This window comes from Reyranella sp. (assembly GCF_017305915.1).
Taxonomy (GTDB): Bacteria; Pseudomonadota; Alphaproteobacteria; order Reyranellales; family Reyranellaceae; genus Reyranella.
In genome coordinates this window covers 109,300-166,046 of record NZ_JAFKJN010000012.1, presented here as the reverse complement: position 1 = coordinate 166,046, position 56,747 = coordinate 109,300, and the positions used below count along the sequence as shown (strand labels likewise).

At 68.4% G+C, this 56,747-nt stretch carries 53 protein-coding genes (2 of these 53 only partly in view); 24 read left to right on the top strand and 29 right to left on the bottom strand.

From position 1 onward, the window contains the following. Nucleotides 1-274, bottom strand: partial view of a hypothetical protein gene (locus J0J01_RS11075; RefSeq protein ID WP_296380471.1) — the 5' portion only. The gene continues 242 nt to the left of window position 1, outside the view; only the first 274 of its 516 coding nucleotides appear in the window; the start codon lies at nt 272-274; the stop codon falls past the left edge of the window. A 300-nt stretch (nt 275-574) separates the two neighbouring features. Here J0J01_RS11075 and J0J01_RS11070 point away from each other — a divergent pair, with 300 nt between their 5' ends. Continuing rightward, nucleotides 575-1,930: an MATE family efflux transporter gene (locus J0J01_RS11070; RefSeq protein ID WP_296380469.1), complete on the top strand. Its 1,356-nt coding sequence runs from the start codon at nt 575-577 to the stop codon at nt 1,928-1,930. Here the strand turns inward: J0J01_RS11070 and J0J01_RS11065 are convergent. After that, on the bottom strand, nt 1,917-5,654 hold the full coding sequence (locus J0J01_RS11065) for a PAS-domain containing protein (protein ID WP_296380467.1): 3,738 nt from the start codon (nt 5,652-5,654) through the stop codon (nt 1,917-1,919). The genes J0J01_RS11070 and J0J01_RS11065 overlap by 14 nt on opposite strands. Before the next feature lie 312 nt (nt 5,655-5,966). On the opposite strand from J0J01_RS11065, the gene J0J01_RS11060 reads away from it, so the two are divergent. Beyond that, nucleotides 5,967-6,692 (top strand): response regulator, encoded by a 726-nt coding sequence (locus tag J0J01_RS11060; RefSeq protein WP_296380465.1) that lies wholly within the window; start codon nt 5,967-5,969, stop codon nt 6,690-6,692. 39 nt (nt 6,693-6,731) lie between these two features. On the opposite strand, the gene holA is transcribed toward J0J01_RS11060, so the two are convergent. Then, entirely contained in the window at nt 6,732-7,757 is a 1,026-nt protein-coding gene (holA, locus tag J0J01_RS11055) for a DNA polymerase III subunit delta (protein WP_296380463.1), read from the bottom strand. Nucleotides 7,758-7,803: 46 nt separating this feature from the next. On the opposite strand from holA, the gene J0J01_RS11050 reads away from it, so the two are divergent. Further along, on the top strand, nt 7,804-9,045 hold the full coding sequence (locus tag J0J01_RS11050; protein WP_296380462.1) for a hypothetical protein: 1,242 nt from the start codon (nt 7,804-7,806) through the stop codon (nt 9,043-9,045). Next, nucleotides 9,030-10,832, top strand: a complete 1,803-nt coding sequence (locus tag J0J01_RS11045) for a tetratricopeptide repeat protein (RefSeq protein WP_296380461.1) — start codon at nt 9,030-9,032, stop codon at nt 10,830-10,832. The genes J0J01_RS11050 and J0J01_RS11045 overlap by 16 nt, the downstream gene beginning before the upstream one ends. A gap of 287 nt (nt 10,833-11,119) precedes the next feature. On the opposite strand, the gene leuS is transcribed toward J0J01_RS11045, so the two are convergent. Together leuS and J0J01_RS11035 are read right to left on the bottom strand one after the other, a co-directional pair. Further along, nucleotides 11,120-13,723, bottom strand: a complete 2,604-nt coding sequence (leuS, locus tag J0J01_RS11040; RefSeq protein WP_296380460.1) for a leucine--tRNA ligase — start codon at nt 13,721-13,723, stop codon at nt 11,120-11,122. Nucleotides 13,724-13,798: 75 nt separating this feature from the next. Next, complete coding sequence (locus tag J0J01_RS11035) at nt 13,799-14,329, bottom strand: DUF3576 domain-containing protein (protein ID WP_296380459.1); 531 nt, start codon at nt 14,327-14,329, stop codon at nt 13,799-13,801. Between the two features lie 451 nt (nt 14,330-14,780). Between J0J01_RS11035 and J0J01_RS11030 the strand changes: the two genes are divergently transcribed. Continuing rightward, on the top strand, nt 14,781-16,181 hold the full coding sequence (locus J0J01_RS11030) for a porin (RefSeq protein WP_296380457.1): 1,401 nt from the start codon (nt 14,781-14,783) through the stop codon (nt 16,179-16,181). 49 nt (nt 16,182-16,230) lie between these two features. Here the strand turns inward: J0J01_RS11030 and J0J01_RS11025 are convergent, their stop codons facing one another. The 8 genes from J0J01_RS11025 to J0J01_RS10990 all read right to left on the bottom strand — a co-directional run bounded on the left by J0J01_RS11025 (nt 16,231) and on the right by J0J01_RS10990 (nt 23,579). After that, nucleotides 16,231-16,998: a class I SAM-dependent methyltransferase gene (locus J0J01_RS11025; RefSeq protein WP_296380456.1), complete on the bottom strand. Its 768-nt coding sequence runs from the start codon at nt 16,996-16,998 to the stop codon at nt 16,231-16,233. Beyond that, nucleotides 16,995-17,669 (bottom strand): lactate utilization protein, encoded by a 675-nt coding sequence (locus tag J0J01_RS11020; RefSeq protein WP_296380455.1) that lies wholly within the window; start codon nt 17,667-17,669, stop codon nt 16,995-16,997. The genes J0J01_RS11025 and J0J01_RS11020 overlap by 4 nt, the downstream gene beginning before the upstream one ends. After that, nucleotides 17,666-19,096, bottom strand: coding sequence for a LutB/LldF family L-lactate oxidation iron-sulfur protein (locus J0J01_RS11015; RefSeq protein ID WP_296380454.1), 1,431 nt, complete (start codon nt 19,094-19,096; stop codon nt 17,666-17,668). The genes J0J01_RS11020 and J0J01_RS11015 overlap by 4 nt, the downstream gene beginning before the upstream one ends. Continuing rightward, nucleotides 19,096-19,875 carry a (Fe-S)-binding protein gene (locus J0J01_RS11010; RefSeq protein ID WP_296380453.1) on the bottom strand — a complete coding sequence of 260 codons (780 nt, stop codon included), beginning with the start codon at nt 19,873-19,875 and terminating at the stop codon, nt 19,096-19,098. Before J0J01_RS11010 ends, J0J01_RS11015 begins: the two co-directional genes overlap by 1 nt. Nucleotides 19,876-19,882: 7 nt before the next feature. Beyond that, on the bottom strand, nt 19,883-20,983 hold the full coding sequence (locus J0J01_RS11005) for an MltA domain-containing protein (protein WP_296380452.1): 1,101 nt from the start codon (nt 20,981-20,983) through the stop codon (nt 19,883-19,885). A 17-nt stretch (nt 20,984-21,000) separates the two neighbouring features. Beyond that, nucleotides 21,001-21,726 (bottom strand): Tim44/TimA family putative adaptor protein, encoded by a 726-nt coding sequence (locus J0J01_RS11000; RefSeq protein WP_296380451.1) that lies wholly within the window; start codon nt 21,724-21,726, stop codon nt 21,001-21,003. Nucleotides 21,727-21,868: 142 nt separating this feature from the next. Beyond that, a complete protein-coding gene (locus J0J01_RS10995) occupies nt 21,869-22,705 on the bottom strand; it encodes a class I SAM-dependent methyltransferase (protein WP_296380450.1) in 837 nt (278 codons plus the stop codon). A 25-nt stretch (nt 22,706-22,730) separates the two neighbouring features. Then, entirely contained in the window at nt 22,731-23,579 is an 849-nt protein-coding gene (locus tag J0J01_RS10990; RefSeq protein WP_296380449.1) for an MBL fold metallo-hydrolase, read from the bottom strand. A gap of 244 nt (nt 23,580-23,823) precedes the next feature. Here J0J01_RS10990 and hspQ point away from each other — a divergent pair, with 244 nt between their 5' ends. Further along, nucleotides 23,824-24,195 (top strand): heat shock protein HspQ, encoded by a 372-nt coding sequence (hspQ, locus tag J0J01_RS10985; RefSeq protein WP_296380447.1) that lies wholly within the window; start codon nt 23,824-23,826, stop codon nt 24,193-24,195. Here the strand turns inward: hspQ and J0J01_RS10980 are convergent. The 6 genes from J0J01_RS10980 to J0J01_RS10955 all read right to left on the bottom strand — a co-directional run bounded on the left by J0J01_RS10980 (nt 24,192) and on the right by J0J01_RS10955 (nt 30,328). Further along, nucleotides 24,192-24,887 (bottom strand): isochorismatase family cysteine hydrolase, encoded by a 696-nt coding sequence (locus J0J01_RS10980; protein WP_296380446.1) that lies wholly within the window; start codon nt 24,885-24,887, stop codon nt 24,192-24,194. The two genes, hspQ and J0J01_RS10980, sit on opposite strands and share 4 nt — an antisense overlap. Beyond that, the gene (locus J0J01_RS10975) at nt 24,887-26,395 is read right to left on the bottom strand and encodes an ABC transporter ATP-binding protein (RefSeq protein ID WP_296380445.1); all 1,509 of its coding nucleotides are present in this window, start codon (nt 26,393-26,395) and stop codon (nt 24,887-24,889) included. The genes J0J01_RS10980 and J0J01_RS10975 overlap by 1 nt, the downstream gene beginning before the upstream one ends. Before the next feature lie 10 nt (nt 26,396-26,405). Beyond that, nucleotides 26,406-27,080, bottom strand: coding sequence for an isochorismatase family cysteine hydrolase (locus J0J01_RS10970; RefSeq protein ID WP_296380443.1), 675 nt, complete (start codon nt 27,078-27,080; stop codon nt 26,406-26,408). 15 nt (nt 27,081-27,095) lie between these two features. After that, complete coding sequence (locus J0J01_RS10965) at nt 27,096-28,022, bottom strand: ABC transporter permease (protein ID WP_296380441.1); 927 nt, start codon at nt 28,020-28,022, stop codon at nt 27,096-27,098. Continuing rightward, complete coding sequence (locus tag J0J01_RS10960; RefSeq protein ID WP_296380440.1) at nt 28,022-29,059, bottom strand: ABC transporter permease; 1,038 nt, start codon at nt 29,057-29,059, stop codon at nt 28,022-28,024. Before J0J01_RS10960 ends, J0J01_RS10965 begins: the two co-directional genes overlap by 1 nt. Nucleotides 29,060-29,218: 159 nt before the next feature. Beyond that, nucleotides 29,219-30,328 (bottom strand): BMP family ABC transporter substrate-binding protein, encoded by a 1,110-nt coding sequence (locus J0J01_RS10955; protein WP_296380558.1) that lies wholly within the window; start codon nt 30,326-30,328, stop codon nt 29,219-29,221. A gap of 178 nt (nt 30,329-30,506) precedes the next feature. On the opposite strand from J0J01_RS10955, the gene J0J01_RS10950 reads away from it, so the two are divergent. Beyond that, on the top strand, nt 30,507-31,163 hold the full coding sequence (locus J0J01_RS10950; protein WP_296380439.1) for a GntR family transcriptional regulator: 657 nt from the start codon (nt 30,507-30,509) through the stop codon (nt 31,161-31,163). A 57-nt stretch (nt 31,164-31,220) separates the two neighbouring features. Here the strand turns inward: J0J01_RS10950 and J0J01_RS10945 are convergent, their stop codons facing one another. From J0J01_RS10945 to J0J01_RS10925, 5 genes are all read right to left on the bottom strand, one after another. Next, nucleotides 31,221-32,063: a transporter substrate-binding domain-containing protein gene (locus J0J01_RS10945; RefSeq protein WP_296380438.1), complete on the bottom strand. Its 843-nt coding sequence runs from the start codon at nt 32,061-32,063 to the stop codon at nt 31,221-31,223. After that, nucleotides 32,060-33,223 (bottom strand): radical SAM family heme chaperone HemW, encoded by a 1,164-nt coding sequence (hemW, locus tag J0J01_RS10940; RefSeq protein WP_296380436.1) that lies wholly within the window; start codon nt 33,221-33,223, stop codon nt 32,060-32,062. Before hemW ends, J0J01_RS10945 begins: the two co-directional genes overlap by 4 nt. After that, entirely contained in the window at nt 33,220-33,834 is a 615-nt protein-coding gene (rdgB, locus tag J0J01_RS10935; RefSeq protein WP_296380434.1) for an RdgB/HAM1 family non-canonical purine NTP pyrophosphatase, read from the bottom strand. Before rdgB ends, hemW begins: the two co-directional genes overlap by 4 nt. After that, nucleotides 33,834-34,553, bottom strand: a complete 720-nt coding sequence (gene rph / locus J0J01_RS10930; RefSeq protein WP_296380432.1) for a ribonuclease PH — start codon at nt 34,551-34,553, stop codon at nt 33,834-33,836. Before rph ends, rdgB begins: the two co-directional genes overlap by 1 nt. A 63-nt stretch (nt 34,554-34,616) precedes the next feature. After that, nucleotides 34,617-34,958, bottom strand: coding sequence for a hypothetical protein (locus J0J01_RS10925; RefSeq protein ID WP_296380431.1), 342 nt, complete (start codon nt 34,956-34,958; stop codon nt 34,617-34,619). 79 nt (nt 34,959-35,037) lie between these two features. Between J0J01_RS10925 and hrcA the strand changes: the two genes are divergently transcribed. Further along, nucleotides 35,038-36,138, top strand: coding sequence for a heat-inducible transcriptional repressor HrcA (gene hrcA / locus J0J01_RS10920; RefSeq protein ID WP_296380430.1), 1,101 nt, complete (start codon nt 35,038-35,040; stop codon nt 36,136-36,138). 81 nt (nt 36,139-36,219) lie between these two features. Here hrcA and J0J01_RS10915 read toward each other — a convergent pair whose 3' ends face one another. After that, nucleotides 36,220-36,837, bottom strand: coding sequence for a L,D-transpeptidase family protein (locus J0J01_RS10915; RefSeq protein WP_296380429.1), 618 nt, complete (start codon nt 36,835-36,837; stop codon nt 36,220-36,222). Nucleotides 36,838-36,889: 52 nt separating this feature from the next. Between J0J01_RS10915 and J0J01_RS10910 the strand changes: the two genes are divergently transcribed. Beyond that, complete coding sequence (locus J0J01_RS10910) at nt 36,890-37,591, top strand: fumarylacetoacetate hydrolase family protein (RefSeq protein ID WP_296380428.1); 702 nt, start codon at nt 36,890-36,892, stop codon at nt 37,589-37,591. Between the two features lie 82 nt (nt 37,592-37,673). Here J0J01_RS10910 and J0J01_RS10905 read toward each other — a convergent pair whose 3' ends face one another. Next, the gene (locus tag J0J01_RS10905; RefSeq protein WP_296380427.1) at nt 37,674-38,642 is read right to left on the bottom strand and encodes a neutral zinc metallopeptidase; all 969 of its coding nucleotides are present in this window, start codon (nt 38,640-38,642) and stop codon (nt 37,674-37,676) included. Nucleotides 38,643-38,678: 36 nt separating this feature from the next. On the opposite strand from J0J01_RS10905, the gene J0J01_RS10900 reads away from it, so the two are divergent. Beyond that, the gene (locus J0J01_RS10900) at nt 38,679-39,500 is read left to right on the top strand and encodes an exodeoxyribonuclease III (protein ID WP_296380426.1); all 822 of its coding nucleotides are present in this window, start codon (nt 38,679-38,681) and stop codon (nt 39,498-39,500) included. Nucleotides 39,501-39,529: 29 nt separating this feature from the next. Further along, nucleotides 39,530-39,778 (top strand): GlsB/YeaQ/YmgE family stress response membrane protein, encoded by a 249-nt coding sequence (locus J0J01_RS10895; protein WP_296380424.1) that lies wholly within the window; start codon nt 39,530-39,532, stop codon nt 39,776-39,778. A 157-nt stretch (nt 39,779-39,935) separates the two neighbouring features. Here J0J01_RS10895 and J0J01_RS10890 read toward each other — a convergent pair whose 3' ends face one another. Genes J0J01_RS10890 through J0J01_RS10880 form a run of 3 tightly spaced genes read right to left on the bottom strand, consistent with a single transcriptional unit; the run spans nt 39,936 to nt 43,617 of the window. Next, nucleotides 39,936-40,424 carry a class I SAM-dependent methyltransferase gene (locus J0J01_RS10890; RefSeq protein WP_296380423.1) on the bottom strand — a complete coding sequence of 163 codons (489 nt, stop codon included), beginning with the start codon at nt 40,422-40,424 and terminating at the stop codon, nt 39,936-39,938. A gap of 6 nt (nt 40,425-40,430) precedes the next feature. Further along, a complete protein-coding gene (locus J0J01_RS10885) occupies nt 40,431-40,886 on the bottom strand; it encodes a cyclic nucleotide-binding domain-containing protein (protein ID WP_296380421.1) in 456 nt (151 codons plus the stop codon). Between the two features lie 19 nt (nt 40,887-40,905). After that, the gene (locus J0J01_RS10880) at nt 40,906-43,617 is read right to left on the bottom strand and encodes an ABC transporter ATP-binding protein (RefSeq protein WP_296380420.1); all 2,712 of its coding nucleotides are present in this window, start codon (nt 43,615-43,617) and stop codon (nt 40,906-40,908) included. Nucleotides 43,618-43,781: 164 nt separating this feature from the next. Between J0J01_RS10880 and J0J01_RS10875 the strand changes: the two genes are divergently transcribed. From J0J01_RS10875 to ccmC, 13 genes are all read left to right on the top strand, one after another. Beyond that, on the top strand, nt 43,782-45,059 hold the full coding sequence (locus J0J01_RS10875; protein ID WP_296380418.1) for a glycosyltransferase: 1,278 nt from the start codon (nt 43,782-43,784) through the stop codon (nt 45,057-45,059). 21 nt (nt 45,060-45,080) lie between these two features. After that, a complete protein-coding gene (locus J0J01_RS10870) occupies nt 45,081-46,337 on the top strand; it encodes a glycosyltransferase (protein ID WP_296380417.1) in 1,257 nt (418 codons plus the stop codon). Between the two features lie 117 nt (nt 46,338-46,454). Continuing rightward, on the top strand, nt 46,455-47,564 hold the full coding sequence (locus tag J0J01_RS10865; protein ID WP_296380415.1) for a glycosyltransferase family 4 protein: 1,110 nt from the start codon (nt 46,455-46,457) through the stop codon (nt 47,562-47,564). Beyond that, complete coding sequence (locus J0J01_RS10860) at nt 47,561-48,166, top strand: histidine phosphatase family protein (RefSeq protein WP_296380414.1); 606 nt, start codon at nt 47,561-47,563, stop codon at nt 48,164-48,166. Before J0J01_RS10865 ends, J0J01_RS10860 begins: the two co-directional genes overlap by 4 nt. Continuing rightward, complete coding sequence (locus tag J0J01_RS10855) at nt 48,163-49,281, top strand: glycosyltransferase (RefSeq protein ID WP_296380413.1); 1,119 nt, start codon at nt 48,163-48,165, stop codon at nt 49,279-49,281. The genes J0J01_RS10860 and J0J01_RS10855 overlap by 4 nt, the downstream gene beginning before the upstream one ends. After that, nucleotides 49,278-50,039, top strand: a complete 762-nt coding sequence (locus tag J0J01_RS10850; protein ID WP_296380412.1) for a polysaccharide deacetylase family protein — start codon at nt 49,278-49,280, stop codon at nt 50,037-50,039. Before J0J01_RS10855 ends, J0J01_RS10850 begins: the two co-directional genes overlap by 4 nt. After that, entirely contained in the window at nt 50,036-50,542 is a 507-nt protein-coding gene (locus J0J01_RS10845) for a hypothetical protein (protein ID WP_296380411.1), read from the top strand. Before J0J01_RS10850 ends, J0J01_RS10845 begins: the two co-directional genes overlap by 4 nt. Then, on the top strand, nt 50,539-52,515 hold the full coding sequence (locus J0J01_RS10840; protein WP_296380410.1) for an ABC transporter ATP-binding protein: 1,977 nt from the start codon (nt 50,539-50,541) through the stop codon (nt 52,513-52,515). The genes J0J01_RS10845 and J0J01_RS10840 overlap by 4 nt, the downstream gene beginning before the upstream one ends. Nucleotide 52,516: 1 nt before the next feature. Continuing rightward, nucleotides 52,517-53,515: an ABC transporter permease gene (locus J0J01_RS10835; RefSeq protein ID WP_296380409.1), complete on the top strand. Its 999-nt coding sequence runs from the start codon at nt 52,517-52,519 to the stop codon at nt 53,513-53,515. A 16-nt stretch (nt 53,516-53,531) separates the two neighbouring features. Further along, the gene (locus J0J01_RS10830; RefSeq protein ID WP_296380408.1) at nt 53,532-54,704 is read left to right on the top strand and encodes an ABC transporter permease; all 1,173 of its coding nucleotides are present in this window, start codon (nt 53,532-53,534) and stop codon (nt 54,702-54,704) included. Between the two features lie 454 nt (nt 54,705-55,158). Then, a complete protein-coding gene (gene ccmA, locus J0J01_RS10825; RefSeq protein WP_296380407.1) occupies nt 55,159-55,803 on the top strand; it encodes a heme ABC exporter ATP-binding protein CcmA in 645 nt (214 codons plus the stop codon). Next, nucleotides 55,800-56,465, top strand: a complete 666-nt coding sequence (gene ccmB, locus J0J01_RS10820; protein ID WP_296380406.1) for a heme exporter protein CcmB — start codon at nt 55,800-55,802, stop codon at nt 56,463-56,465. The genes ccmA and ccmB overlap by 4 nt, the downstream gene beginning before the upstream one ends. Before the next feature lie 33 nt (nt 56,466-56,498). After that, on the top strand, nt 56,499-56,747 hold the 5' portion of the coding sequence (ccmC, locus tag J0J01_RS10815; RefSeq protein WP_296380405.1) for a heme ABC transporter permease CcmC. Its footprint extends 471 nt past the window's final position; only the first 249 of its 720 coding nucleotides appear in the window; it begins with the start codon at nt 56,499-56,501; its stop codon lies beyond the right edge, outside the window.

The following is a 56,747-nucleotide window of genomic DNA, read 5'->3' as shown; positions in this document are numbered from 1 at the left end:
ACGAATCCAAAGTTGTGCTGGCGATAAGCGGATGGTCGACAAGAATCTGCATAATGATGTCGCCGAGGGATTGACCACTACGGCTTGCTTCCTGACATCGCGCGAACAGGTCGTCCCAAGTGTCATACCTGCGTAGACCACCCTCGATCAGCAGCTTGAGCGAGTCGCTTTTCGACATGTGGCCCACGCGCGCGCGAAAGGCCTCGATGCGCTTGGCCAATTCCGCTGGAAGCGTGACTAATTCCCGTGTGCTTTTCGTTGGCGAGTCGCCCATGTATCTCTCTGTGACGCCACCGAATCGTAGCGTAGTCTCGGCTGATCGTCGAGTGCATATGATGCCTTCTTGCTCTGCCCACAACGAGTCATCGACGTTACTCATCGACTCCCGGTCGCTGCAAACCACGAAAGAATTTGCAGTCTTCTTGACCGGCCTCTTGGCGCCCGCGGCCGGGAGTTTTTTGGAATGACATTGAAGGGCGCCACACGCTCTGGCGATTTCATTGATTACCGACCGCGTAATCGCCTCGGCGCGTCCGCCGGCGCAACTCTCTCCGCATCAGTCGGGGAGAGTGCCATGTCCGTCCTGTCCGCGCGTACCCAACGCCTCCTCGAAGCGCCGGTCCTGCCGCTGCTGCTGACGCTCGCCGCGCCCAACATCGGCGAGGCGGCGGCGCGCATCACCTTCCTGACCGCCGATGCGCTCTTCGTGTCGTGGCTGGGCAGCGACGCGCTGGCCGGCGTCGCGGTCGTCTTCCCGCTGTTCCTGGTGCTGCAGACCGCGACTGCTTCGGGCATCGGCTCGGGCGTGTCGTCGGCGATCGGCCGCGCGCTCGGCGCCGGCGACCCTGCCCGGGCGCAGTCGCTGGCCGGCGTCGGCCTCGCGATCGCGCTGGTCGGCGCGGTGCTGACGACGGCGCTGCTGCTGGCGTTCGGGCCGGCGCTCTACGCGGCGATGGGCCTGAAAGAACGCGCGCTCGAGATGGCGATCGCCTACGGCGCGGTGCTGTTCGGCGGCTCGGCCTTCGTGTGGTTGCAGAACGTCCTGGCCAACGTCTCGCGCGGCGCCGGCAACATGGTTGTGCCGGCTTTCTCTATTGCAATCGGCGAAGCGTTCCACCTCGCGCTGTCGCCGGCGCTGATCACCGGCTGGGGTCCCTTCCCGCAGCTCGGCATCCTCGGCGCCGCGCTGGCCGCGTTGTCGGCCTATGCCGTCGGCACGATCGTGCTGGTGCTGCATCTGGTGTCGCGCCAGGCGCTGGTGCGTCTGCGGGCCGCGGCGCTGCGGCTGCGCCGCGACGAAGCGGTCGCGATCCTACGCGTCGGCGGGCTGTCGGCGATGAGCGCGCTGATGTTCCAGATCACGACGTTCTTCGTCGCGGGCCTGGTCGCGAGCCTCGGCAGCGCGGCGGTCGCGGGCTATGGCGCCGCGGTACGGCTGGAGCTGCTGCAGTACCCGATCACCTTCGCCTTCGGCTCGGCGGTGATCACCATGGTGGCGACCGCGGTCGGCGCGCGCGAGTTCGAGCGCGCCCGGCGCGCCGCCTGGATCGGCGCGGCCGTGGCGGCGGCGATCGGCCTGATCTTCACCTCGATCGCCCTGGCCGCGGGGCGCTGGATGGGCCTGTTCACCACCGATCCGGCGGTGCGCGAGCTGGGTGTGCTCTATCTCCATTGCCAGGCGGTGGTGTTCCCGTTCACCGGCGCCGCGCTCGCCTGCTACTTCGCGACGGTCGGTCTCGGCACCGTCGTGGGCCCGTTCCTGCTCGCGCTGCTGCGCCTCGTCGTCGCCGTCGCCGGCGGCTGGCTGGCACTGTCGATCGGCGACGGCCCGCTCGGCCTGTTCGCCGCCAGCGCCGTGGCCTTCGTGGCCTTCGCGATCGGCCTGCTGGTGATCACCCGCCGCCGCTTCGATGCCCTCACCCGGCGCTGAGGGCGGCGGCCACCCGGCGCCATTCGGCCTGCAGGGCCTCGATGTCGTCGCCGCGGCCGGACTTCTCGACGGTCGCCGCGAGATCGCCCAGGGTCGTGGCGCCGGCCGAGCGGGCGGCGCCCTTGAGCTTGTGAGCGAGCTCGGTGAGCTGCTCGCGGTCCTGGCGGGCGGCCGCGATCTCGGCGACCAGCCGGGCGCCGGCGTCGCGGAAGCGGCCGAGCACGCGGGCGACCGTCACGGCATTGCCGCCGAACATGCCCTCGACCACCGAGCGGTCGATCGCAGGCGTCGCGTCGCCGATCGCCCAGCGCGCCACCGCCTCGCGCAGGCGATCCAGGGTCAGCGGCTTGGTCAGGTAGTCGTCCATGCCCGCGTCGAGGCAGCGCTCGGCCTCGCCCTTCAGGGCATTGGCGGTGAGCGCCACGATCGGCGTGCGCGGCCGGTTGAGCGCGCTTTCGTCGGCCCGCATCTGGCGGGTCAGCTCGAAGCCGTCCATGTCGGGCATGTGGATGTCGGTCAGCACCAGCGCGTGGCTGCGCTCGCGCCACAGGGTCAGCGCCTCGATGCCGTTGGTCGCCGTGTCGAGCGCCAGCCCCAGCACCTCGAACTGGCCGACCAGCACCTCGAGATTGATCTCCGAATCGTCGACCGCCAGCACGCGGATGCCGTCGGCGGTCAGGCTGAGCGTCTCCGCCTTGTCGGCCGCGATGGCGCCGGCGCTGCCGCGCCGCACGGTGACCGTGACGGTGAAGGTCGAGCCCTCGCCCGGCGCGCTCTCGAGCGTGGCATCGCCGTCCATCAGCTCGGCCAGCCGCCGCACGATCGACAGGCCGAGGCCGGTGCCGCCGTAGCGCCGCGTCGTCGAGCTGTCGGCCTGCGAGAACGGCTTGAACAGCCGCGACTGCTGCTCGGGCGTCATGCCGATGCCGGTGTCGCGCACGCTCAGCGCCAGGGTGACGGTGTCGTCGTCCTGCGCCACCGCGCGGGCGCGCACGGCGATGCTGCCGACCTCGGTGAACTTCACCGCATTGCCGATCAGGTTGAACAGGACCTGATGCAGCCGCGTCGCATCGGCCAACAGGGAGTCGGGCGTGCCGGCCTCGACCTCGGTGGTGAGCCTCAGCCCCTTCTTCTCGACCTGCGCCGTCAGCATCTCGGCGGCGCCCTGGATCAGCGCGCGCAGCGAGCACGGCGCCTCCTCGAGCTCCATGCGGCCGGCCTCGATCTTGGAGAAGTCGAGGACGTCGTCGATGATGCGCATCAGCGCCGCCGCCGAGCTCCGGATGGTGCCGACCATGCGCTTCTGCCGCTCGATCAGCGGCTCGCGCTCGAGCAGCTCGGCGGTGCCGATCACGCCGTTCATCGGCGTCCTGATCTCGTGGCTCATGGTGGCGAGGAAGGTCGATTTGGCCTGGTTGGCGGCCTCGGCCTCGTCCTGCGCCGCCTTGGCGAGGTCGCGCTCGCGCCTGAGGTCGCGCTGGCGATGGCGCAACTCGCTGATGTCTGAGAATAGGGTCACGAAGCCGCCCGAGCGGGTGCGCCGCGAGGTCATGCGGGTCCACGACTGCTCCATGTAGGGCAGCTCGAGCGCGCCCTCGCCGCGGCGATGGATCTCCAGGATCTGCTGGGTCAGCCGATCGGCCTCCTGCTCCTCGACCGGCTTGCCGAGCAGCTCGAACTGCGCCCGCATCGCCGCGCGCGCCGCGACCTCGAGCGTGGTGCCGGGCTCGACGATCTCGGGGATGTCGCGGCAGACGAAGCGGTAGGCCGCGTTGCACTGGATCAGCCGCTCGTCGGCGTCCCAGATGCCGACGCCGCCGTCGAGGCTCGACATCGCGTCGTCGAGCAGGGTCTGCGCCGCCTCGGTACGGGCGCGCGCCGCTTCGATCGCCTCCTGCTGCTCCTTGAGCTGGGTGATGTCGCGGTAGATCGCCAGCATGCCGCCGTCGGGGATCGGCCGGAAGTTGAACTCGACGATCTGGCCCGAGATCGTGCGCCGCTCGTAGCGCGCGCCGCCGGGATTGCGCATGATCGCCATCCGTTCGGCGACCTTGGCCTCGATCTCGAGCTCGTTGGTGACCGGGCCGAAGTCGCCGCGCCGGGCCTGGAAGCGGATGACGTCGACCCCCGACTTGCCGGCGCCCGAGACCTCGGGCGGCAGGCGCAGGAACTCGTCGACCTGGCGGTTGACGAAGACCGAGCGGAGGTCCTTGTCGAGCAGCAGCACGCCGTCGATCATGTTGTCGAGCACCCGCTGCAGGGTCTGGCGCGTCTGCTCCGATTCGGCGCGGGCGGCCTCGAGCCGCGCCTCCTGCTCGACGATTTCGGTGATGTCGCGGTGGATGGTGAGCACGCGGCCGTCGCTGAGCCGCCGGTAGGTCACCTCGACGGTGCGGCCGGTGGTGGTGCGCCGCCGCTCCGGCGGCTGGTCGATCGCCTCGGAGAAGCGCCGGACCCGGCTCTGGATCCAGCCGTTCAGCCCGCCCGGCAGCTGGTCGGCCGGCCCGTAATCGCCGCGCATGGCGCGGTAATGGACGATGTCGGCGAAGGTCGGCAGCGTCGCCAGCAGGTCGTTCGACATGTTGTGCAGCTTGGCCATCGCCGGGTTCTGGTAGACCCATCGGCCGTCGGCCTCGTAGAGCAGCACGCCGTCGCTGAGATTGTCGAACACCGACTGCAGCACCGCGCGGGTGTCGGTCGCCTCCTTCTCGCGGCGCTTGACCTCGGAGATGTCGACCAGGCTGACCACGATGCTGCCCGCCTTGGTGCGTCGCGCCTGGCCGCGCATCCAGCGGTCGGGGCCGAGCTTGTATTCCGCCACCTCGCCGTTGCTCTGGTGCAGCTCGATGGCGCGGGCGATGAACTCCTCCTCGCGGCCGCGCGGCGCGATCGGATGGGGCAGCTTGTAGGCCGCGGCATGGGCGGCGGTGCGGAAGGTGACGCCGGGCGTGATCGCCTCCGGCACGTGCTGCATGTAGCCGGCATAGGCCTCGTTGCACAGGATCAGCCGATCGTCGGTCCACAGCGAGATCGCGATCGGCAGGCTCTCGATCGCGTCGTTCAGGGCATCGTGCGCCAGCCGCGCCTTGGCCTCGGCCAGGGCGTTGAGGCGGGCGAGATTCTCGTTGGCCATGACCAGCGCCACCTGGGCGCGCTGGTTGCGGACGTGGAAGGCGTTCTGCATCAGGAGCGCCGTCAGGTAGATCAGCGCTCCGGCGCCGATCGCCAGCGACAGCGGGTCGTCCGACAGGAACGCCGCCACCGCCAGCAGGCTCAAGTCGAAGCCGGCGAAGGCGAGATAGCTGCGCGGCTCGTAGACGCGGCCCGGCGCCAGCGCCGCGGTCAGCGCCAGGCAGGCAGCGATCAGCACCCGCGGATCGGGATAGGGCAGAAGGAACAAGAGCGCGCCGCCGCCGCCGTAGGCGATGCCGGTCATCGCCGCGCACGAGATGTACAGCCAGCGCCAGGCCTCGTTCGAACGAGCGTCCGGATTGCGCGGATAGGCCCAGCTCAGCCAGACGAAGCCCACGATCGCCAGGATATGCAGCGCGGCGGGGCCGGCGATCATCCACCACGGGGCGAGGCCCCAATAGGCGATGCTGAACACCACCCAGACGGTGAGGGAAAACAGCCGTAGCGGCGTGTGGCCGCCGAGCAGCCGCGCCGTCAGCACCCGGTCGACTCGCGCCGGATCGGGCGGCGAAATCTGGAGACTGGCGTCCATCGCCTATCGTCCCACAACCCGGATTCCCAGAGGTAACGTGGGGCACCTGAATTGTTTCGTTGGTAACGTCGGCGGTATCAACATTACCGACGAAACCAATTTGCTCGATCGGCGCAATTGGCGAGAAACCGGCCGGCGCTAAAACGCTTCCCGTCATTCCTCCCCAAGCGTTGGCCTCACACCACCAACGCTCACGGCCCGGACCTCCCAACACCTCCGGCCGTACAGACGGCGCCTTCGGGCGCCGTCTTTTTTGTGCAGGGGCTTAGAGCGTATTCTTGAGGTTGTCGCTCGGCCCCGGCAGGATGAGCCATGGCCGCCAAGCCGAAAGATCCCCGCCCGCACGTCATCGTGGTCGAGGACGAACAGTTTCAACGGGAAACCCTGGTGGATTTCCTGGACGACAAGGGTTATCGCGCGTCCGGAGTCGAATCAGGCGCGGCGTTGCGCAAGCTGGTTGAGAAGGATCCGCCCGCTCTGGTGCTGCTCGACCTGCGACTGCCCGGCGGCGAGGACGGATTCTCCCTGGCGCGTTACCTGCGCGAGCGCAGCAAGCGCATGGGCATCATCATGGTGACGGCGAGCGACGACACCGTCGACCAGGTGGTCGGCCTCGAGACCGGCGCCGACGACTACATCGCCAAGCCCTACGAGGCGCGCGCGCTGCTCGCCCGCATCAAGGCGGTGCTGCGTCGCGCCGGCGGCGCGCAGGCGGCGACGCCGGGCGAGCGCATCCGCATGGGCAGGTGCCTGCTCGACCTGGTCGGCCGGCGCATGACATCGCTCGGCGGCGAGGAAGTTCCGCTGCGTGCCGGCGAGTTCGAATTGCTGAAGCTGTTCGCCGAGAATCCCAACCGGCCGCTCAGCCGCGATTGGCTGCTCGAGACCACCAGCCATCGCGAGATGGAGGCGTTCGACCGCGCGATCGACATCCGCATCCTGCGAATCCGTCGCAAGATCGAGGTCGATCCGGCGCGGCCGACATCGATCCGCACCGTCCGCGGCGCGGGCTACATGTTCGTGCCGCCCGACGATTAGAGAAGGCATCCTCCCCCTATGAATGGGGAGGGATAGTCTTTACCGCCCGGCCGCGCGAGCCAACGACAGGCAGAGCCGGCGCGCGATCGCCTGGTCGGGGAGGCCGGTCGTCTTGCACTCGAGCTCGGCGTCGAGGATGCGCGTCAGCGCCAGGCCGAGCCGCGTCAGCGGCCAGCGGCGCAGATGGCCTTCGAAGCGCCGGCGCACCGGGCCGCCGCGCGGCAGGCCGCGGGCCTTGAACATCGCCGCTTCCATGTTGCCGCCCCTGGCGTGGCCGGAGACGAGGTGCAACTGGTCGGCATGGCGCTGCAGGGCGCGCACCAGCTGCACCGCGTTGCCGCCTTCGGCGAACACCCGGTCGAGCGCGCGGTCGAGCGTCACGAGATCGCCGTCGAAGGTCGCGCCGACCACGTCGTCGATATCCATCGCCGAGGTGTCGCCCAGCACCGCAGCGGCGTCGCCGAGGCTGATGGTCTTGCTCGCGTCGTCGGCCTTGTAGAGCAGCAGCTTGTCGATCTCGCTGCGGCTCTGGCCGCGGTCGCCGCCCAGCCGATCGATCATCCAGGCGAGGGCATCCTCCTCCACGACGAAGCCCTCGGCGCGCGCGGCACCCTCGACCAGCCGTTCGAGATCCTCCGTCGTGTCGGCGTAGCACGGCAGCGCCGCCAGATTGGGCTCGGTCTCGGCCAGGCTGCGCAGGCCCGAGCGCGGCGTCAGGTTGCCGCCTTCGAGGATGATCAGCGCATCGCCGGCACCCGCCTGCGCCAGGTTCTCCAGCGCCGCCGCCGATTCCTCGCCGGCCGGCCGCACCCGGATCACCCGCCGCCCGCCGATCAGCGACATCGCGCCGAATTCGTCGGCCAGCCTGGCCGGGTCGCCCTTCAGCGCGTCGCCGGCGATGTCGACCACGCGGAACGGGTCCTTGAGGTCCTCGCACACGGTCTTCGCCAGCTGGGCCGCCCGCTCGGCGATCAGGCCGTCGTCATTGCCATGGATCACCACGCCGCGGATCTTCGGATCCGGCTTCTTCAGGAAGGCGTCGACCTGGCGGGGCTCGATTTTCACCGCCGCTCTATACCATCCTCGGCGAAATCGCTCTAAGACGAACCAGATGCGGCGCTTGCTTCTGGATCATTTCGGCCTGGCACGGCCCTACCGTTTCGAGCGCACGCTATTGGCCGTGCTGGCCTTCGCCGTGCTGCTGGCGATGGCGATCGCCGCCTGGATGCTGTGGAAGATCGGCGGGCTCTTCCCCGGCACCCAGCGCGCGACCTACTTCTGGTATCTGCTCGGGCTGGTGCTGGTCGCGCTGGCGCTGCTGCGCTGGCCGAAGGTGGCGATGGTGCTGCTGGCATGGGCCACGATCGATCTCGGCCTCGGCATCGCCACGCCCTTGTTGCCGCAGAACGTCAGCGATCCGGTGCGCTTTGCCTGGCATCCGCTGCTGCAGGTCGTCCCGATCCCCTCGCTCGACCTGACGACCGCCGGCGGCGTGAAGCTGCACCACACCTCGCAGGGCACGCGCGGGCGCGAGCCGACCGAGCGCGAGCTGGCCGAGCGCACGATCGTCGCGGCAGTCGGCGGCTCCAGCACCTACGACGTGGCGGTGAACGACGGCCAGACCTGGGCCGACCGACTGCAGCAGGCGCTGGGCGACCGCTTCCTGGTGATCAATCACGGCGTGCCCGGGTACTCGACCGTGGAGCACGTGGTGCAGACCGCGTTCTACCAGGACAAGTTCGGCAAGCAGCCGCGCTGCGCGATCTACTACGTCGGCTGGAACGACATCCGCAACGCCCACATCGACCATCTCGATCCCGGCTACGCCGACTTCCATCTGCCGTCGCAGATCGACACGCTGCAGGTGCGCCGCTTCGGCGGCGCGAAGGTCACCTTCTCGCCGCTGCTCACGGTGCTGGCGCGCCTGGTCAGTGCGCTGGTCGATACGGTGCAATACGCGCCGACCTTCAGCGGGACCATCAAGCCCGGCTCCGATCCCGCCGTCGAAGCCGACTTCGAGCGCAACGTGCGGACGATCTCGGCGATCAACCGCGAGCGCGGCGTGCGCACCCTGTGGGTCGGCCAGCTGCTCAACCGCGCCCGGCTGCGCGGCGCCGGGCAGTATGGCTGGCTGCCCTACGTGCTCGACCGGGACGTGTGGCCATTGCAGGCGCGCTTCAACGAGATCCTGGGGCGCACCGCCCAATCGCTCGGCGATCCGCTGATCGCGGCGCCGATCGAGGCCTTCGGCACCGCCGACTTCTCCGACGAAGGCCACTTCTCCGTCACCGGCGCCGCCAGGTTCGCGGGCTACGTCGCGCCGGTCGTGGCGCGCGAGTGCGGGTCGCCCTGACCATGGCTGCTCCGAGCAAATCGACGGCGACCTTCCAACAGGCGGTCGCGGTCTACCGTCAGGGACGGTTGGGCGAGGCCGAGGCCCTCTGCCGCAAGACGCTGAGGACGGACCCCAAACATGTCCCGGCCCTGCACCTGTTGGGCGTGATCTGCCTGCGCAAGCGCGATCCGGCGGCGGCGGTCGAGGCTTTCGGCCGCCTCCTAAAGCTGCAACCGGACAGTCCCGACGTCCTCAACAACCAGGCGATGGCGCTCTACGACATCGGCCGGCGGGACGAGGCGCTGGCCAGCCTGGACAGGGCGCTCGCGCTCAGGCCGGACTATCGCGAGGCGTTGAACAACCGCGCCGGCCTGCTCGATGCGCTGCGGCGCTTCAGCGCGGCGGCCGAGACCTATGCCCGGCTGTGGGCCCTGGCTCCCGATCAGTCGCAGGCCCTCGGAAGCCTGCTTCAATCGCGCATGAACGCCTGCGATTGGACCGACTACGACAAGACGTCCGCCGAGATCGTTGCCCGCACCGCCCGCGGCGAGTGCCCGAACGACCCGGTGACCTTCACTTGGCATTCGCTGTCGCCGGCGCTGCAGCTGCGGTGCACGCAAGACTATGCCGCGCGCAAATTCCCGCTTCGGCCGCTGCCGCGGGGCGCCCGGACGGAGCACGAGCGCATCCGTGTCGCCTACCTGTCGTCCGATTTCCGCGAGCATCCGATCTCGTACATGTTCGTGCACCTGTTCGAACGCCACGACCGGGCGCGCTTCGAGGTGGTCGCCCTGTCCTACGGCGAGGATGACGGAAGCAACATCAGGCGGCGCCTCGAAACGGCGTTCGATCGCTTCATCGACGTCCGGAAACTGACCGACCTCGAGATTGCCCAGCTCATCCGGCGCGAGGGCATCGACATCCTCGTCGACCTGGTCGGGTACACGGGCGGCAACCGCGCGCAGATCCTGACCTACCGCCCCGCGCCGATCCAGGCCAACTTCCAGGGCTTCGGTCTGGGCGCATCGTTGATGGATTACGTCTTCTCCGACGCCGAGACGACTCCGGACAGGCTGCTTGAGGCGACCTATGGCGAGAAGGTCGTGCGTCTGCCCGATACGTGGGTGGCGACCGACACCGCGCAGCCGATTGCCGACACGACGCCGCGCCGTGCGGACGAAGGCTTGCCGGAACAGGGCTTCGTCTTCTGCTCGTTCAGCTCTCCCTACAAGATCAACCCGCCGGTCTTCGACGCCTGGATGCGCCTTCTCGCCGCCGTGCCGGGTAGCGTGCTGTGGTTGCGCTACGAACACGAAGACGCCTGCCGAAACCTCAGGAAGTCGGCGGAGCAGAGAGGCGTGGCGCCCGCTCGCCTGGTCTTCGCGCGCCGCATCGGCCTTGCCGAACATCTGGCGCGCCTGCGTCTCGCCGACCTGTTCATCGACACGTACCCTTACGGCGCCCACACGACGGCGAGCCATGCGCTGTGGGCGGGCCTGCCGCTGCTTACCCTGCGCGGCGAACCCTTCGTGTCCCGTGTGAGCGCCAGCATCCTGCAGGCGGTCGGACTGCCGGAACTGGTCACCGAATCGCTCGAGGCATACGAAGCCCGCGCGCTCGAGTTGGCGCGAGATCCCGGGCAGCTCGACACGCTGCGCCAGAAGCTCGCGCGCCAGCGTCCGACCGCGCCCTTGTTCGACAGCGAGCGCTATCGCCGGCATGTCGAGCAGGCCTATCTGCAGATGATGGAGCGGTTGCGGCGCGGCGAGCCGCCGGCCAGCTTCGACGTGCCCCCGATCGGCTAGCTGCGCCACGGGCTCAACGTCGGCGTGCGCTACGTCCGGTAGATCGTGCTCGGGGGATAACTCCCGCGCGGCGAAGTCATTCTGGGCAATGGAACGCGAATCGAAGCCGATGACTCTTGGCTTTTTCTCGCGGCCATTGCCCATATTAGGTTTGCCGCCGCGGTTGTGATCATCTGCACGAACGCATGCAGAAGCTCGACCTCATCGCCGTTCGTCAGCGGCCGCCACGCGCGACGGTTTTTGCCGTTTTTGCCGTTTTTGTCCGACGCGCCGATTATGCGCGCGCGCTAGACCACTACGTTGACGATGCGGTTGGGCACCACGATCACGCGCTTGGGCGTCTTGCCGTCGAGGCCGCGCACGACCTCGGGCATCGCCAGCGCGGTCTGCTCGGCGACGTCCTTGGCGACGTCCTTGGCGAGCTGGATGGTGCCGCGCAGCTTGCCGTTCATCTGCACCGCCACCGTGACGGTGTCGTCGACCAGCAGCGCGTCCTCGGCCGCGGGCCAGCCGGCATCGGCCAACAGACCGGTGTGGCCCAGGGCCTGCCACAGCTCCTCGGCGAGATGCGGCGTCATCGGGCCGATCAGGCGCACGAAGATCTCCAGCGTCTCGCGCAGCGCCCAGCGGCTCGCGTCGTCGCTGGCGTCGAAGCTGCCGATCGCGTTGGCGAGCTCGTAGAGGCGCGCCACCGCCTTGTTGAAATGGAAGGCCTCGATGTCGGTCGAGATGCCGGCGATCGTCTTGTGCGCCGCGCGGCGCAACTGCGTCGCCGTTTCCGGCATGGACTCCGGCTTCGGCATGCCGACCGGGGGCAGACTGGCCATCGCTTCGGTGGCGATGCGATGCAGCCGCTGCTGGAAGCGCCAGGCGCCGGTGACGCCGGCCTCGGTCCATTCGAGATCGCGCTCGGGCGGGCTGTCGGAGAGCATGAACCAGCGCGCGGTGTCGGCGCCGAAGTCGCGGATGATCTGGTCCGGGTCGACGACGTTCTTCTTCGACTTGGACATCTTCTCGGAGCGGCCGACCTCGACCGGCGTCTTGTCGGAGGCGCGCACCACGCCGCCGTCGTGCGTGCGTTCGATCTCTTCCGGCGTCAACCAGGTGCCGTCGCTCGCGCGATAGGTCTCGTGGCAGACCATGCCCTGGGTGAACAGGCCGTCGAACGGCTCGTCGCGGCTGGTCATCTGGACCTCGCGCATGGCGCGCGTCCAGAAGCGCGAATAGAGCAGGTGCAGGATCGCGTGCTCGACGCCGCCGATATATTGGTCGACCGGCATCCAGTAGTGGTTCTCCTCGCGATCGAACGGCGCCGTCTCCAGTTGAGGCGAGGTGAAGCGGTCGAAGTACCAGCTCGAATCGATGAAGGTGTCGAAGGTGTCGGTCTCGCGCCGCGCCGCCGCGCCGCAGGTCGGGCAGTCGACATGCTTCCACGTCGGATGATGGTCGAGCGGATTGCCCGGCTTGTCGAAGCTGACATCGTCGGGCAGGCGCACCGGCAGATCGGATTCCGGCACCGGCACGACACCGCACCTGTCGCAATGGATCGCCGGGATCGGGCAGCCCCAGTAGCGCTGGCGCGACACCAGCCAGTCGCGCAGGCGGTACTGGACGGTGCCCTTGCCGACGCCCATTTCCTCGAGCCGCGCGATCACCTTGGCCTTGGCGTCCTCGACCTCGAGGCCGTTCAGGAAATCGGAGTTGATGATCACGCCGTCCTCGACGAACGGCGCCTCGGCGACGCTGAACGACGCGGCGTCGGCGTCCTTCGGCATCACCACCGGCAGGATCGGCAGGCCGTACTTGGTCGCGAACTCGTGGTCGCGCTCGTCGTGGCCCGGGCAGCCGAAGATCGCGCCGGTGCCGTACTCCATCAGCACGAAGTTGGCGGCGTAGACCGGCAGCGTCTCGCCCGGCACCAGCGGATGCCTGGCGAGCAGCGGCAGCTTGTAGCCCTGTTTCTCGGCGGTCTCGATCTCGGCCGCGGCGGTGCCGGTCTTGTGGCACTCCTCGACGAAGCGCTGCAGGCCGGGGTCTTTCGCGGCGAGCTCGCTGACGATCGGATGGTCGACCGACAGGGCGGCGAACGAGGCGCCGTACAGCGTGTCGGGCCGGGTGGTGAAGATCTCGAGATTGCCGCGGGAAGCTCCGGCCGAATCGGTCAGCGTCCAGAACACGCGCGCGCCGCGGCTCTTGCCGATCCAGTTGGCCTGCATCAGGCGCACCTTCTCGGGCCAGCGGTCGAGCGTGGCCAGCCGCTCCAGCAGCTCGTCGGCGAAGTGGGTGATCTTGAGGTTCCACTGCGTCAGCTTGCGGCGCTCGACGACGGCGCCGGTGCGCCAGCCCTTGCCCTCGATCACCTGCTCGTTGGCCAGCACCGTCTGGTCGACCGGATCCCAGTTGACCCACGCCTCGCTCCGGTAGGCGAGCCCCGCCTCCCAGAAATCGAGGAACATCTTCTGCTCGTGGCGGTAGTACTCGGGATCGCAGGTCGCGAGCTCGCGGCTCCAGTCGAGGGACAGGCCCATCGACTTCAGCTGCCCCTTCATGGTGGCGATGTTGGCGTAGGTCCATTCCTTGGGATGGACCTTCTTCTCCATCGCGGCGTTCTCGGCCGGCAGGCCGAAGGCGTCCCAGCCCATGGGATGCAGCACGTTGAAGCCCTTGGCGCGGCGGTAGCGCGCGACCACGTCACCCTGGGTGTAGTTGCGGACGTGGCCCATATGGATGCGTCCCGACGGGTACGGGAACATCTCGAGCACGTAGTACTTGGGGCGCGCCTTATCCATCCGGGCGCGGAAGGTCTGGCGCTCCTCCCACGCCTGCTGCCACTTGGCCTCGGTCTCGCGGAAATTGTAACGCGGCGGCTGGGCCGCCTGGGACGACGACACGGTGGGACTCCCGAAAAAACTGAGGCCGCAGCGGATGCAAGCTGCGGCCCCTCAAGTCAAGCGTTCAGGGACGCGCTAGCCGCCTTGCTGGATGCGAAGCTGCCGGGCGCGGGTGAGAATCGCGTTCTCGATCTCGGTGTTGGTGCGCTGGTCGACCTGGGCATCGACCCAGCTGCCGCTCTTGCCGTTCTGGGTCTGCTTGAAGACCGAGACGCGCACGCCGTCGGCGCGCAGCTCGCGGTCGAGGATGGTGACCTGGACCTTCATGCGCTCGGTCGGCTGCTCGGCCGGAGTGTACCAGTCGGTGATGATGACCCCGCCGAACGGGTCGGCCGAGACCAGCGGGATGAAATTGATGGTGTCGAGCGAGGCGCGCCACAGGAAGGCGTTGACCGCCACGCCGGTGCCTCCGGTGTCCTTCTTCTCCGCCTTGGAGCCGAACAGGCCGCCGGGGCCGAACAGGCTGCCCTCTTCCTGGTAGCGGCCGCCGAGGCCGCTGGTGACGTCGCGCTTGGTGCGGTCGCCCGAGGGGCCGGACCGCTTCTCCTTCACCGACTCGGGGTCGCCGCCGCAGCCGGCCACGGCGACCGCCAAAAGGCCGGCCATCAGGAGCCGCCCCGCTGTCGGGCGCCGCATCGTGTCAAAAAAGCCTGCCATTCTCACTATCCCGCCCTTTGGCCGCCGATATCCCTGCGATATCGTCTCGCCCCGGCATTTTCGGGGCAAATTTGGCGCGGCGGACGATAGGCGGCTGTCTTGGGGACTTCAAGCGACGGCTTGGCGCGGGGCGTTTGGTCTCTTCGATGAACTATATAGTCTTAACATAAAACTAATAAAAAATCGCGATAAAGCGGCCCTCAAATGTGACAAACGCGCCACAGGTGTGGGGAGAATCGTTCAACCGGGCGTCGATTTCTTGACCCCTTTTCCCGCCCCGTGTTTCTATACCGGTACCGCTTGGCAGGGGTCGTGTGGGGCTGCGTTTCGAGCCTCCCGCCTTCCGCCGTCGGGACAGGCCTTTGGTACGTACCAGTTTCTGATCAACGAGAGAGGGAGAATGATGAAAAAGCTTCTACTGGGATCGACCGCTCTGGTCGCCGGTGGACTGATGGCCGCCCCGGCCATGGCAGCTGACCCGATCAAGATCGGCGTCGGCGGCTACTACCAGTTCTTCGCGCTGGCCGGTTCCGTCGAGGGCGTCTACGCTCCCGATGGATCGTCCCTGCAATACAAGGGTCTTCAGCTCATCCAGGAAGGTGAAATCCATTTCATCGGCCAGTCGAAGCTGGATAACGGCACCACGGTCGGTCTGACCGTCGAGCTGGAAGGCTGGAACACCGCGTCGTCCCAGACCTCGTCCAGTCCGCCGGGCTCGGTCCGGCAGATCGACGAAGCGTTCCTGTTCGCCTTCGGCGACTGGGGCCGCCTCGAAGTCGGTTCGCGCGACCAGGCGTCCTACCGCATGTACTACGGCGCGCCGTCGGCGCTGCTGGGCTGGGGCTTCTTCCAGCACAACACGAACTTCAGCTGGACTTCGGGCGCCATGCAGGCCAACCCGGCGCTGGGTGCGGCGACCTTCTTCACCATCGGCGGTCAGTTCCAGGACGTGAACCGCGTGAACTACTTCACGCCGCGCTTCTACGGCCTGCAGGTCGGTGTCGGCTACGCGCCGAAGATCAACATCGCGCCGAACGGGCTGCTGGCTGCCGGCCTCATTGGCCCTGGCCCGACCACGGCGGCGGCCGGCGTGTGCGGCTTCAACGACGCGACGACGGCGAGCAACTGCCCGACCAACGACAACTCGTGGCAGGACGTGTTCGACGTCGGCGCCAACTACCTGAACAAGTTCGGTGACGTCACCGTCGCCCTGTTCGGTTCCTGGATGTACGCGAGCTTCGTGCCGTCGTTCAACCAGGTGGCGACCTCCAACGCCAACCTGATCTCCGGTTCGAACTTCACCAACTGGAAGCAGTGGGTGATCGGTGCCCAGTTCGGCTTCGCCGGCTTCACCATCGGCGCGTCGTACGGCTGGGACAACAACGGCCTCGGCGGCAACTACTACACCGGCGCCGACAGCGACAGCCGCAAGGTCGCGGTCGCGGCGATGTACGAGACCGGCCCGTGGCAGGCCTCGTTCGGTTGGGGCCATGTCAACACCGACAACGGCAACGGCGCGCAGTCGCTGCGGACGGTCGGCATGGGCGGCACCTCCGGTCTGGCTTTCGGACCGGCGGCGGGCGTGCCCAGCACGAGCGTCTATTTCGGCACGAACCCTGCCGCTGGTGCGGCCACGTTCGGCGGCTACGTTGCGGACAAGTTCGAGCTCGGCGTGAACTACGCTCTCGGACCCGGCATCAAGCTGGTCGGCGGCGGCATCTACTGGAACGTGACCGGCCCGGTCAACGGCACCTCGGGTCAGTCCTGGGCGGCCATGCTGGGCATGGACCTGCGCTTCTAGTCGCAGGACACGCGAACCTTCGGAAAGAGCGGGCGAAAGCCCGCTCTTTTCATTTGGGCCTTTTGCGGCCGACGAGATTGACGAACAGGGTCGGCAGGTAGGTGCGCGACACCGGCAGCCGCTCGGTCGCCTGGCGGGCGAGCAGGGCGCGGTTGTCCTCGTGGTCGAGCACCAGCTGGAACAGGCCGCGCTCGACCGCGCCGGCCTCGGCCTCGAGCGCCAGCCGGCCCTCGCGCTCCAACCGATAGGCGACGTCGAGGCCGACATCGCCGCCGCTGTAGAACGCGCTCAGGATCTCGAGCTGCCCGAACAGCAGCCCCAGGCCGCGCAGGGAGAACCGCCAGTAGTCGTCGGGCGCTGCGTGGAAGGCCTGCGACCACGGGGTCGCGACATAGGCCAGCCCGCCGTCGCGCAGCAGCGCCTCGATGTTGCGCGCCGCCCGCTGCGGCTCGGGCGTGTGCTCCAAGACATGGCAGCACACCACCAGGTCGAACGCCTCGCCGCCCAGTGCCGTCGCGATGGTGCGCGGCGCGGCGCAGATGTCGAGCCGATGGTCGACGTTGCTGCCCTCGGCGAGGTCGATGCCGACGAAGCGGGCGCGCGGGCCGAAGCGGCGGCCGATCACGCTGCGCCAGTTCAGTTCATTGCGATCCGCCACCGATGCGCGCGATCCCACCTGCAGCACCCGCGGCGCGCGGCGGCCGGCGGTTTCGGCGACCAGGTCCAGGAGGCGCTCGACCTCGCGCCCGACGGTCGTGCCGACGATGCGCAGCTCCCCCTTGCGCGGGGGCGGCGGCGCGTCGCCGGCAGCGGTCATTCGCGCACCACGACGATGTGCATGCGCCGAGGGCCGTGGGCGCCGAGCTCCATCGCCTGCTCGATGTCGCCGGTGCGCGACGGGCCGGTGATGGTGTTCACCGTGCGCGGCATGGTGTTCTTGCCGTAGCGGGCGCGCAGGAGCGCCCAGACGTCCTCGTAGCCGGACACGATGTCGGCCTCGCGCAGCACCACGACATGGGTGTCGGGCAGCAGGTTGAGCGACACCGGATGGTCGGGCCCCGAGGTCATCACCAGGGTGCCGGTCTCGGCGATCGCGGCGAAGGCGCCGGTGATCGACACCTGGTCGCTCGCCTCGGCGCGGCCGCGGCGCAGGCTGAGCATCTTCTGGCTCGCCCAGTCGTAGCCGTCGAGCAGCGGCGAGGGCGCCATCGCCGCGGCGGCCGGCAAGTTGTTGCGGGCAAGGTAGCTCGACACTTCGGCCGGCACCTCGGGCGCCGCGACGCGGGCGACGGTCGCGTTGTTGGCTTCGGCCCATTGGCAGAACAGCGCGACCTTTTCGGGCTGGGGCAGCTGCGCCCGCGCGACCACGGGCCCGTGCGGCGGGTCGGCCAGGCGCTGGTCGACGGCGGTGCGGGCTGCGCCGCTGAGCTCGCCGCGATGCAGCGAGCGGCGGATGCCGTTCAGGATCTGCGAGCGGGCGTCGCTCATGCCCGGGTCCTGCTGCGCTGGCGGGCCCATTGGCTATGGAAGGTGCCGCCGGGCTGCGGCGCCGGCAAGTCGCGGAACCGCGTCCAGCCCGAAGCAAGCGGCAGGCTGCGGTAGCGACCTTCGACCTTGCCGAAGGTCGCCAGCATGCGATTGGCAAGCTGCGTCAGCCGGCGATAGAGCTTGGGCCGCCGCGCCAGGAAGGACCATAGCGCCAAGCCCTGGCGCACCGCCCTGGGCGTCAGGTGCTGCTCGAACTCGCGCTCGCGCCAGTGCCGCATCAGGCCGGGGAGCGGGATGCGCACCGGGCACACGCTCTCGCAGCGGCCGCAGAAGGTCGAGGCGTTGGGCAGGTTGCCGGCCTCCTCGACGCCGATCAGCTGCGGGGTCAGCACCGCGCCGATCGGCCCGGGATAGACCCAGCCATAGGCGTGGCCGCCGATCGCGCCATAGACCGGGCAGTGGTTCATGCAGGCGCCGCAGCGGATGCAGCGCAGCATGTCCTGCATCTTGGTGCCGAGCACCGAGGAGCGTCCGTTGTCGAGGATGACCACGTGATACTGCGACGGCCCGTCGAGATCGCCGTCGCGCTTGGGCCCGGTGTTGAGCGTCGTGTAGGCCGACGATTCCTGCCCGGTCGCCGAGCGCGCCAGCACGCGCAGCAGCACCGCGGCATCCTCCAGCGTCGGGATCACCTTCTCGATGCTGGCCAGCACGATCTGCATCCTGGGCAGCGTGTTGGAAAGATCGGCGTTGCCCTCGTTGGTCACCAGCATCGACGAGCCGGTCTCGGCGACCAGGAAATTCGCGCCGTTCAATCCGACATCGGCCTCGAGGAACTTCTGCCGCAGCACGTAGCGCGCCTCGGCGACGAGATCGTTGCGCTCGGTCAGCCGCTTGGTGAAGCCGAGCGCCTTGTGATGCTCGTAGAAGGTGTCGGCGACCTGGTCCTTGGTGAGATGCACCGCCGGCGCGATGATGTGGCTCGGCGGCTCGTGCCGCAGCTGGATGATGTATTCGCCGAGATCGGTCTCGATCGGCGCGATGCCGAGCGCTTCGAGATGGTCGTTGAGGCCGATCTCCTCCGACACCATCGACTTCGACTTGGCGATCGTCTTCGCGTCGACGCTCTTGCACAGGTCGGCGATGATGCGCTGTGCGTCCTCGGCGGTCGGCGCCCAGTGCACGTGCCCGCCCAGCGCAATCACCTTGCGCTCGAACTCCTCGAGGTAGAAGTCGAGGTTGGCCAGCGTGTGGTTCTTGATGTCGCGCGCGCGATCGCGCAGCGCCTCGAACTCGGGCAGCCGCTCGGCCGCCTGCCGCCGCCGCTCGGAGAAGCCGACCTTCAGCTTGCTGAGCGAGTCCTGCAGGTTGGGATCGACCAGCGCCTCATGGGCGTTGTGCTTGAAGTCGCGCGCCGTCGATTGCATCAGCGCTCGCCTTCTCCGATCGCATGCCGATCGCCCATGCCGGCCAGCACTTCGGCGACGTGGCGGACTTTGATCGGACGGCCTTCGCGCTGCAGCTTGCCGGCCATGTTCATCAGGCAGCCGAGGTCGCCCGCCAGCAGCGTGCCGGCGCCGGATGCCGCGACGTCGCCGGTCTTCTCGCCGACCATCGCATTGGAGATTTCGGGATACTTGACGCAGAAAGTGCCGCCGAAGCCGCAGCATACTTCCGGCGTCCTCATCTCGCGCAACCTCAAGCCCTCGACCGAGCCGAGCAGCGTGCGCGGCTGCTGCTTGACGCCCAGTTCGCGCAGGCCGGAGCAGGAATCGTGATAGGTCACCGTGCCGTCGTAGCGCGCCGCGACCCTGGTGACGCCCAGCACGTCGACCAGGAACGCCATCAGCTCATGGCAACGGCCGGCGAAGGTCTCGGCGCGCGCCTTCATCTTCGGATCGTCGTCGAACAGGCCGGGATAGTGATGCGACAGCATGCCGGCGCACGAGCCCGAGGGCGCCACCACGTATTCGTAGCCTTCGAAGGCGGCGATCACCTGCGCGGCGATCGCCTTGGTGCTGGCGCGGTCGCCGGAATTGTAGGCGGGCTGCCCGCAACATACCTGTAGCGGCGGCACCTCGACGATGCAGCCGGCATCCTCGAGCAGCTTCACCGCGGCGAAGCCGACGGAGGGCCGGAACAGGTCGACAAGGCAGGTGACGAACAGCGCGACGCGGCGGGGAGGCGAACTGGACACGCCAGCCACAATGGCACTAGCCGCGGTTGGGTACCAGTACGATGGCCTGGCCGGAGCCCACCATGCGGCCGGCCCAATCGGCCGCCCGGGCACCGCCGCCGAAGAACACGTCGCCGCGCGCCGGGCCCTTGATCGCGGCGCCGGAATCCTGGGCGATCATCAGCCGGCGGAAGATTTCGAGCTGGCCCGGCTTGCCGGCGACCGGCCGCTGGGTGTCGATCCAGATCGGCGTGCCGTAGGGCGTGAAGGCGGTGTCGACGGCGAGGCTGCGTTGCGCGGTGAGCGCCACGCCCTGCGAGCCGGCGGCGGCCGCGGTGCGGGTGTCCTTGAAGAAGATGTAGCGCTCGTTCTTGCGCATCACCTCGCGCCCATCCTGCGGGTTGCGCTTCAGCCAGTCGCGGATCGCCGGCCAATTGACCTCGTCGCGCCGCATCACGCCCATGTCGGCCAGCACCCCGCCGATCGCGGTGTAGGGCCGGTTGTTCGACCCGTCGAAGCCGATCGACAGCACGCCGCCCTCGGCGAGATGGATGCGGCCGCTGCCCTGCACCTGGACCTCGAACAGCGCGACCGGATCCTGCACGTAGGCGATCTCCAGTCCCTTGCCCTTGAGCGCGCCCTGCTCGATCTCGGCGCGCGTGTAGTACGGGCCGTCGCCGAGATCGGATGGCCGGCGATAGACCGGCACGGTGAAGATGCGTGATGGCACGCGGCTGCCGCGCATCTCGGGCTCGAAGTAGCCGGTGAACTTGCCCGGCGCCTGCACCACCAGCGGCCGGAAATTCTCCTCGAAGAAGCGGCGCGCGGCGGGGCTGTCGCCGTCCTTGATGCCTGACGCCGCGGTGCAGATCGTCTTCCACTCGGCCGCAGTGACGATCTTCTCGCCGCCGTCGGTGACGATCTTCGTCTCCGGTCCTGCGGTCAGCCTGGGGCACGACTTGCGAAAGGCAACCAGCGCCTCGCCCTGGCGATCCTCGTTCCAGCCCGGGATCTCGTTGAACGAGATCGGCGCCATGCGGACCTTGTTGTCCACGGCGCTGCCGCTGGTGCCGGCACAAGCCGACAGCAGGCCGGCGGCAGCAATCAGCACGCCACTGGCCAGAACGCTCCAGCGCATCCTGATTACAGCCTCCCCTAGCCTTCGCTTTCGGTCTTGATCAGCAGCCAGTTGGGATCACTGGACTTGGTGTCGCGACGGAAGGTCCAGAGATCGACCACCTTCTGCACTTCGTTGGGATTGCCGTCGGCGATCTGGCCTTCGGCGTTGCGCACGACGTTGATCTGCTCGCTGACGAACCGGACGGTGACCTCGGCGTAGCTGCCCTGCATCTCGGCGTTGGCGATGTCGGACGCCTCGAAGCCGATCAGGGTCGTCTCGGCCTTCTCGCGCCGCTCGGCGCGGCCGCGGATCGCCGCTTCGAAGCTCGAGAAGGTCTGCGGGTCGAGCAGCTGGCGCAGCGGGCCGGTGTCGCCCTTGGCGAAGGCCTCGACGATGGCGGTGAAGGCCGAGCGCGCGCCTGCCGCGAAGCCGATCGGCTCGAAGCTCGGGTCGACGCCGCGGATCGCGGCGACGCCGGCGGCCGCATTCGGCATCACCGTCGAGCGGATGCCGCCCGGCGCATTGACCGCCTGCGACGACCGCGACATGTCCTTGGGCAGCGGAATGACGTTGTCGTTGCCCGACGGCGCATCGCCGAGGCGCGGCTGGCCGCTCGGAGTCGGTGGCGGCGCTGGCGGCGTGAACGGATCGCGCGCCGGCGGACGCTCATTGCCGGTTCGCTTCCCCAGCACCGAACGCAGCCGCAGGATCAAGAAGATCGCGACCAGGCCGATCAGGATGATGTCGTAGTTATTACCCACGATGGCGCTCCGGCAACCCGCCGCTCTAACTTGCCAAGTTACATAGGCCCCGAATGGGGAAAGGGCAAGGCAACCACCGAAAGCACATTCCCGCAGGCAATGTGCCCTGTTGGACCGACCGTCAACCGCTCAAGCCCGCATTTTACTGCTTCTCGAGCCACAGGCTGGTCGACATCGCCTCCTGCGGCATCGGCAGGCGCGCGACCGCCGACTGCGCCAGTCGCGCAGCTAGCCGCTGGCGCGCCCACACGCTGGAGAACAGCGGCGTGTAGGCGCCGGTGGTCATCAGCGGCAGCACGCCCTGCTGCTCGTTGTAGGCACGCCAGCCCCAGACCGGCGGATAGTCGAACGGCAGGAAAATATCGTGGATGTGAACGATCACGCCGGCCGGCAGCCGCGGCAGCACGCGATTGAGCAGCAGGTCGACGTCGCTGCCCGGCATCAGGATGTGGCTGGAATCGATGAACAGCACGTCGCCGCGGCCGAGCCGGTCGAACAGCTCGAGCGGCGCCGCCTGCACCGTCGACGGCACGACCTGCACGCCCGGCAGGCCGGCGATGTCGGCCCGCGGCGCCGGATCGATCGCCAGGATCTCGCCCATGCCGCCCAGCGCCTTGGCCAGCACGCGGGTCGAATGGCCCGAGCCCACCTCGATCAGGTGCTGCGGCTTGCGATCGCGCATCAGGGCGTACGCCGCCGCCGCGTCGAGCGAGGGGAACCAGGCCTGGTTGAGCAGGCCGTGCATGGCCTCGAGCGTCGCGGCATGGCTGTCGATCAGCGCGACCACCGCGTCGAACGCCGCCGCCTTGCCGTCGAACAGGGCTTCGATCGCCGGATAGGGCGGCTGCGCGCCGGGCGGCGGCAGCAACGGCGCATAGCGGTGGGGGATGAACCAGCCGCGCGGCGTCAGGCTGAGCACGGTCGGCAGGCCGAGCACCAGCCGGCGCCAGCGTCCCCGCAAGCTGAGCGACCGCTTCACGACGCCCCTTTCATGGAGGGGCGGATCATGGCGCCAGGGTCAGGCCTTCGTGCGCCACCAGCACGCGCGGCAAGCCGCCCGGCACGGTGCCGGGACGCATCGCCGCCGCCTCGCGCGCGACATCGTCCATGAAGGCGTCGCCATGGCTGGGATCGTGATGGAAGATCGCGAGCGTGCCGACGCCGGCGGCGTCGGCGACACGCACGCCCTGCTGCCAGGTTGAATGGCCCCAGCCCTTGTAGCGGTCGTACTCCGCGTCGGTGTAGCTCGAATCGTAGATCATGACGTCGGCGCCGCGGCACAGCTCGACGATGGTCATGTCGATCTCGCCCGGCCGATGCTCGGTGTCGGTGATGTAGCAGATCGACTTGCCGCCGTGCTCGATGCGGTAGCCAGTGGCGCCGTTGGGATGGTTGAGCGGCGCGGTGCTGAGCTGCACCGGCCCGCACATCAGGTGATCGCCCGACTTGAACTCGATGAAGCCCACCTTCGCCTTGAAGATCTCGAGGGTCACCGGATAGATCGGGGCCTGCATCAGGTTGCTCACGACCTTCTTCAGCGTGTACGGCGCCTCGAGATGGCCGGCCCACATCCGCACCGAATTGCGCTCATCGAACAGCGGCGCGAAGAAGGTGAGGCCGGCGAGATGGTCGAGATGCGTGTGCGTAAAGTAGATGTCGATGTCGAGCGGCGCCAGCCGGGCGAGCTCCAGTCCAAGGGCACGGATGCCAGTCCCGGCATCGAAGATCAGGCGGCGGCTGCCGGCACTGACTTCCAGGCACGACGTGTTGCCGCCGTAGCGGGCGTATTCCGCACCGGAACAGGAAATAGAGCCTCGCACACCCCAGAATCGGACTTTCAGACCCTCGGCCACTCGCTTTCCTCGGACAGATCGCTTTCCTCGAACATTCCCCTCGTCACAGGCCACAGCGAACGCCGCGCGTCAACGATGGTTGATGACCGTTTGGCCGCGTTCCTTTGGCCAAGATCTTGCGTCATATGGCGAGTGGAGCAGGCCGGAGGGGGCCGGGGAAAGCAGTATTCCTGCAGCATCTGACACAATTCGTTCCCCAGCGGATGGCGTTGCAGGTGCAGTCAAAGGGGGTAATACTTTCGCCATGGAAATCGCCAATCAAGGCAACGGGCCCGGCCTCGCGCAGCAACCGCCGCGCACGGCCAAGTTCGCCATCGGCCAGGTGGTGAAGCACCGGGTTTATCCATTTCGTGGGGTGATCTTCGACGTCGATCCGGTGTTCTCGAACACCGAGGAGTGGTTGGCGTCGATTCCCGAAGAGGTCCGGCCGCGCCGCGACCAGCCGTTCTACCACCTGCTGGCCGAGAACGCGCAGACCACCTATGTGGCGTACGTTTCTGAACAAAACTTGCTGGCGGACGAGACCGGCAAGCCGGTGTCACACCCGCAGGTCCCACATTTCTTCAAGGAACTGAAGCGCGGCCACTACGTCAGCCGCGACCGGGCCCTTCACTAGTCTTCTCGACCGCGAGCCGGAGGGTCGCGGTCCAGAAGAGCTTGAGCGATCTGATCGACGGTCGCGGTCCAGCCGACGATCGCGCCCTGGGCGCGGATCATGTCGAGCGCCGCTTTCTTGAATTCCGGGAAATAGCTTTCGGTCCCGTCCTCGGCCAGCAGGCAGTCGAAGCCGCGGTCGTTGGCCTCGCGCATCGTGGTCTGCACGCAGACCTCGGTGGTGACGCCGGCGAAGACGAGATGCGTGATCTTCTTTTCGGCGAGGATCTCGCCCAGCGGCGTGGCGTGGAAGGCGCCCTTGCCCGGCTTGTCGAGCACGATCTCGCCCGGCGCCGCCGCCAGCTCGGGCACGGTGTCGGCGCCCGGCTCGCCCGAGATCAGGATGCGGCCCATCGGGCCCGGATCGCCGATGCGCATAGACGGCTTGCCGCGCCGGTGCTTGGCCGCGGGCAGGTCCGACAGGTCGGGCTTGTGGCACTCGCGGGTATGGATGATCGGCAGGCCGGCGGTGCGGAAGGTCTCGATCAGCCGTGCCACCGTGGGCACGATCTTCTTCAGGAGCGTGACGTCGTTGCCCAGCGCCGCGCCAAAGCCGCCCGGTTCGATGAAGTCGCGCTGCATGTCGATTACGATCAGCGCGGTGTGCGCCGGATCGAAGGGGAAAGCGAACGGCTGTGCGGCAATGGTCTTCATCAATGACCTGCCATGGCGCGGCCAATCGCGCCGACATCGGCTTGAGCGGCCTGCGTCTGCAGCGCCAGCTTGCCGTCGAACATCACCACGATGCGGTCGGAGAGCTGCAGGATCTCGTCGAGGTCCTCGCTGACCAGCAGGACGGCCGCGCCGCGATTGCGCGCTTGCACGATGCGGGCGCGGATCTCGGCCACCGCCGCGAAGTCGAGCCCGAAGCAGGGATTGGCGACGATCAGCAGGTCGCCTTCGCTGGAGAGCTCGCGCGCCAGCACCGCGCGCTGCACGTTGCCGCCGGATAGCGCCTTGATCGGCGCATCGGGGCCGGGCGTCTTCACGCGATAGGCCTCGATCAGCCGGCGCGCCACGTCGCGCATCGGCGCCCGCCTGAGGCGCACGCCGTCGGGCGAAGCCGGCGCCTGGTCGAACGAGCGCAGCGCCATGTTCTCGGCCACCGACATCTCGGCGACGCAGGCGTTGCGCAGCGGCTCCTCGGGCAGGCAGGCGATCCTGTGGCGGATCATCTCCGGCCGTGTCGCGGTGTAGCGCTCGCCATGGACCTTCATGACGCCGGCCTCGGCGTGACGCTGGCCGGCCAGGGTCTCGACCAGCTCGCGCTGGCCGTTGCCGCTGACGCCCGCGACGCCGACGATCTCGCCGGCATGGATGTCGAGCGACAGCACGTCGACCGCGAGCTGGCCGACCGTATTGGCGACCGACAGGCCCTCGATCTGCAGCACGGTCTTGCCGGCCGCACGCTGCTCGCGCTCGACGGTCGCGCGGGTCTCGCGGCGGCCGACCATCATCTCGGCCATGGTGTCGTTGTCGAGCTCCGACACCGGCCGCGTGCCGACCAGCTTGCCGCGGCGCAGCACGGTGACGGTGTCGCAGAAGGCATTCACCTCCCGGAACTTGTGGGTGATGGTGACGATGGTCAGCACCAGCTCGCGCGTCATCTGCTTCAGCGTCGACAGCACCTCGTCGGCCTCGTCGGGCGTCAGCACCGAGGTCGGCTCGTCGAGGATCAGCAGGGTGCGCTTGAGATAGAGCTGCCGCAGGATCTCGGCCTTCTGCTTCTGGCCGGCCGCGAGGTCGGCGACCGGCAGGTCGAGCGGCACGGTGAAGGGTGTGGTGTCGAAGAAGTCCTTCAGCCGCTGGCGCTCGACGGTCCAGTCGATCACCGACGGCAGGTGCTTGCGGGAGAGCACGAAGTTCTCCAGCACCGTCATGTTCGGCACCAGGGTGAAGTGCTGGTAGACCATGCCCAGCCCCAGCTCGTGCGCCTGTTTCGGATGGTTGATGACGACCTGCCGGCCGTTCAGCAGGATCTCGCCTGCGTCGGCGGCGTAATAGCCCATGGCGCATTTCACGAGCGTGCTCTTGCCCGCGCCGTTCTCGCCCAGCAGCGCATGGAAGGCGCCCGGCACGATCTTCACCGACACCTCGTCGAGCGCCGCCAACCCGCCGAAACGCTTGGAGAAACCGATCAGCTCGAGGGAGGGCGCGTTCATCCGCCCCTCCTCATGATAGCGCCTCGATGACGGCGGTGGAGTTGGCGACGGCGCCGAACACACCGCCCTGCATCTCGACCATCTTCAGCGCGGCGGCATGATTGCCGGCGTCGGTGGCGCCGGTGCAGTCCTCCAGGATCAGGCATTCGAAGCCGCGGTCGTTGGCCTCGCGCATGGTGGTGTGGACGCAGACGTCGGTGGTGATGCCGGTCAGCACGAGATTGGCGATGCCGCGGGTGCGCAGCATCAGCTCGAGATCGGTGGCGCAGAACGAGCCCTTGCCGGGCTTGTCGATCACCGGCTCGCCGGCTGCGGGCGCGAGCTCGGGAATGATCTCCCAGCCCGGCTCGCCGCGCACCAGGATGCGGCCGCACGGACCGGGATCGCCGATGCCGGCTCCGATCTGCCGGCTGCGCCAGCGCTTGTTGGCCGGCAGGTCGGAGAGGTCGGGACGATGGCCCTCGCGGGTATGGATGACGTGCCAGCCCGCCTTGCGCGCGGCGGCCAGCAGCTTCTTCAGGGGCTCGATCGGCGCGCGCGTGAGCGACAGGTCGTAGCCCATCTTGTCGACATAGCCGCCGACCCCGCAGAAGTCGGTCTGCATATCGATGATGATCAGCGCGGTGTTCTCGGGCCGCAGGTCGCCGTTCCACGGCCACGGGTAGGGATGGGATTTGACGTGCATGGTCCCCTCAACTCCTCATCGCACCGCGCCCAGCTCGCCGGGCGCGCCGCGCAGCGCGCGTTCGGGCGAGCAGGTCGCGATCATCAGGCCGAGCGTGAGCACGTAGGGCGCGGCGCTGAACAGATAGTAGCCCTCGGTGATGCCGACCGATTGCAGCGCCGGGCTGATCGCGCCGGCGGCGCCGAACAGCAGCGACGCCCACAGGCAGCGGATCGGGTCCCAGCGCGCGAAGATCACCAGCGCCACGGCCATCAGGCCCTGGCCGCTCGACAGGCCCTCGTTCCAGCTCCCCGGGTAATAGAGCGACAGGAAGGCGCCGCCGACACCGGCGAAGGCGCCGCCGATCGCGGTCGCGATCAGACGCACGCGGCCGACCGGCACGCCCATCGCCAGGGCGGCATCGACGCTTTCGCCCGCGAGCCGCACGATCAGGCCCCAGCGCGTGTTCTTGAGCGCCCAGGCCAGCGCGAAGGCCGAGACGATGCCGACGACGAAGAGATAGTTGACCTGCAGTGCCTGGCGGACCTGCGGGATGCCGCTCCACCAGCCGAGCTCGATGGCGCCGAGATTGGGCGCCTTGGGTTGGATGTACGGCTTGCCCAGGAAGAAGGCCAGGCCGGTCGCGAGCAGCATCAGGCCGATGCCGGTGGCGATGTCGTTGACCCGCGGGAGCTGGCAGATGCCGGCATGCAGCGCTCCGAGCAGCAGGCCGACACACGCCGCGACGAGCACGCCCAGCCAGGGCGAGCCGGTCGTCAGGGCGATCGCGTAGGCGCTCATCGCGCCCATCACCAGCGTGCCCTCGAGGCCGAGATTGATGCGGCCCGAGCGCTCGGTCAGGCATTCGCCGACGCTGACGAAGATGAACGGCGTCGAGACACGGATGGCGCCCGCCAGCATGGCGAGCGGCACGCCCCACAGGCCGAGCCCGCCATTCTCCATCAGGCGGCCTCCTTCGGTTTCCAGAGGCGGCCGTACAGCGTCTCGCTGGCCAGGATGGCGACGAAGAGGATGCCCTGCAGAACGACGACCGCCGCGTCGGGCAGGTCGAGCCGCCGCTGCAGCAGGCCGCCCGAGGCGCCGATGCCGCCCAGCAGGATCGAAACCGGGACGATCGCCAGCGGATGATGGCGCGCCAGGAACGACACCAGGATGCCGGAATAGCCGTAGCCGACTGCGAGCGAAGCGTTGGCGCGGCCGTGGATCGCCGCGACCTCGACCATGCCGGCGAGCCCCGCCATCGCGCCGCCGGCGCCGCAGGCCAGCAGCACGTAGCGGCCGACATCGAGGCCCATCATGCGCGCGGTCTTGGGGTTGCCGCCGATCACCTGCAGGGCGAAGCCCCAGGTGGTGAAGCGCATCCAGACATAGACGATCAGGCAGGCGACGATGCCGAGCACCAGACCCCAGTGCACGTCGGTGCCGGTGATGGTGCCGATCATGTTCTGGTCGCCGATCGGCCAGGTCGACGGCTTGTTGAGGCTCGACGGGTCGCGCAGCGGGCCCTCGACGAAATGGTTCATCAGGGCGATGGCGATGTAGGTCAGCAGCAGGCTCGAGATCGTCTCGTTGACGCCGCGCCATTGGCGCAGGGCACCGGCCAGCGCGATCCAGAGCCCGCCCACGATCATGGCGGCGACCGCCATCGCGAGCTGCACCACCGGCGCCGGCGCATCGATCACGGCAACGCCCGCCGCCGCCGCGGCGACGCCGCCCATCACCAGCGCCCCCTCGTTGCCGATGATGATCAGCCCCATCCGTGCCGGCAGCGCGGTGCAGAGCGCGGTCAGGATCAAGGGCGCAGCGCGCGTCAGCGTGTTCTGCCACGAGAACCAGGTGCCGAAGGCGCCCTGGTACATCAGCGCGAAGGCTTCCAGCGGATCGACGCGCGCGTAGATCGCCAGCAGCAGGCCGAAAAGCACCGCCGACGCCAGCAGAGCCAGCGTCGGGACGGCGATACGTTCGACGACGGCAGTCATAGCTGTCCTCCCCCGTCATACGGGGGAGGTGGCGCGGTAATCCGCGACGGAGGGGGAAAGCTACACCACGTCTGTGGCCTTCCCCCTCCGTCGGCGTAAGACGCCGACACCTCCCCCGTATGACGGGGGAGGGAGATACGCGTCATCGCCGAGGGCTCCTTACGACGTCGAGCCGACCACGCCCTCGACCAGGTAGTTCATGCTTTCGAGCTTGGGCTCGGTGATGACATAGGACGTGCCGGCCGGGATGACCGTGTTGCCCTTGTTGTCCTTGAGCGCGCCCTTGTAGATCGCCAGGCTGCCGTTGAGGATCGCGGTCTTGGCTGCGTCGGCCTTCTCCTTGGCCGCCGCCGACACCGCCGGCCCGTAGGCCGAGGTGCGGACATAGCCTTCCTTGAGGCCGCCGCGCACGAAGTTCTCCAGCGGCTTGTTCGCCTTCAGCGATTCGACGAAGCCGACATAGACGCGCTCCCAGTTCCACTCGGCGCCGGTCAGGTAGCCCTTGGGCGCGAGCTTGGCCTGGTTGCAGTGATAGCCGCAGGTGAAGATGCCGGCGCGCTCGGCCGTCTCGATCACCACCTTCGGCGAATCGACATGGCAGGCCACGGCGTCGACGCCCTGGGCGATCATCGAGTTGGTGGCCTCGGCCTCCTTCACGGGGAGCGCCCAGTCGCCGGTGAAGATGACCTGGGTCGTGATCTTCGGATTGACCGACTGCGCGCCCAGCGTGAAGGCGTTGATGTTGCGCAGCACCTGGGGGATCGGCTTGGCGGCGACGAAGCCCAGCTTGCCCGACTTGGTGGTCATGCCGGCGACGATGCCGGAGATGTACTGCGCCTCGTCGATGTAGCCGAAGTAGCTGCCGGTGTTCATCGGGTGCTTGCCCTCGGTCCACAGGCCGCCGCAGTGGCGGAACTGGATCTTCGGGTACTTGCCCGCGACCTTCAGCATGTAGGGGTCGAAGTAGCCGAACGACGTCGGGAACACGAGCGTCGCGCCGTCGAGGTTGATCATGCTCTCCATGGTCTTCTCGACGGCGACCGTCTCGGGCACCTTCTCTTCTTCCTGGACCTTCAGACCCGGCATCTTCTTCAGGATCGCGGCGGCCTCGGCGTGGGCCTGGTTGTAGCCGTAGTCGTCGCGCGGCCCGACATAGATGAAGCCGATCACCAGCGGCTTCTGCGCGTCGGCCCCGCCGGTCAGCCCGAGCGCCGCGGCCCCCGCCGCACCGCCCAGCAGCGCACGGCGGCCGATTGTGAACCTGTCGATCATTGCTCTCCCCCTCCGCGATGCCCCAGCCGCCGGTCGGCGGCTTACAAGGCGGTCAGCAAGGGGTGTGCCAGCGATTGGGACGGGGTTTTCGGGCCTTGGTGTATGCAATCCTGTTGCATTGCATTCTTTTTGGGCATCAACAGCCTTTTGGCACCCGATTTGTATGCAAACCGGCATGCAGGCAGACAACCCGACCCTCGCCGACAAACTCGCCGCGGCGATCGCCGACGGCATCCTCGACGGCCGGCTGAAGCCCGGCGAGCGGCTCGACGAAGCGGGGCTCGCCCAGTTTCACGGCGTGTCGCGCACGCCGGTACGCGAGGCGCTGCGCCAGCTCACGGCCAGCGGCCTGATCGACATGCGGCCGCGCAAGGGGGCGGTGGTGTCGAAGGCGACGCCGGAGCAGATCGAGAGCCTGTTCGTGGCCATGGCCGAAATGGAGGCGACTTGCGCGCGGCTGTGCGCGCTCAGCATGACGCCGATCGAGCGCCGCCGCCTGCAGGCGCGGCAGGAGCAGATGCTCGAGCTGGCCGAGGCCGGCGACCCCGATGCCTATTCCGATGCCAACGTCGCCTTCCATTCCACGATCTACGCCGGCGCGCACAACGCGCCGCTTGCCGACTATGCGATGAGCCTGCGCCGCCGCGTCGGACCGTTCCGCCGCGCGCAGTTCAGGATGCAGGGCCGGCTCCTGCGCTCCAACGAGGAGCACGGCGCCGTGGTGTGCGCCATCCTCGCCGGCGACGCGCCGGGCGCGCATGCCGCGATGCTGCACCACGTGAGCCTGGTCGAGGACGCGTATGAGGCGTTCAGCCTGTCATCCCGAGCGTAGCGAGGGATCTTTCCTGACCCGCAAGGATCCCTCGCTGCGCTCGGGATGACATGACCCTCAGTTCAGCGGGAACGGGAAGTACTTGGCGTTGAGCTGCTTGTAGGTGCCGTCGCTGATCATCTCGCCGAGCGCCTTGTTGAAGGCGTCGCGCAGCTTGATGTCCTCGCGGCGGATGCCGGCGGAGACGCCGACGCCCAGCGTCTGGGTGTCCTTGATGTCCTGGCCCATGATCTCGCAGCATTTGCCCTCGGGCTTCTGCGCCCACAGCCAGAGCTGCACCTTGTCGCCGAACACCGCGTCGACCTCGTCCTTCTCGAGTGCCGCGAGCGCGTCCTTCACCGTGGCGTAGCGCTTGATCTGGGCGGAGCGGCGGAAGCTCTTGTCGACCCAGTCGGCGTGCGTCGAGTCCTTCTGCACGCCGATCTTGCGGTTGCGCAGCAGCGCCGGCGGCCCGTCGAACGGCTGGCCCTTGGCGGCGATGAAGGCGCCGGGCGAGAGATAGTAGCGGCGCGACATGCCGAGCCGCCGCCGCCGCTCGCTGTTGACCTCGAGCGACGACATGACGATGTCGAACTTCTTCTCGAGCAGGCCCGGCACCAGGTCGTCCCACTTGACGGCGACGAACTCGCACTCGGCCTTCATGCGCATGCAGGACTCCTGTGCGATGTCCATCTCGAAGCCCGCCGGCAGGCCCTTGCGGTCGAGATAGTTGAACGGCGGATAGCCGCCCTCGGTCGCGATGGTGATCTTGAAGGTGGGCGGCGCGAACGGCGACTTGGGCGCCGGCGGCTTGGCGGGCTGCGGGGCCGCCTTCGGTGCCGGCTTCGGATGCTGCGGCTGCTGCGCGGACGCGGCCGCCGCCAGCGCCAGCACCGCCAGGGCCAACGCCAGCAGCCTCATGCGATCAGGCGCTCCAACAGGGCGTTCAGACGCTGCCGTCCGGCGGCGGTGGCCTTGAGATGGGTCGGGTCGATCTCGAGGAAGCCCGCCTCGACCAGCGGCGCGAGCTTCGCCATGCCCAGCGCCTCGACCGGATCGGTGCCGGCGACCGCCGCGAACAGCCCGCGGTCGATGCCGTCGCGGAGCCGCAAGCCCATCATCAACGCTTCCTCCACCCGATCGTGCCCCGCCACGACCGAGCTCTCGACCGTGGCATGACCTTTCGCCTCGACCTCGGCCAGCCAGTTCTCCGGCCCGCTCGTCCGTCGCGTCGCGCGCTTGGTGTCGGCTTCGGCGAAGCGGCCGTGCGCGCCCGGCCCGACGCCGACGTAATCCTGATAGCGCCAGTAGATCAAATTATGGCGGCATGCTGCGCCTTCCCGCGCGTGATTGGAAATCTCGTAGGCGGGCAGGCCGGCGGCTTCGAGTCGCGCCTGGGTTTCCTCGAACATCCGCGCCGCTTCTTCCTCGCCCGGCAGCACGAAGCCGCCGCGCTGGTGCTCGGCGAAAAAGCGCGTGCCGCGCTCGATGGTGAGCTGGTAGAGCGACAGATGCTCGCCGGCCAACGCCAGCGCCCGCTCCAGCTCGGCCAGCCACGCTTCGGTCGTCTGCCCCGGCCGGGCATAGATCAGGTCGAACGAATGGCGCGCGAAATGCCGGCGCGCGGTGTCGATCGCCGCCAGCGCGTCGTCGGCCGAGTGCTCGCGGCCGAGGAACCTCAGCGCCGCCGGATCGAGCGCCTGGACGCCCAGCGACACGCGGTTGACGCCGGCCTCGGCAAGTGCTGCGAACTTCGCGGCCTCGACCGAGGTGGGGTTGGCCTCCAGCGTGATCTCGACGTCGGGGGCGGTGTCCCAGAGCTGCTTCGTGCGGGCGATCAGCGCGCCCACCGTCTCGGGCTCCATCAGCGACGGCGTGCCGCCGCCGAAGAACATCGTCTCGACCCGGCGATCGGGCGGCGCCTCACGCGCGGCGTGCTCGAGCTCGGCGACGAGCGCCCGTTGCCAGCGTCCCTGGTCGATGCCCTCGCGCACGTGGCTGTTGAAGTCGCAATAGGGACACTTCGACTTGCAGAAGGGCCAGTGGATGTAGATGCCCAACGGAGCTGGGCGCGGCGTCATCGGAAACAGGCCTCGACCAGCTTGGCGAAAGCGCGGCCGCGATGGCTGATCGCGTTCTTCTCCGCCGTCGACATCTCGGCGTTGGTGCGCCCATCGCCGAACGGCTGGAAGCAGGGATCGTAGCCATGGCCTCCGCGGCCGCGCGGCGGCCACACGATGCGGCCGTCGAGCGTGCCGTGCACCAGCTCGACATGCTCGTCCGGCCAGGCCAGCGCCAGCACGCAATGGAAGGTGGCGCGCCGCTCGGCGTCGGTGTCGGGCACGCCGCGCTTCTTGAACTCGTCCTGGATGCGCTGCATGCCGACCATGGCCGAGCGCTGCGGCCCTTCCCAGTCGGCGGTGTAGACGCCGGGCTCCCCGCCCAGCGCATGCACGCTGAGCCCCGAATCGTCGGCCAGCGCCGGCAGCTTGGAGGCGCGGGTCGCGGCCAGCGCCTTGATGGCGGCGTTGGTCTCGAAGGTCGTGCCGGTCTCGGCCGGCGCGGGCAGGCCGAGATCGGCCATCGAGACGATCTCGACGCCGAAGCCCGACAGCATGGTGCGGAATTCCTCAGCCTTGCCGTGGTTGTGCGTGGCGACCACCAGCTTCGGCGAGGCGAAGCGGCGGGCCATCAGCTTTTGCCGATCGCCAGCCGCTGCAAACGCGTGAGCTCGACGACGCCCTTCTTGGCGAGCTCCATCAGCTCGACGAACTGAGCCTCGCTGAACGGATCCTTCTCGGCCGTGCCCTGGACCTCGACGATGCCGCCGTTGCCGGTCAGCACGAAGTTGGCGTCGGCCTCGGCCTTGGAATCCTCGTCGTAGTCGAGGTCGAGCACGGCGGCGCCTTCCCACAGGCCGCACGACACCGCGGCGACCTGGCCGGTGATCGGGTTGCCCGCGAGCTTGCCGTCCTTGATCAGCTTCTCGAAGGCGAAGTGCAGGGCGACCCACGAGCCGGTGATGCTGGCGGTGCGCGTGCCGCCGTCGGCCTGCAGGACGTCGCAGTCGATGTTGATCTGCCGCTCGCCCATCGCCGTGAGGTTGACCACCGCGCGCAGCGAGCGGCCGATCAGGCGCTGGATCTCCTGGGTGCGGCCCGACTGCTTGCCGCGCGCCGCCTCGCGGTCGGTACGGGTATGGGTCGAGCGCGGCAGCATGCCGTACTCGGCAGTCACCCAGCCGCGCGCGGTGTTGCGCATCCACGGCGGCACGCGCTCGTCGACCGAGGCGGTGCACAGCACATGGGTGTCGCCGAACTTGACCAGGCACGAGCCCTCGGCGTGCCGCGAGAATCCGGGCTCGAGCGAAACCTTGCGAAGCTGATCGGCGGCGCGGCCGGAGGGACGCATTTACTCACTCCTGAACATCGGGACAGGGGCTTATGGGCCCCCGACAGGCAGGGAGCAAGCCGGTCAACCGGGCCGAATCATCCAGCCTTTGCGCCGGTAGCCGTCCCGGATCATGCGGATCATGGTGTTGGCCTGGACCAGGATCAGGGTCGGCATCATGGCCACCATGACTAGGGCCCAGATCTTGGTCGGGATCGGGACCTGCGGCATCGAGCTCACGAATCCGAAGCCGAAGAAGACGACGGCGTAGACGATGTTGTAGGCGAGGGCTTTCCAGAAGAGCTGCGGGAAGCCCTTGCGCCAGACATAGAAGGCGCCGAACAGACCCGCCCACAAGTACGACCAGCCGCCGATATCGACGGTGGCCTCAGTCCTCGGATGTTCGAAACGATAGCCCCCAAACACGCGAAAATCATACTACGGCGTGCACAAGACGGGCCAGCGATGCGTTGACCCTGCCGCCTGCAGTTCCTAGATTTTTGCCATGGCACTTCATCGCCTTGGGATACCGGCCGGCACCGTCCCCGACGGCTCGCCGGTCCAGCGCCAAGCCACGGTCGCCGAGCTCAACGAGCGGGCGCGCGAGGTCCTGCGACTGGTCGTCGAAAGCTACGTCGAAACCGGCGAACCCGTCGGCTCGCGCTCGCTGACCCGCAAGATCACCGAGACGCTGTCGCCGGCCACGATCCGCAACATCATGGCCGACCTGCAGGACCTCGGCCTGCTCTACGCGCCGCATACCTCGGCCGGACGATTGCCGACGGAAGCGGGGTTACGGCTGTTCGTTAACGGCCTGCTTGAAGTCGGCAACATCTCCGAGCAGGAGCGCGAGAGCATCGAGGCGCGCTGTGCCGCCGCCGGCCGCAGCATGAATGAAGCGCTGGAGCAGGCGACCAGCCTGCTGTCCGGCCTGTCGCGCTGCGCCAGCGTGGTCATGGCGCCCAAGACCGAGCAGCCGCTGAAGCACATCGAGTTCGTGAACCTCGGCCCCGGCCGGGCGCTGGTCGTCACCGTCACCCAGTCGGGTCAGGTCGAGAATCGGCTGATCGACACGCCGGTCGGCATGCCGGCCTCGGTCCTAGTCGAGGCGAGCAACTACCTGAACGCGCGGTTGTCGGGCCGCACCTTCGACGACACCCGCCGGGTGATCCTCGAAGACCTCAAGCTGAAGCGCGCCGAGCTGAACGATATCACGGCGCGCGTGATCGAATCCGGGCTGGCGACCTGGGCCGGCGAGCCGGGCAGCGCCCTGATCGTGCGCGGCCAGGCGCGGCTCCTCGAGGACATCACGGCGATCGCCGATCTCGAAAGGGTGCGCCAGTTGTTCGATGCGCTGGAGCGCGGCGAGAGCTTCGCGCGGCTGCTCGAACTCGCCAACGTGGCGAGCGGCGTGCAGATCTTCATCGGAGCCGATAATCCGTTGTTCGCCAACACCAACTGCTCGATGGTGGTGGCGCCGTTCCGCGATTCACAGGAACGTATCCTGGGCGCAATAGGCGTGATCGGCCCGACGCGGCTCAACTACGCCCGCATCATCCCGCTGGTCGACTACACCGCGCGCACGATCGGGCGGATGGTCGGTTGATTGTCGTCCTGAGCGAAGCGAAGGACCTCATCGCCGCTTGCAACCGGCATGAGATCCTTCGCTACGCTCAGGATGACAGAGTCACCAATCCTGTTCGTCGAAATCCTCGAACGGCTTCATGTCGTCGTCCTCGTCGCCGGCGCGCGGCTTTTCCTCCGCGGCTGACAGCGCGTGGACGTTCACCCTGGTCTCCGGTCCGATCAGCGTGACCAGCTCGAGCAGGTCGGCGCGGGCGAAGGCGACGCAGCCCCAGGTCGGGCCCATGTCGTCCCGGGCGATGTGCAGGAAGATCGCGCTGCCCCATTCGCCCTCGGGCGGGTCGTCGTTGTAGCCGACCACGACCAGCAGGTCGTACAGCCCGTCCTCGCGCCACATCGTCTCGTGGCTCCATTCGTTCGGGATGCGGACCAGCCGGTTGTAGGCGGGCGAGCGCGGGTCGTCGCACCAGCCGTCATGCTCGCCGATCGGCCGGGCCGGCAGGCGGATCTTGGGCAGCACCAGCCGGTCGTTGCGGAAATAGACGTGGCGCAGCGGGTAGGCGCCTGCAGGCGTGGCGCCGTCGCCCTCGACCTTGTCCTCGCGCACGCCGCCTGCACCGACGACACAACGCCAGCGCCGCTCGCCCAGGGTGGCCCAGGCGAGGCTGGAATCGGCCGAATCGACTTGGACGATCAGGGCAGAGGGCAGCACGTCGGACATTGAATCAGGCTCCTGCCGCCTTCATAAAGGCCGGCGCCAAAGGGAGAAAGTGATGGGTTATGTCGTCAAGGCGCCGGCCATCGTCGGCGTCCCGGTCCATGGAAGCTCCGACCTGTTCCCGGTCCGCCGCATCTTCTGCGTCGGCCGCAACTACGCCGCCCATGCCCGCGAGATGGGCCACGATCCGGACCGCGAGCCGCCCTTCTTCTTCAGCAAGCCGGCCGACGCCATCGTGCTCGCCGCCGATCCCAAGAACCCCGCCAGGATCCCCTATCCGCCGGCGACCAAGAACCTGCACCACGAGATGGAGCTGGTGGTCTGCCTGAAGTCGGGCGGCGCCGACATCCCGGTCGACAAGGCGCTCGACCATGTCTTCGGCTACGCCGTCGGCCTCGACATGACCCGCCGCGACCTGCAGAACCAGGCCAAGGACATGGGCCGCCCGTGGGACATGGGCAAGGGCTTCGACAACTCCGCCCCGATCGGCATCATCTATCCGGTGAGCGAGGTCGGCCACATCGACAAGGGCACCATCCAGCTCGACGTCAACGGCAAGACCCGCCAGAAGTCCGACCTCAACGCGCTGATCTGGAGCATTCCCGAGACGATCTCCTATCTCTCGGGCCTGGTGACGCTCGCCGCCGGCGACCTGATCTACAGCGGCACGCCGGAAGGCGTCGCGGCGGTCGGCAGGGGCGACACCCTGCAGGGCTTCGTCGACAAGGCCGGGACGGTCAGCGTTACATACGTCTGAGACTCACTGGACCGCGGGCTTCCAGCCCGCTCATGAGCGCGCGTAGCGCGGAGTAACCTCCGCGCCTTATCCGCGCGGTCCATCAGAGCTGCGATGCCCGGAAGGTGTCGCAGCTCCTTATGTCTCCCGATTCCATCCCGGTCTTCAGCCAACGCACGCGCTGCGCGCTCGAGCCGTGGGTGAAGCTGTCGGGCACCACCCGGCCTTGCGCCTGGCGCTGCAGGCGGTCGTCGCCGATCGCGGTCGCCGCCGCCACGGCCTGCTCGACGTCCTTGTCGCTGAAGGAGCCGGTGCCGCCATGCTCCTTGCTGGCGTGATAGGCCCAGACGCCGGCCAGGCAGTCGGCCTGCAGCTCGACCCGCACCGACATCGCGTTGCCGTCGCGCTTGCTCATGTTCTGGCGCATCTGCTGGACCTTGTCGGAGATGCCGAGCAGCTTCTGCACGTGATGGCCGACCTCGTGGGCGATCACATAGGCCTGCGGGAACTGGCCGGGCGCGCGGAAGCGACTGGCCATCTCGTCGAAGAACGACAGGTCGAGATAGATGCGCTGGTCGCCCGGGCAGTAGAACGGCCCCATCGCCGCCTGGCCCGAGCCGCACGCCGTCGGCGTGGAATCGCGATAGAGCACCAGCCGCGGCTCGCGGTAGGGCCGGTTGAACGCCTGGAACTGCTGGCCCCAGACGGTCTCGGTGCTTTTCAGCACGCGCGCAACGAACTGGGTTTCGGCGTCGGCCCCGGTGCCGGGGCGCGAGGCGCTGCGGGTCTGGGTCTGCGGCGCCACGTAGCTGCCCTCGCCCCCGCCGACCATGCCGCCCAGCAGGGACAGCGGATTGACGCCCAGGATCAGGGCGATGACGACGATGGCGATCAGCCCGAAGCCGCCCTTGAACAGCCCGCCGCCCAGCGGGATCGGGATGCCCGGCCCCCCGAAGCCGCCACCGCCTCCGCCGTAGCCGAATCCGCCACCGCCAAAGCCCCCACCGCCGAATCCGCCGCCTTCGCCGCGGCGATCCTCGATGTTGCTGCTCTGCTCGTTGTCCAGTTCCATGGCAGCGCCTCCGTGCGCCGACTATATATGGGGACGATGAGCCTCACCGTCGCCACCTGGAATATCAACTCGGTCCGTCTGCGCATCGCCAACGTCGAGCGATTCCTGAAGTTGCGAAAGCCGGACGTGCTCTGCCTCCAGGAAACCAAGTGTCCCGACGAGTTCTTCCCGCACGAGCCGTTCGAGAGGCTGGGCTACAGCCACCGGCTGGTGCAGGGCATGAAGTCCTATAACGGCGTCGCCATCCTGTCGAAGGTCCCTTTCAAGGCGATGAACGTCCACCACCGCTGCGGCAAGGAGGACTGCCGGCACATCGAGGCCGCGCTCGACGTCGGGGGCGATCCGATCCTGCTCGACAACCTCTACATCCCGGCCGGCGGCGACATCCCCGATCCCGAGGCCAACGCCAAGTTCGCGCACAAGCTCGACTTCTACCGCGAGATGGCCGGCTGGTTCGCCGAGCGCAGACCGGCGGCGCGCCAGAAGAAGGGCCTGCGCCGCATCGCCGTCGGCGACCTGAACGTCGCGCCGCTCGAGCATGACGTGTGGAGCCACAAGCAGCTCCTCAAGATCGTGTCGCACACCCCGATCGAGGTCGAGCTGTTCGGCAAGATGATGGCGGCGATCGACTGGATCGACGTGCCGCGCCGCTTCGTGCCCAACGAGGAGAAACTCTATTCGTGGTGGAGCTACCGCAACAACGACTGGCGCAAGTCCAACCGCGGCCGCCGGCTCGACCACATCCTGGCCAGCCCGGCGCTGGGCGGCGGCCTCCGCAGCCATCACATCGATGTGGATTTGCGCGACTGGAAGCTCGCATCGGACCATGTGCCGGTGCTGGCGACGTTCGACGTCTGAAGGGCGACGTCTGAGAGGGGAGAGACACCATGCTGACGTTTCTCGGCATTCTGCTGATCGGCCTGATCGTCGGCCTGCTGGCGCGCTTCCTGACGCCGGGGCCGACGCCGCGCGGCATCCTGGTCACCATCGTGATCGGCATCGCCGGCTCGGTGCTCGCGACCTACGGCGGCCAGGCGCTCGGCATCTATCGCGCCGGCGAGGCCGCGGGCTTCATCGGCTCGGTGTTCGGCGCGATCGTGCTGATCGTGCTGGCGCGGCTGTTCAGCGGCCGCTGACTCTTTCGCCTCTCCCCCGCTAGAGCATATTCCGTTCGGCTGGAATCAGCTGAACGGAACATGCCTGCTGCAACAACAACGTCCGTGCGCGCATTTCCGGGCAGATGGAACCGCGAGCGGTTCCATCTGCCCGGAAATCGCTCTAGGGGGAGAGGAATCAGAGCACCTTGTAGAGAAAATACCGGTCCTGCGGGACGCCGGGCGGCTCGGGCTGGCGTTGCCAGCGCGCGACGTCGAGCGGCTGGTTGGCGAGGATCCAGCCGCCCGTGGCCGCCAGCGTGTCGAGCGCCGGGCCGAGCCATTTGCCCATCGCGGTGTTGGCCGCGTGATCGCCGGTGCCGAGGTCGGTATGGATCAGCGCCGCGACGGCGCCGAGCTGCTTGGCCGCGCGCGGGATCGCGTCGCGCGCCTCGCCGAGGAACAGCCGGTCGTCGGGCGGGATGCAGTCGGGATGGGCCGCCACCTTGCGCTCGAACACGTAGATGTCGCGGCCGGGAAAGAGATCGCGCAGGTGGTCGTAGGTACGGCCGTTGCCCAGGCCGACTTCGAGGATGGGGCCGGGCAGGGGATCGATCGCAGCCTTGAGGAAGTTGAGGCAGTCGCGCTGCGCCTGCATGCGCGCGATGAAGCTGTCGAGACGGCTCAAGGGACTCTAGGCGGCTTTGTTGGCTGTCGCCTCGCGCAGCTTCTGATTGGTGTCCTCCACGCGATGCGCCAGCTCGCGCATCATCTCGATCGCCATGCTCGGGAACTCGCTGACCAGGCGATAGAACATGTCCTTGTTGATCCTGAGCGTCAGCAGCGACTCGCTCGCCTTGATGGTGGCGTTGCGCGGCGCATCGCACAGGATCGCGGTCTCGCCGAAGAAGCCGTTCTTCTTGAGCTGGGCGACGCGCAACTGGCCGGTCGGGGTGTCGATCAGCACGTCGGCGATGCCGCCCAGGATGACGTACATGGCATCGCCCGGATCGCCCTGGTGGCAGACCTCCTGGTCGCTGTTGAACGTCATCCGTTCGCCGGTGAACGCCAGCAGCTTGAGCTTGGCCGGTTCCATCTTGGCGAAAAGCGGCACACCCTTGAGAATCTCGACTTCCTCGTTGAGGTTCATCGCCTCCTCCTTCGATAGCTTACGCCGAAGCCATCAGCTCGGCATAGAGCCCATTGCCCTCCACCTGGGCCTTCTCGCCGAAGGTGGCCACGCGGCCGCCCTGCATGACGATCACCCGGTCGAAGGGTTCGGCCTGGCTCGGCCGGTTGGCGATCCACACCACGCCCCGGCCCTCGGCCGCGGCAAGAATGTGGTCGCGGATTCTGTCTTGTGTGCGGCCGTCGAAGGCCGCCACCGCCTCGTTCACCACCAGGAATTGCGGCCGCTTGATCAGCGCCCGGGCGATGCCGAGTTTCTGCCGCTGGGTGGCCCCAAGCCGCTTGCCGCCGACGCCGACATTGAACTCCAGGCCGACCTCGATCACCGAGTCGTGCAGCTCGAGCTCGTCCAGCACCTCGCGGGTCAGGGTACCGATGCGCTGGTCGGCCTGGGCTTGGCCGTAGACCAGGCGGCCGAACAGGATGTTGTCCTGCAGGGTGGCTGCGCCGTTGTACTGCTCGAAGTCGTAGAACCTGACCGCTCCGCGCAGCGGCCCGGGCAGGCCGGCCGCGAAGGCCCGCCGCGCCGCCAGCAGTCGGTCCTCCATCTCGGCATCGATCAGTCCCAGGCGATGGCGCGCCTCGACGTAGCACAGCGGCAGGGTCATCAGCCGCACCCGGTCGGCCTCCGGCACCGCCTCGACGCCCTTGCCGCCCAGCCGCTGCAGCAGCAAGCGGACGTTGGGCAGCTCGTCGGCCGAGATGAAGCTGTACTGCTCGAACAACGGGTTGTCGGGCGACAGGCCGGAGAACAGCTCGACCATGGTCTCGGCGATGCTGAGGCCCATGCGCAGCAGCTCCTCGTCGAGCCTGAGCTCGTGCAGCACGGTCTGCATGTACGGATCGGCCGCAAGGTTGTCGCCGTCGAAGTCGGGGCCGACCGGCGTGCCGAACAGCAGGTTCTCGGCGACCGACAGGTTCCGGTTGTAGCGCTCGGCATTGAACGGCTCGACCAGGCCGGCATAGGCCGCGTCCTGCAGCCGGCCGTGCAGGGCATGGCGGGCCTTGAGGATCTTCTCGGCGAGATCGGGCCGCTTGTCGGCGTCGACCGTGCCGCGCAGGCCGAGAGAGTAGATATCCTCGTCCAGCTCGACCTGTTTCAGCACCTCGACGATGCAGCGCAGCAGGTCGGCCGGCCCGCTGGCGCCGGCCAGCTCGTAGTCGATCCAGTCGGCGTTGGGATCGAACGCCGGGTTGCCGGCCCGCTCCGATTCGCGCCAGAACGCCTCGCGCAGCGCGCGGGTGGCGTCGTCGTACTGGGCGGGCGCGACCGGCCGGTGCTTGAGCCCGAACAGCAGGTTGTCGCGCACCGAGATCGGGAACAGGTAGGTCTCCTGGCCGACATAGCCGGCGCGCGCCCCCAGCACGTACTCGGGCAGGCGGAAGAAGTCCTGGCCGTCGATCCGGACCGAGCCGCCGTTGATCGGCACTTGCCGCGCCAGCACCTGGCCCAGCACGTCCTTGCCCGAGCCCGAGCCGCCGATCACCGCCACGTGGGTGTCGGTCGGCAGGGTCAGGCTGACGTTGTCGAGCTGCTTGACGCGGCCGTCCTCGGAGACGGTGACGCCGGTCAGCACCAGCTCGTGGCCGAGCGGCGGTATGGGACCGTCGGGCACCGCCTGCAGATCGGGGTCCATCATGCCCTCGGGCTGGAACTGATCGATCACCTGCTCGTACTTGATCTGCACGTCCTGGCGCTGCTGGTCCCAGTCGATCAGCTCCTTGATCGGCGACGGCAGGTCCTTGTAGGCGAGCAGCACGCCGACCACGGCGCCGACATCCATCTGGCCGGTGATCGCGAAGTAGCCGCCGACCAGGTAGATGGCGAACGGCGTCGCCTGCGACAGGATGTTGTTCCAGAACTTGGCGACGAACTTCTTGTTATAGAGGTCGAAGCGGATCTTGAAGATGTGGCCGAGCCGCTCGGAGATGTCGGCGCGCTCGTAGTTGGCCGCGCCGTGGACGTGGATCTCGGTGTTGCCGTCGGCGGTCTCGGCGATGCGGCCGGCAAGGAGGCGGGCGGACAGCTGCCGCTGCCGGCCCAGCACCAGGACGGGTTTGCGCAGGCGCGGGATGATCACCATCTGCACGCCCAGCAGCACCAGCACGATGATGCTGAGCAGGAAGTTCTGCATCATGATGAAGATGATCGCGGTCAGCGCCTGGCCGCCGAGGAACATCGGCTGCACGAAGGCGTCGCCGATGAAGCCGCCGAGCGGCTCGACCTCGTCCTTGATCATGGTCGCCAGCTCGGCCTGCTTCACCTTGCGGAAGTGCGCCGGCGGGAATCGCAGGATGCGGTCGTACAGCTCGTAGCGCAGGCGGCGCAGCATGCGCTCGCCCATGCGGCCCTTCTGGGTGTTGATGCTCTTCTTGAACTGGCCGTTCACGATCACGGCGGCCAGGAACACGAAGCTCATGATCACCAGGTACTGCAGCTGGTCGACCTGGAAGCCGTCGAGGATGCGGAGGACCTTGCCGGGGAAGATCGCCGACAGGTCGAGTTCCCACACCAGGAACGGGATGGTGTGATGGTTCTTGAAGGCGTTGCCGGTGATGCCGTTGTTGACGATCGACTTCGGCACCGTCAGCGACATGAAGTAGAAAACCTGCGCGAACACGACGAGCAGCAGGATCACGAGCTGCTCGGGCCTGCTGTATCGCCAGATGTAGGAGAACAGATTTCTTTGCATCAAAACCCTGGTCCGCTCCGGCCCCCCTCTAGCTATATTCGATCATGCCCTTGATTACATTCAGTTTTTTCGGTCGCCTCGGGGGTTCGCGCCGTCTGCAGTCTATGGCATAGTCCGCCCTGCGAAGGCCGGGGCAGAAGGGCTCGGCGGCCGAGGAGAGCTCGATGCCCAACAGCAGCCGGTCAAAGCGTGTGCTGCTCTATAGCCACGACTCCTTTGGCCTCGGCCATGTCAGCCGTTGCCGCACCATCGCCAACGCCATCGTCGAAGCCGACAAGTCCGTCTCGGTGCTGATCCTCAGCGGATCGCCGATGATCGGCTCCTACGAGTTCCGTTCCGGCATCGATTTCGTGCGCATTCCCGGCGTGGTCAAGCAGATCGACACCGGGGAGTACGATTCGGCCAACCTGCGCGTGGGGGTCGAGCACACCCTGCAGATGCGAACCCGCATCATCAGGGACACTGCCGACATCTACCGGCCCGACCTGTTCATCGTCGACAAGGAGCCGCTCGGCCTGCGCGGCGAGGTCGTGCCCGCCCTCGAGATGCTGAAGGCGCGCGGCACCCCCCTGGTCCTGGGCCTGCGCGACGTCATGGACGACCCCGAGAAGCTGGCCGCCGAATGGCAGCGCAAGAAGGTCGTGCCGGCGCTCAGCGACCTCTACGACGAGATCTGGGTCTACGGCCTGCCGCAGATCAACAAGCCGTTGACCGGCATCACCGTGCCGCCGTCGGTCCGGCACAAGATGGTCTACACCGGCTACCTGCATCGCGACCTGCCATTGCACACCGACGTGCCGCACGAGGCGGAGGAGATTAAGGGCCCTTATATCCTGGTGACACCCGGCGGCGGCGGCGACGGCGTCGACCTGGTCGACTGGGTGCTGTCGGCTTACGAGAGCGACCAGCACATCCCCTACGGCGCGGTGATCGTGTTCGGCCCGTTCATGGCCGCCGCGGCGCGCGAGCATTTCAAGGAGCGGGCCGCCAAGTTCCACAACATCCGCACGCTCACCTTCACCAACAATCTCGGCGCGCTGATGAAGAATGCCGCCGGCGTGGTGGCGATGGGCGGCTACAACACCTTCTGCGAGATCCTGAGCTTCGACAAGAAGGCGATCATCGTGCCGCGCACGCGGCCGCGGCTGGAGCAGTACATCCGCACCCGCGCCGCGCGCAATCTCGGCCTGCTCGAGATGCTCAACGCCGAAGGCTGGCGCGATCCGTTCGTGATGGCGACGGCGCTGCGCCAGTTGCCCCAGCAGGGCCTGCCGAGCGACGTCGTGGTGCCGGGCCTGCTCGACGGCATCGGCAACGTGCTGCGGCTGGTCAGCAAGCAGCTCACTCATCCCCATCGCGGGCCTGCGCGGCTCGACGCGGCCGAGCCGGCCGAGGTGCCGCCGACCGGCACGTCGTCGTCGTCGGTGCGCGCCAGGAGCTGATCGGGCAGATCCATGTCAACGGTGTCTGGTCCGCGTGTCGCGGTCGTGCTCAAGGGCTGGCCGCGCCTGTCCGAAACGTTCATTGCCCAGGAGATCGCCGGCCTCGAGGCGCGTGGTGTGGCCCTCGAGATCTGGTCGATGCGCCGGCCGACCGACAAGCTGCGCCATCCGGTGCACGACCGGGTGATCGGCCGCACCGTCTATCTGCCGGAGTACCTGAAGGACGATCCCGTCCGCGTGCTGCGCGGCTGGCTGAAGGCGCGCCGCCTGCCGGGCTACGCTGCCGCCCGCGCCAAGTTCCTCGCCGACCTGCGGCGCGATCGGACGGCCAACCGCATGAGGCGCTGGGGCCAGGCGCTGGTGCTGGCGGCCGAGCTGCCGGATTCGGTCGAACGGCTCTACGCCCACTTCCTGCACACGCCGGCGTCGGTGACGCGCTACGCCGCGACGATGCGCAGCCTGCCGTGGAGCGTGTCGGCCCACGCCAAGGACATCTGGACCAGCGAGCCGTGGGAGATCACCGGCAAGCTCGCCGACTGCGCCTGGCTCACCACCTGCACCGCGCAAGGCCTGGAGCGCCTGCGCACGCTGGCGCCCGACCCCGACCGGCTGCAGCTCGTCTATCACGGCCTCGACTTCGGCCATCTGCCGTCGCCGCCCGCGGGCCGGCCGACGCGCGACGGCAGCGACCCCAACGACCCGGTGGTCATCCTGTCGATCGGCCGCAAGGTCGAGAAGAAGGGCTACGACGATCTCCTGAAGGCGCTGGCCCAGCTGCCGCGCACGCTGCACTGGCGCTTCGAGCATGTCGGCGGCGGCGGGCTGGGCGATGCGCTGAAGGCACAGGCGGTGCAGCTCGAAATAGCCGATCGCTGCCACTGGCTCGGGGCGCAGTCGCAGAAGCAGGTGTTCGCGGCCCTCGCGCGCGCCGACCTGTTCGTGCTGGCGAGCAAGAGGGCGGGCGACGGCGACCAGGACGGCCTGCCCAACGTGCTGATGGAAGCCGCCCACCAGGGCCTGCCGATCGTCTCGACCCGCACCGCGGCGATCCCCGAATTCATCGAGGACACGGTCAACGGCCTGCTCGTGCCACCGGCTGCACCCGAGGAGCTGGCCGTCGCGCTCGAGCTCCTGGCGCGCGATCCGGCGATGCGCCGGCGGCTCGCCGCCGCCGCGGCCCACACCGTGCGCACGCGCTTCTCCTACGAGGCCGGCGTCGACTGGATCGCCGGGGCGCTCGGCCAGCCTCGCCTCGCTCAGGCTCGTGCCGCAGAGTAGCCCCTTCATTCTCCTCTCCTCCGCTAGGGGGAGAGGGCGGGTGAGGGGGAATCGAAAGCTCGTACAACACCCCGCCTCTCCCCCTCGTGGGGGAGAGGAGAATGAGTCGTAGCCGCCATGCGCGTGCTGCTGCACACGCCCCTCAAGCCTCCCGACAGTCCCGTCGCGTCCGGCGACCGCGAGATGGCCCGCGGGCTCGCCCGTTTGCTGAAGCAGCTGGGCCACAGCGTGGTCATGCCGGCGCTGAGCCGCGTCGCGCCGGGCGTGCCGCCGCCGGAGCGCCACCTCGCCCTGCAGCGCCGCGCCCGCGCCCATGCCCAGCGCCTGATCGCCCGCTGGCGGACGCTGCCGGCGCGTCATCCCGATCGCTTCGACCTCTGGCTCACCTATCATTGCTATTACCGCAAGCCCGACTGGCTCGGCCCGATCGTGACTCGCGCGCTCGGCATTCCCTACGTCCTCTCCGAGGCCAGCCACGCGCCACGCCGCGCCCAGGGGCCGACGCGGCTCGGCCACGTCGCGGTCGAGCGGGCGCTGGCCGCGGCCGATCTGGTGCTGAGCGTTAATCCGCGCGATTTCGCCGGCGTGCGGGCGCGCCTGCGGCCCGGCGCGCATCAGCGCTGGCTGCCGCCCTTCATCGACACGCGGCCGTTCCGCGCCGCCTCTGGCGCGCGGCGGCCGACCTACGACCCGCCCGTGCTGCTGAGCGTCGGCATGATGCGCACCCGCGACAAGCTCGCGTCGTATCGGGTGCTGGCCGAGGCCTTCGCGCGGCTCGGCGGCAGGGCTTGGCAGGCGGTGCTGGTCGGCGACGGACCGGCCCGCGCCGAGGTCGAGCGGCTGATGGCGCCGTTCGGCGCGCGGGTGCGCTTCACCGGCGCTGTGCCGCATGTGGAGCTGCCCAAGATCTATGCCGCTGCCGACCTTTACTTGTGGCCCGCAATCAACGAGGCCTACGGCATGGCCTTCCTCGAGGCACAGGCCGCCGGCCTGCCGGTCGTCGCCGGCCGCACCGGCGGCGTGCCGGCGGTGGTGGCCGACGGCGTCACCGGCCTGCTGACGCCGGTCGGCGATGCTGTCGCCTTCGCCGAGGCAGTGGCCCATCTGCTGGAGCGGCCCGACGAGCGGGCGCGGCTGGGCGCTGCCGCGGCCGGGCGCGTCGCCAGCCATCACGACGAAGCCGCTGCCGCGCATGCGCTCGCGGCCTCGCTCGCGCTGCTGCGATGAGCGTTCCCTTCGCCGTGCTGCGTCACGCGCCGACCGCCTGGAACGGCGAGGGCCGTCTGCAGGGCGCGACCGACATTCCGCTCAGCGCCGACGGTGAGGACATGGCGAAGACCTGGCACCTGCCGGCGCCGGCCGACCACTGGAAACGGATGTGCAGCCCGCTGATCCGCGCCCGCCGCACGGCGGAGCTGGTGCAGCCTTCGGTGCCGGTGCTCGTCGATTCGCGGCTGCGCGAGATGAGCTTCGGCATCTGGGAGGGCAAGAGCGTCGCCCAGCTACGCGCCGAACGCGGCGAGCGTTTTGCCGAAGCCGAGCGGCTCGGCCTCGACTTCCATCCGCCGGGCGGCGAGTCGCCGCGCATGACGATGGATCGCCTCAAGGGCTGGGCGGCCGAAATCGCCGCGACGGGCGAGCCGGCGGTCGCCGTGACGCACAAGGCCGCGATCCGCGCCCTGCTGGCCCTGGCGACCGGCTGGGACATGACCGGCCGCCAGCCGCTGAAGCTCGACTGGCGCCGCCTGCATTTCTTCTCCGCCTGCGCCGACGGCAGCGTCACGCTCGACCGGCCGAACGTATCGCTGTCGAACGGGCCGCTCGCATGAGCCGCGTCTTCTTCCACGTCCAGCATCTGCTCGGCATCGGCCATGTCCGGCGCGCCGCCGTGCTGGCGCGCACGCTGGCCGCGCTCGGCTTCGACGTGCTGCTGGTCTCCGGCGGCATGCCGGTGAAGCTCGATCTGGGCGGCGCCCGCTTTCATCAGTTGCCGCCGGTCCGGGCCCGTGACGCCGGTCTGCGCGAGCTCAGCCGGATCGACGGCCGGCCTCTCGACGAGGCCTTCAAGGCCGAACGCGCGCATGCGCTGCTCGCGCTGTTCCGCGCCGAGCAGCCCGACGTGCTGATCACCGAGCAGTTTCCGTTCGGCCGCACGCAGCTGCGCTTCGAATTGCTGCCGCTGATCGACGCCGCCCGGCGACGTCGACCCAAGCCGCTGATCGTCTCGTCGGTGCGCGATGTGGTACGGCGGACGATGTCTTCCCAGCGCGTCAAGGAGGCGATCGAGCTGTTCGCGGATTTCGACCTGGTCCTGATCCATGGCGACCCGAACCTGATCGGCTTCGAAAGGAGCTTCGCCGGCTGGGACGCGATCCGGTCGCGCGCGGCCTATACCGGCTACATCGCCGACGCCAGCGCTCCGGTCGCCGGAACCTTGGGCAAGGGCGAGGTCATCGTGTCGGCCGGCGGCGGGGCGGTCGGCGGGTCGCTCTTCAAGGCGGCGGACGATCTGGCGGACCGGGATGCGCTGGTACCCGATGCAGTGTGGCGCTTCCTGGTCGGCCCGACCGTCGATCGTCCGTCCGTGCGCGCCGACGGCACGGTCATCGAGCCGTTGCGCGATGACTTCACGACCTTGCTGCGCAACGCGGCGCTGTCGATCTCCCAGGCCGGCTACAACACCGTGGTCGAGATGCTGTGCCACGCCGACCGCGCCGTCCTCGTGCCGTTCCGCACCGAGCGCGAGACCGAGCAGATGGACCGCGCCCAGGCGCTTGCCGAGCGCGGTCTCGTCGCCTGCGTGCCGGGCGACGAGGTATCGCCGGCTTCGCTGCGCGCCGCGATCGAGCGCGCCATGCGCGGACCGTCGATCCGCAGCTTCCCGCCGTGCGACCTCGACGGCGCCGCGGCGACGGCGACACTGCTGCAGCAGAGGCTGCCATGAGCGGCTGGTCCGCCGTCGAGCAGGAACTCGCGCGCTGGCGCGACGCCGGCCGCGAGGCGGTGCTGTGGTGGCGCGACGACGATGTGGCGGAAGCGACTCCGGCGCTCGATCGCTTGCTCGACCTGCAGCGCGCCCATGACGTGCCGTTGGCGCTCGCGGTCGTGCCGGCGACCGCAACCGCAGCGCTCGCCACGCGGCTCGGCGCAGCGCAAGGCATAGATCTGCTGCAGCATGGTTACGCCCATACCAACCATGCGCCCGCCGCGGACAAGAAAGAGGAGCTGGGTGCCCATCGGCCGGCGATGGTCGTGCTGGGCGAGCTCGGCACCGGGCGGATGGCGCTGGAGCGGCTGTTCGGCCCGCGCGCGCTGCCGGTGCTGGTGCCGCCCTGGAACCGCATCGCGCCGGGGCTGGTGCCGGCCTTGCCCGAGATCGGCTATCGCGGCCTGTCGACCTTCGGCGCCCGAAAGCGTGTCTCGCCGGTATCGGGATTGCTGCAGGTCAACACCCACATCGATCTGATCGACTGGAAGGCGCGCCGTTTCGCCGGCGCCGAGGCGCTGCTCGCCGCCTTCGCGCAGGCGCTGGACGCCGCACGGACGACGGGCGAACCGGTCGGCCTGCTCAGTCATCATCTTGCGATGGACGAAGCGGCTTGGAGTTTCCTACAGTCGTTCTGGGGAGCGGTGAAGGGCATGCCGGGCATGAAAATCGCCACGGCACACGATTTATTCGCGTCGAGGGAGGCGCGGGCTTGAGCTCGTCCGATATGCGCTATCCGCGACCGACGCTGTTGGCCGACTATGTCCGGGCCGGCGTCGGCGCCGTGCTGTGCGGCCTGCCGCTGGTGCTGATCGACGTCAATCGTTGGATCGCGGCCATCTTGCTGGCCGGCTTCGTGCTGTTCGCCGCCTTCATCGTGCGCACCGCGTTGCGCCAGCACACGCGGTACGTGCTCGGCCCCGACACGCTGTGCGCCGACGGTCCGGCCGGCAGCCTGGTCGAATGGAACCGGCTCGACCGCATGAAGCTCAGCTACTTCTCGACCAAGCGCGACCGGTCCGACGGCTGGATGCAACTTGCCGTTGGCTCGGCCGGCGCCCGCACGGTCAAGGTCGATTCCGCGCTCGAGGGTTTTTACGATATCGTCGAGCGGGCCGCGCGGGCCGCCGAATCCACGGGGGTCGAGCTCAGTGCGGCGACGCGCGCGAACTTGCGGTCGATGGGTATCTCGGTGGCGGGGCAGGAAGAGACGGTATGAAGGATCTGCTGCGGGTCGAGAACCTCACCGTGGAGTTCGGCGTTCATGAGGGCGTCCTGCGGGCCGTCGACAACGTCTCGTTTTCCATTCCACCCGGCGGCACGCTCGCCCTGGTCGGCGAGTCGGGTTCCGGCAAATCGGTGTGCAGCCAGGCGGTCATGGGCCTGCTGCCGCGCACCGCGACAATTCCTTCGGGCTCGATCCTGTTCAAGGACCCGCGCGACCCCGATCCGGCGGTCGACATCGCCAGGCTCGACCGCGGCGGCGCCGAGATGCGCTCGATCCGCGGCGGCGAGATCTCGATCATCTTCCAGGAGCCGATGACCTCCTTGTCGGCGCTCCACACCGTCGGCGATCAGATCGGCGAGGCGGTCGAGCTGCATGGCGGCGGCAGCCATCTCAGCAACATCCATTCGCTCGGCAACCAGATGCACGAGGCGGCCGAGCGCAGCCGCGTGCGCATGACCCGCGCCGAGATCGACGAGCTCACGCTCGACATGCTGCGCCGCGTCGGCTTCCCCGACCCCAAGCGGGCGTTGCGCACCTATCCGTTCGAGCTGTCGGGCGGCCTGCGCCAGCGCGCCATGATCGCCATGGCGCTGGTCTGCCGGCCGGCATTGCTGATCGCCGACGAGCCCACGACCGCGCTCGACGTCACCATCCAGGCGCAGATCCTGCGCCTGATGAAGGACCTGCAGAAAGAGCTCGGCATGGCGTTGCTGATGATCACGCACGATCTCGGCGTGGTCGCCAACGTCGCCGACGACGTGGTGGTGATGTATCGCGGCAAGGTCGTCGAAGCGGGCAACCTGCACGACATCTTCGACGATCCGCAGCATCCCTACCTCAAGGCGCTGCTGCACGCGGTGCCGCGCTTCGACATGAAGCCTGGCGAGCGGCTGCAGCCGATCCGCGAGATCAAGGCCTCGACCGGCCATCTCCTGCAGCAGAAGCCCGACGTCGCGCCGACCGACACGTTCAATCCGCAGGCGCCCGTCCTGAAGGTCCGCCACCTCTCCAAGACCTTCAAGATCCGCAAGGCCGACACGCTGCTCGAATCGCTGCTGGGCGGCGGCACCACCCGCACCGTGCGCGCGGTCAACGACGTGAGCTTCGACGTCGAGCGCGGCGAGTGCCTCGGCCTGGTCGGCGAATCGGGCTGCGGCAAGACCACGCTCAGCAAGATGCTGATGCGCGGCCTGTCCGCCGATCCCAACGAGGGCGCCGGCCGCGTCATCTTCGACGACTGGGGCCGCAAGATCGACGTCATGATGCTGGAAGGCGAGGAGCTGAACGGCTTCCGCCGCAAGCTGCAGTTCATCTTCCAGGACCCGTTCGGCTCGCTCAATCCGCGCATGACCGTCTACGACATCCTGGTCGAGCCGCTGATCATCCACGGCGTCGGCGACGACGCCTATCGCCGCGAGATGGTCGGTGAGCTGATGGAGATGGTCGGCCTCGACCGCCGCCAGCTCAGCCGCTACCCGCACTCCTTCTCGGGCGGCCAGCGCCAGCGCATCGGCATCGCCCGCTCGCTGGCGCTCAGGCCCGACATGGTGATCTGCGACGAGCCGGTGTCGGCGCTCGACGTCTCGATCCAGGCGCAGATCCTCAACCTGCTCAAGGACCTGCAGAAGCAGCTCGGCCTCACCCTGATGTTCATCAGCCACAATCTCGCGGTGGTCGACTACATCGCCGACCGCATCGCCGTGATGTGCGCGGGTCGCCTGGTCGAGCTGGCGCCGGCGGGCGAGCTGTTCAAGAATCCCATCCATCCCTACACCAAGGCGCTGCTGGCCGCGGTGCCGATGCCCGATCCCAACGCGCGGCTCGACCTGCGGGCCCTGATGGAAGGCAAGGCATCCGATCCCAAGGCCTGGCCGCATCCTTTCACCGACGACGGCTCGCGGTCGGTGCTGTGGACCGAGGTCGAACCCGGCCACTACGCGCGTATTGCGCGGGAAGGCGCCTGAGATGCTGAACTACGTCGTCCGTCGCCTGCTCCTGATGATCCCGACGTTGTTCGTGATCAGCCTGCTCGTGTACATCATCATCGACCTGCCGCCGGGCGACTGCGTCACCTCGCAGATCGACGAGCTGCTGTCGCGCGGCGATCCCGACGCGCTGCGCCGCGCCGACGAGCTGCGCCACCTCTACGGCCTCGATCAGCCGCTGATGGCGCGTTACTTCCACTGGCTGTTCGGCATCTTCCGCTGGGACTTCGGGCTGTCCTGCCAGGACACCGTGCCGGTCAAGGACCTGATCGGCGAGCGGCTGGCGCTCACCATGGTGATGGAGAGCTGCACCATCATCTTCATCTGGACGGTGTCGTTCGTGATCGGCGTCTATGCCGCGACGCATCAGTACCAGCTCGGCGACTACGTCGCCTCGTTCATCGGCTTCATCGGGCTCGCGGTGCCGAACTTCCTGCTGGCGCTGGTCCTGCTCTACGTCGGCAAGGTCTATTTCGGCCTGTCGATCGGCGGCCTGATGGATCCCGAGTTCATCGACAAGCCGTTCAGTTGGGCCAAGTTCTGGTCGGTCGCCCAGCATCTCGTCATCCCGGTGATCGTGATCGGCACCTCGGGCACCGCCGGCATGATCCGCCGGCTCCGCGCCAACCTGCTCGACGAGCTGCAGAAGCAGTACGTCACCACCGGCCGCGCCAAGGGCCTGCCGCCGCTCAAGCTCCTGATCAAGTACCCGCTGCGGCACGCCATCAATCCCTTTGTCGCCGACATCGGTCACTTGTTGCCGGAAGTGATCTCGGGCTCGGTGATCGTGTCGGTCGTGCTGTCGCTGCCGACCACCGGCCCGATGCTGCTGGGTGCGCTCAAGACGCAGGATGTCAACCTCGCGGCGACCTTCCTGCTGTTCGTCGCCGTCCTGACCGTGATTGGCATGCTGGTCTCGGACCTGCTGCTGGCGGCGCTCGATCCGCGCATCCGCTTCGGCGCCACTTCAGAGAAATAGGAGTCGGAGAAATAACATGACCGACACCGCCGACCGCACACCGCGCACGCCGCACTACGTCAATCCGGCGCCATGGGACCCCTATGTCTCGGAGCGCCTGACGGCCGAGCAGGAAAAGTACTACATGGCCGGCCAGTGGAAGCTGATGTGGTGGCGCTTCCGCCGCCATCGGCCGGCCGTGGTTTCCGCCGCCTTCCTGCTGCTGATGTATTTCTCCTGCTTCATCAGCGAGTTCATCGCGCCGTACGACCTGCACACCCGGCACACCAAGCATATCTTCGCGCCGCCGCAGACCATCCACTTCTTTCATCAGGGCAGCTTCCTCGGGCCCTTCGTCTACGGCCTGAAGGTGGAGCGCGACATGGACACGCTGCAGCGTGTCTACACCGAGGACGAGGCCAAGCCGCAGCCGCTGCGCTTCTTCTGCCGCGGCGAGGGCTACCTGTTCTGGGACCTGATCCCGGGCCGTTTCCATTTCGTCTGCCCGGCCGAGGGCGGCACCGTGTTCTTCCTCGGCACCGACCGGCTGGGGCGCGACATGTTCAGCCGCATCGTCTATGCCGCGCGCATCTCGCTCACCATCGGCGTCATCGGCATCGTGCTGTCGTTCACGCTGGCGCTGATATTGGGTGGATTGGCGGGCTACTACGGCGGCTGGGTCGACAACGTGGTGCAGCGCATCACCGAGATCCTGAAGAGCTTCCCGCACCTGCCGTTGTGGCTCGCTTTGTCGGCGGCGCTGCCGGTCACCTGGTCGCCGCTGCTGGTCTATTTCGGCATCACCCTGATCCTCGCCCTGCTCGACTGGCCGAGCCTGGGCCGCGCCGTGCGCTCCAAGCTGCTGTCGCTGCGCGAGGAGGACTACGCCATGGCCGCCCAGATGATGGGCGCCAAGCCCGGCCGCATCATCGGCCGCCATCTGCTGCCCGGCTTCATGAGCCATCTGATCGCCTCGGCCACGCTCTCGATCCCGTCGATGATCCTGGCCGAGACGGCGCTGTCGTTTCTGGGCCTCGGCCTGCGGCCGCCGATCACGTCCTGGGGCGTGCTCCTGAACGAGGCGACCGACATCAATGTCGTGGCGGTGAACTGGTGGCTGATGCTGCCGGTGGTGCCGGTGATCCTGGTGATCCTGGCCTACCAGTTCATGGGCGACGGTATGCGCGACGCTGCAGACCCGTATGCTTAGGCGCCCGCAGCGCAGCGAGGGCGCCGGCGGGCGGCAGCGCTTGTAATCAAGCGCGAGAGCCCGCGCCGTGCAGAATGGATACGGGCGGCGACAGCGTCGTCTTTTCTGAACCGTGCGGGCCCGCGCTCGCGCTGCGAGCGCTTCCGCCCGCCGGCGGCCTCGCTGCGCTGCCGCCCCAAAGAAAAAGGCCGCCCTGTCGGGGGAGAGTGACAGGGCGGCCGAACGCCTCCGAAGAGGCTGAACGTGGCTTTGGGGGGACCACGTTCGGGGGAGATACAAAGCGAAGATGGAAACGAGGGGTGGCGGTGGCTAGACCCAATTGAGGCAACTCTGTGATTTTTAAGTCACGGGCCTGTAAGCTTGGACCGGCGGCAGCATCGCCGAAGGCGGAGCAATTCCAGGGAGTTGGGCGCGCCCGGTTCTTCGGGGCGCTTCCGTGCTACGAAAGCCCCCAATGACCGATCTCGAGGTCACCGGCCTCGGCTGCCGTCGCGGCGGCCGCCCGGTATTCCGCGACCTTTCCTTCTCCCTGGCCAAAGGCGAGCTGCTGGCCCTGACCGGCCGCAACGGCAGCGGCAAGACAACGCTGCTGCGCGCGCTGGCGCTGCTGGTGCCGGCCGATGCCGGCGCGATCCATTGGCAGGGCGCCGACGTCGCCGCCGACCGCGAGGCCTGGCGCCGCCGGATCGCGTGGCTGGGCCATCTCGACGGGCTCAAGGGCGACCTGACCGTCCGCGAGAACGTCGCCACCGCCTGCCATCTGCGCGAGGAGGGCACAGAGCGCGTCGACGCAGCCCTCGCCGCCTTCGAGCTCGGCCCTCTGGCCAGCCGTTCCGTCCGCACCCTGTCCGCCGGCCAGCGCCGCCGCGCCGCGCTGGCCCGCGTGGTCGCGGCCGGCGCGCGCCTCTGGCTGCTCGACGAGCCGCTGAACGCGCTCGACGCACCCTCGCAGGCCGCGTTACGGGCTGCGCTCGGCCAGCACCTCGCCACCGGCGGGCTGGCGATTGCCGCGACCCATGCGCCCATCGACGTGCCCAACGCTCGCACCCTTCTTATGGATTCCTCTCCCCCGCCAGGGGGAGAGGAGCATGAGCCGTGAGCGGCTTTACGGCCCTGCTGGCGCGCGACCTGCGGCTGGTCTGGCGGCGGCCGGGCGATGTCATGGTGGTGCTGGCCTTCTTCGTCGTGGCGACCGTGCTGTTCCCGCTCGGCATCGGCCCCGAGACCAACCTGCTCGCCCGTATCGCCGCCGGTATCCTGTGGTGTGCCGCGCTGTTCGCCGCCCTGCTGTCGCTCGATCGGCTGTTCGCGGCCGATTACGAGGATGGCGCGCTCGACCTGCTGCTGCTGGCACCCTGGCCGCTCGAGCTGGCGGCGCTCGCCAAGTGCCTGGCTCACTGGATCGTGACCGGCCTGCCGCTCGCCGTGCTGGCCCCGTTCATGGGCCTGCTGTTCGGCCTGTCGGGCGAGGGGCTTGCGGCGCTCGGCCTCACGCTGCTGGTCGGCACGCCGGCGCTGTCGCTGATCGGCGGGCTGGCGGCAGCGCTGACCCTGGGGGCGCGGCGGGGCGGCGCGTTGCTGGCGCTGCTGGCCTTGCCGCTCTGCGTGCCGACCCTGATCTTCGGCGCCGGCGCGGTCGAAGCGGTGGCGACGGGCGGGGGTTTCCTCACGCACCTTGCAATCCTGGGCGCGCTGGCGCTGCTGTCGCTGGCGACCTTGCCGTGGGCGATCGCCGCGGCCTTGCGGCAAGCCGGCGAGTAGACAAGGGCGGAGAGAGGACGAATACAGAAGCCGATGGCCAGCCTGCATGTCCTCGCCAACCCGGCGCGCTTCCGCCGCTTCAGCCAGAAGGTGCTGCCGGTCCTGTCGGGCGCGACCGCGCTGGTGCTGGCCGTCGGCCTGTACCTCGCGCTGGTCGAATCGCCGCCCGACTACCAGCAGGGCGAGACCGTCCGCATCATGTTCATCCACGTGCCGTCGGCCTGGCTCGCCATGGCGGGTTACGCGCTGCTCGCCGGGCTCGGCGCCGCGCTGCTGGTGTGG

Coding starts and splice junctions, on each gene's coding strand:
- J0J01_RS11070 (WP_296380469.1), top strand. CDS start 575: ATGTCCGTCCTGTCCGCGCGTACCCAACGCCTCCTCGAAGCGCCGGTC.
- J0J01_RS11065 (WP_296380467.1), bottom strand. CDS start 5,654: ATGGACGCCAGTCTCCAGATTTCGCCGCCCGATCCGGCGCGAGTCGAC.
- J0J01_RS11060 (WP_296380465.1), top strand. CDS start 5,967: ATGGCCGCCAAGCCGAAAGATCCCCGCCCGCACGTCATCGTGGTCGAG.
- J0J01_RS11050 (WP_296380462.1), top strand. CDS start 7,804: ATGCGGCGCTTGCTTCTGGATCATTTCGGCCTGGCACGGCCCTACCGT.
- J0J01_RS11035 (WP_296380459.1), bottom strand. CDS start 14,329: ATGGCCGGCCTTTTGGCGGTCGCCGTGGCCGGCTGCGGCGGCGACCCC.
- J0J01_RS11030 (WP_296380457.1), top strand. CDS start 14,781: ATGATGAAAAAGCTTCTACTGGGATCGACCGCTCTGGTCGCCGGTGGA.
- J0J01_RS11025 (WP_296380456.1), bottom strand. CDS start 16,998: ATGACCGCTGCCGGCGACGCGCCGCCGCCCCCGCGCAAGGGGGAGCTG.
- J0J01_RS11020 (WP_296380455.1), bottom strand. CDS start 17,669: ATGAGCGACGCCCGCTCGCAGATCCTGAACGGCATCCGCCGCTCGCTG.
- J0J01_RS11015 (WP_296380454.1), bottom strand. CDS start 19,096: ATGCAATCGACGGCGCGCGACTTCAAGCACAACGCCCATGAGGCGCTG.
- J0J01_RS11005 (WP_296380452.1), bottom strand. CDS start 20,983: ATGCGCTGGAGCGTTCTGGCCAGTGGCGTGCTGATTGCTGCCGCCGGC.
- hspQ (WP_296380447.1), top strand. CDS start 23,824: ATGGAAATCGCCAATCAAGGCAACGGGCCCGGCCTCGCGCAGCAACCG.
- J0J01_RS10980 (WP_296380446.1), bottom strand. CDS start 24,887: ATGAAGACCATTGCCGCACAGCCGTTCGCTTTCCCCTTCGATCCGGCG.
- J0J01_RS10975 (WP_296380445.1), bottom strand. CDS start 26,395: ATGAACGCGCCCTCCCTCGAGCTGATCGGTTTCTCCAAGCGTTTCGGC.
- J0J01_RS10970 (WP_296380443.1), bottom strand. CDS start 27,080: ATGCACGTCAAATCCCATCCCTACCCGTGGCCGTGGAACGGCGACCTG.
- J0J01_RS10965 (WP_296380441.1), bottom strand. CDS start 28,022: ATGGAGAATGGCGGGCTCGGCCTGTGGGGCGTGCCGCTCGCCATGCTG.
- J0J01_RS10960 (WP_296380440.1), bottom strand. CDS start 29,059: ATGACTGCCGTCGTCGAACGTATCGCCGTCCCGACGCTGGCTCTGCTG.
- J0J01_RS10950 (WP_296380439.1), top strand. CDS start 30,507: ATGCAGGCAGACAACCCGACCCTCGCCGACAAACTCGCCGCGGCGATC.
- J0J01_RS10945 (WP_296380438.1), bottom strand. CDS start 32,063: ATGAGGCTGCTGGCGTTGGCCCTGGCGGTGCTGGCGCTGGCGGCGGCC.
- hemW (WP_296380436.1), bottom strand. CDS start 33,223: ATGACGCCGCGCCCAGCTCCGTTGGGCATCTACATCCACTGGCCCTTC.
- rdgB (WP_296380434.1), bottom strand. CDS start 33,834: ATGGCCCGCCGCTTCGCCTCGCCGAAGCTGGTGGTCGCCACGCACAAC.
- rph (WP_296380432.1), bottom strand. CDS start 34,553: ATGCGTCCCTCCGGCCGCGCCGCCGATCAGCTTCGCAAGGTTTCGCTC.
- hrcA (WP_296380430.1), top strand. CDS start 35,038: ATGGCACTTCATCGCCTTGGGATACCGGCCGGCACCGTCCCCGACGGC.
- J0J01_RS10915 (WP_296380429.1), bottom strand. CDS start 36,837: ATGTCCGACGTGCTGCCCTCTGCCCTGATCGTCCAAGTCGATTCGGCC.
- J0J01_RS10910 (WP_296380428.1), top strand. CDS start 36,890: ATGGGTTATGTCGTCAAGGCGCCGGCCATCGTCGGCGTCCCGGTCCAT.
- J0J01_RS10905 (WP_296380427.1), bottom strand. CDS start 38,642: ATGGAACTGGACAACGAGCAGAGCAGCAACATCGAGGATCGCCGCGGC.
- J0J01_RS10900 (WP_296380426.1), top strand. CDS start 38,679: ATGAGCCTCACCGTCGCCACCTGGAATATCAACTCGGTCCGTCTGCGC.
- J0J01_RS10895 (WP_296380424.1), top strand. CDS start 39,530: ATGCTGACGTTTCTCGGCATTCTGCTGATCGGCCTGATCGTCGGCCTG.
- J0J01_RS10885 (WP_296380421.1), bottom strand. CDS start 40,886: ATGAACCTCAACGAGGAAGTCGAGATTCTCAAGGGTGTGCCGCTTTTC.
- J0J01_RS10880 (WP_296380420.1), bottom strand. CDS start 43,617: ATGCAAAGAAATCTGTTCTCCTACATCTGGCGATACAGCAGGCCCGAG.
- J0J01_RS10875 (WP_296380418.1), top strand. CDS start 43,782: ATGCCCAACAGCAGCCGGTCAAAGCGTGTGCTGCTCTATAGCCACGAC.
- J0J01_RS10865 (WP_296380415.1), top strand. CDS start 46,455: ATGCGCGTGCTGCTGCACACGCCCCTCAAGCCTCCCGACAGTCCCGTC.
- J0J01_RS10860 (WP_296380414.1), top strand. CDS start 47,561: ATGAGCGTTCCCTTCGCCGTGCTGCGTCACGCGCCGACCGCCTGGAAC.
- J0J01_RS10855 (WP_296380413.1), top strand. CDS start 48,163: ATGAGCCGCGTCTTCTTCCACGTCCAGCATCTGCTCGGCATCGGCCAT.
- J0J01_RS10850 (WP_296380412.1), top strand. CDS start 49,278: ATGAGCGGCTGGTCCGCCGTCGAGCAGGAACTCGCGCGCTGGCGCGAC.
- J0J01_RS10840 (WP_296380410.1), top strand. CDS start 50,539: ATGAAGGATCTGCTGCGGGTCGAGAACCTCACCGTGGAGTTCGGCGTT.
- J0J01_RS10835 (WP_296380409.1), top strand. CDS start 52,517: ATGCTGAACTACGTCGTCCGTCGCCTGCTCCTGATGATCCCGACGTTG.
- J0J01_RS10830 (WP_296380408.1), top strand. CDS start 53,532: ATGACCGACACCGCCGACCGCACACCGCGCACGCCGCACTACGTCAAT.
- ccmA (WP_296380407.1), top strand. CDS start 55,159: ATGACCGATCTCGAGGTCACCGGCCTCGGCTGCCGTCGCGGCGGCCGC.